Annotated in this window: 50 protein-coding genes and 1 rRNA gene (1 of these 51 running past the window's edge); 21 read left to right on the top strand and 30 right to left on the bottom strand. The window is 42.9% G+C overall.

All coding sequences use genetic code 11. The features are described 5' to 3' along the window. Together FTT91_RS09375 and FTT91_RS09370 are read right to left on the bottom strand one after the other, a co-directional pair. Window positions 1–1,775: the 5' portion of a ferrous iron transporter B gene (locus tag FTT91_RS09375; RefSeq protein ID WP_180169309.1), read on the bottom strand. It extends 82 nt beyond the left edge of the window; 1,775 of the gene's 1,857 nt are visible here — the first part of the coding sequence; it begins with the start codon at window positions 1,773–1,775; its stop codon lies beyond the left edge, outside the window. Further along, window positions 1,772–2,032: a FeoA family protein gene (locus FTT91_RS09370; RefSeq protein ID WP_019838134.1), complete on the bottom strand. Its 261-nt coding sequence runs from the start codon at window positions 2,030–2,032 to the stop codon at window positions 1,772–1,774. The genes FTT91_RS09375 and FTT91_RS09370 overlap by 4 nt, the downstream gene beginning before the upstream one ends. Window positions 2,033–2,217: 185 nt before the next feature. Between FTT91_RS09370 and xerD the strand changes: the two genes are divergently transcribed. The 4 genes from xerD to thrC all read left to right on the top strand — a co-directional run bounded on the left by xerD (window position 2,218) and on the right by thrC (window position 6,802). Then, window positions 2,218–3,135, top strand: coding sequence for a site-specific tyrosine recombinase XerD (gene xerD / locus FTT91_RS09365; protein ID WP_004975712.1), 918 nt, complete (start codon window positions 2,218–2,220; stop codon window positions 3,133–3,135). 150 nt (window positions 3,136–3,285) lie between these two features. After that, window positions 3,286–4,101: a DsbC family protein gene (locus tag FTT91_RS09360; protein WP_004975709.1), complete on the top strand. Its 816-nt coding sequence runs from the start codon at window positions 3,286–3,288 to the stop codon at window positions 4,099–4,101. A gap of 199 nt (window positions 4,102–4,300) precedes the next feature. Next, the gene (locus FTT91_RS09355) at window positions 4,301–5,605 is read left to right on the top strand and encodes a homoserine dehydrogenase (protein ID WP_004975708.1); all 1,305 of its coding nucleotides are present in this window, start codon (window positions 4,301–4,303) and stop codon (window positions 5,603–5,605) included. A gap of 57 nt (window positions 5,606–5,662) precedes the next feature. Then, window positions 5,663–6,802: a threonine synthase gene (gene thrC, locus FTT91_RS09350; RefSeq protein WP_004975706.1), complete on the top strand. Its 1,140-nt coding sequence runs from the start codon at window positions 5,663–5,665 to the stop codon at window positions 6,800–6,802. A 120-nt stretch (window positions 6,803–6,922) separates the two neighbouring features. On the opposite strand, the gene FTT91_RS09345 is transcribed toward thrC, so the two are convergent. After that, on the bottom strand, window positions 6,923–8,014 hold the full coding sequence (locus FTT91_RS09345) for a serine hydrolase (RefSeq protein WP_131260992.1): 1,092 nt from the start codon (window positions 8,012–8,014) through the stop codon (window positions 6,923–6,925). A 215-nt stretch (window positions 8,015–8,229) separates the two neighbouring features. Between FTT91_RS09345 and FTT91_RS09340 the strand changes: the two genes are divergently transcribed. The 3 genes from FTT91_RS09340 (at window position 8,230) to FTT91_RS09330 (ending at window position 11,965) form a co-directional block, all read left to right on the top strand. Continuing rightward, window positions 8,230–8,865, top strand: coding sequence for a response regulator (locus tag FTT91_RS09340; RefSeq protein WP_004975702.1), 636 nt, complete (start codon window positions 8,230–8,232; stop codon window positions 8,863–8,865). 40 nt (window positions 8,866–8,905) lie between these two features. Further along, window positions 8,906–10,468: a PAS domain-containing sensor histidine kinase gene (locus FTT91_RS09335; RefSeq protein ID WP_180169308.1), complete on the top strand. Its 1,563-nt coding sequence runs from the start codon at window positions 8,906–8,908 to the stop codon at window positions 10,466–10,468. 69 nt (window positions 10,469–10,537) lie between these two features. After that, entirely contained in the window at window positions 10,538–11,965 is a 1,428-nt protein-coding gene (locus tag FTT91_RS09330) for a sigma-54 dependent transcriptional regulator (RefSeq protein ID WP_180169307.1), read from the top strand. A 56-nt stretch (window positions 11,966–12,021) separates the two neighbouring features. Here FTT91_RS09330 and FTT91_RS09325 read toward each other — a convergent pair whose 3' ends face one another. The 4 genes from FTT91_RS09325 to lptF all read right to left on the bottom strand — a co-directional run bounded on the left by FTT91_RS09325 (window position 12,022) and on the right by lptF (window position 17,076). Beyond that, window positions 12,022–13,191: a S41 family peptidase gene (locus FTT91_RS09325; protein WP_180169306.1), complete on the bottom strand. Its 1,170-nt coding sequence runs from the start codon at window positions 13,189–13,191 to the stop codon at window positions 12,022–12,024. An 18-nt stretch (window positions 13,192–13,209) separates the two neighbouring features. Then, entirely contained in the window at window positions 13,210–14,757 is a 1,548-nt protein-coding gene (gpmI, locus tag FTT91_RS09320) for a 2,3-bisphosphoglycerate-independent phosphoglycerate mutase (protein WP_180169305.1), read from the bottom strand. Between the two features lie 146 nt (window positions 14,758–14,903). Continuing rightward, window positions 14,904–15,974: an LPS export ABC transporter permease LptG gene (gene lptG / locus FTT91_RS09315; RefSeq protein WP_004975683.1), complete on the bottom strand. Its 1,071-nt coding sequence runs from the start codon at window positions 15,972–15,974 to the stop codon at window positions 14,904–14,906. Window position 15,975: 1 nt separating this feature from the next. Further along, window positions 15,976–17,076, bottom strand: a complete 1,101-nt coding sequence (lptF, locus tag FTT91_RS09310; RefSeq protein ID WP_168418364.1) for an LPS export ABC transporter permease LptF — start codon at window positions 17,074–17,076, stop codon at window positions 15,976–15,978. 158 nt (window positions 17,077–17,234) lie between these two features. Here lptF and FTT91_RS09305 point away from each other — a divergent pair, with 158 nt between their 5' ends. From FTT91_RS09305 to FTT91_RS09290, 4 genes are all read left to right on the top strand, one after another. After that, window positions 17,235–18,683, top strand: a complete 1,449-nt coding sequence (locus tag FTT91_RS09305) for a leucyl aminopeptidase (RefSeq protein WP_180037725.1) — start codon at window positions 17,235–17,237, stop codon at window positions 18,681–18,683. Continuing rightward, window positions 18,676–19,083, top strand: coding sequence for a DNA polymerase III subunit chi (locus FTT91_RS09300; protein ID WP_131260997.1), 408 nt, complete (start codon window positions 18,676–18,678; stop codon window positions 19,081–19,083). The genes FTT91_RS09305 and FTT91_RS09300 overlap by 8 nt, the downstream gene beginning before the upstream one ends. A 48-nt stretch (window positions 19,084–19,131) precedes the next feature. After that, window positions 19,132–19,752: a hypothetical protein gene (locus tag FTT91_RS09295; protein ID WP_004975677.1), complete on the top strand. Its 621-nt coding sequence runs from the start codon at window positions 19,132–19,134 to the stop codon at window positions 19,750–19,752. A gap of 145 nt (window positions 19,753–19,897) precedes the next feature. Beyond that, window positions 19,898–20,116, top strand: coding sequence for a hypothetical protein (locus FTT91_RS09290; protein WP_096901968.1), 219 nt, complete (start codon window positions 19,898–19,900; stop codon window positions 20,114–20,116). 108 nt (window positions 20,117–20,224) lie between these two features. Here FTT91_RS09290 and FTT91_RS09285 read toward each other — a convergent pair whose 3' ends face one another. From FTT91_RS09285 to glnK, 7 genes are all read right to left on the bottom strand, one after another. Further along, window positions 20,225–20,770, bottom strand: coding sequence for a VTT domain-containing protein (locus FTT91_RS09285; RefSeq protein ID WP_004975673.1), 546 nt, complete (start codon window positions 20,768–20,770; stop codon window positions 20,225–20,227). 123 nt (window positions 20,771–20,893) lie between these two features. After that, window positions 20,894–21,553: a riboflavin synthase gene (locus FTT91_RS09280; protein WP_104852910.1), complete on the bottom strand. Its 660-nt coding sequence runs from the start codon at window positions 21,551–21,553 to the stop codon at window positions 20,894–20,896. Between the two features lie 34 nt (window positions 21,554–21,587). After that, the gene (locus FTT91_RS09275; RefSeq protein WP_004975669.1) at window positions 21,588–22,880 is read right to left on the bottom strand and encodes a DNA adenine methylase; all 1,293 of its coding nucleotides are present in this window, start codon (window positions 22,878–22,880) and stop codon (window positions 21,588–21,590) included. Further along, the gene (gene ribD, locus FTT91_RS09270; RefSeq protein WP_180169316.1) at window positions 22,877–23,980 is read right to left on the bottom strand and encodes a bifunctional diaminohydroxyphosphoribosylaminopyrimidine deaminase/5-amino-6-(5-phosphoribosylamino)uracil reductase RibD; all 1,104 of its coding nucleotides are present in this window, start codon (window positions 23,978–23,980) and stop codon (window positions 22,877–22,879) included. Before ribD ends, FTT91_RS09275 begins: the two co-directional genes overlap by 4 nt. A gap of 36 nt (window positions 23,981–24,016) precedes the next feature. After that, window positions 24,017–24,475 (bottom strand): transcriptional regulator NrdR, encoded by a 459-nt coding sequence (gene nrdR / locus FTT91_RS09265; protein ID WP_096902237.1) that lies wholly within the window; start codon window positions 24,473–24,475, stop codon window positions 24,017–24,019. A gap of 139 nt (window positions 24,476–24,614) precedes the next feature. Further along, window positions 24,615–26,024: an ammonium transporter gene (locus FTT91_RS09260; RefSeq protein ID WP_179989643.1), complete on the bottom strand. Its 1,410-nt coding sequence runs from the start codon at window positions 26,022–26,024 to the stop codon at window positions 24,615–24,617. Window positions 26,025–26,087: 63 nt separating this feature from the next. Continuing rightward, entirely contained in the window at window positions 26,088–26,426 is a 339-nt protein-coding gene (glnK, locus tag FTT91_RS09255; protein ID WP_004650081.1) for a P-II family nitrogen regulator, read from the bottom strand. A gap of 276 nt (window positions 26,427–26,702) precedes the next feature. On the opposite strand from glnK, the gene FTT91_RS09250 reads away from it, so the two are divergent. Beyond that, on the top strand, window positions 26,703–26,930 hold the full coding sequence (locus tag FTT91_RS09250; RefSeq protein WP_004975661.1) for an accessory factor UbiK family protein: 228 nt from the start codon (window positions 26,703–26,705) through the stop codon (window positions 26,928–26,930). 72 nt (window positions 26,931–27,002) lie between these two features. Further along, window positions 27,003–28,490 carry a YifB family Mg chelatase-like AAA ATPase gene (locus tag FTT91_RS09245; RefSeq protein WP_180169304.1) on the top strand — a complete coding sequence of 496 codons (1,488 nt, stop codon included), beginning with the start codon at window positions 27,003–27,005 and terminating at the stop codon, window positions 28,488–28,490. A 122-nt stretch (window positions 28,491–28,612) separates the two neighbouring features. Here the strand turns inward: FTT91_RS09245 and FTT91_RS09240 are convergent, their stop codons facing one another. Beyond that, complete coding sequence (locus FTT91_RS09240) at window positions 28,613–29,365, bottom strand: TorF family putative porin (protein ID WP_026438393.1); 753 nt, start codon at window positions 29,363–29,365, stop codon at window positions 28,613–28,615. 1,127 nt (window positions 29,366–30,492) lie between these two features. On the opposite strand from FTT91_RS09240, the gene FTT91_RS09235 reads away from it, so the two are divergent. Beyond that, the gene (locus tag FTT91_RS09235) at window positions 30,493–31,803 is read left to right on the top strand and encodes an OprD family outer membrane porin (RefSeq protein ID WP_096902242.1); all 1,311 of its coding nucleotides are present in this window, start codon (window positions 30,493–30,495) and stop codon (window positions 31,801–31,803) included. A gap of 99 nt (window positions 31,804–31,902) precedes the next feature. On the opposite strand, the gene ppa is transcribed toward FTT91_RS09235, so the two are convergent. Together ppa and FTT91_RS09225 are read right to left on the bottom strand one after the other, a co-directional pair. After that, window positions 31,903–32,439 carry an inorganic diphosphatase gene (gene ppa, locus FTT91_RS09230; protein ID WP_004975651.1) on the bottom strand — a complete coding sequence of 179 codons (537 nt, stop codon included), beginning with the start codon at window positions 32,437–32,439 and terminating at the stop codon, window positions 31,903–31,905. A 124-nt stretch (window positions 32,440–32,563) separates the two neighbouring features. Beyond that, entirely contained in the window at window positions 32,564–32,962 is a 399-nt protein-coding gene (locus tag FTT91_RS09225; protein WP_180169303.1) for an MAPEG family protein, read from the bottom strand. 104 nt (window positions 32,963–33,066) lie between these two features. Between FTT91_RS09225 and FTT91_RS09220 the strand changes: the two genes are divergently transcribed. After that, window positions 33,067–33,447, top strand: a complete 381-nt coding sequence (locus FTT91_RS09220) for a hypothetical protein (protein WP_004975646.1) — start codon at window positions 33,067–33,069, stop codon at window positions 33,445–33,447. A gap of 99 nt (window positions 33,448–33,546) precedes the next feature. On the opposite strand, the gene FTT91_RS09215 is transcribed toward FTT91_RS09220, so the two are convergent. The 7 genes from FTT91_RS09215 to FTT91_RS09185 all read right to left on the bottom strand — a co-directional run bounded on the left by FTT91_RS09215 (window position 33,547) and on the right by FTT91_RS09185 (window position 42,356). Next, window positions 33,547–35,223, bottom strand: coding sequence for a long-chain-fatty-acid--CoA ligase (locus tag FTT91_RS09215; protein ID WP_004975645.1), 1,677 nt, complete (start codon window positions 35,221–35,223; stop codon window positions 33,547–33,549). A gap of 148 nt (window positions 35,224–35,371) precedes the next feature. Beyond that, window positions 35,372–37,591, bottom strand: coding sequence for a DNA topoisomerase IV subunit A (gene parC, locus FTT91_RS09210; protein WP_154321156.1), 2,220 nt, complete (start codon window positions 37,589–37,591; stop codon window positions 35,372–35,374). 174 nt (window positions 37,592–37,765) lie between these two features. Then, complete coding sequence (locus tag FTT91_RS09205) at window positions 37,766–39,085, bottom strand: MFS transporter (protein ID WP_180062047.1); 1,320 nt, start codon at window positions 39,083–39,085, stop codon at window positions 37,766–37,768. 156 nt (window positions 39,086–39,241) lie between these two features. Continuing rightward, window positions 39,242–39,886, bottom strand: coding sequence for a trimeric intracellular cation channel family protein (locus FTT91_RS09200; protein ID WP_004975638.1), 645 nt, complete (start codon window positions 39,884–39,886; stop codon window positions 39,242–39,244). A 65-nt stretch (window positions 39,887–39,951) separates the two neighbouring features. After that, window positions 39,952–40,419, bottom strand: coding sequence for a YchJ family protein (locus FTT91_RS09195; RefSeq protein ID WP_180169302.1), 468 nt, complete (start codon window positions 40,417–40,419; stop codon window positions 39,952–39,954). A 141-nt stretch (window positions 40,420–40,560) separates the two neighbouring features. Next, window positions 40,561–42,144 (bottom strand): TerC family protein, encoded by a 1,584-nt coding sequence (locus tag FTT91_RS09190; RefSeq protein ID WP_180169301.1) that lies wholly within the window; start codon window positions 42,142–42,144, stop codon window positions 40,561–40,563. Beyond that, window positions 42,141–42,356, bottom strand: coding sequence for a hypothetical protein (locus FTT91_RS09185; protein ID WP_143228680.1), 216 nt, complete (start codon window positions 42,354–42,356; stop codon window positions 42,141–42,143). Before FTT91_RS09185 ends, FTT91_RS09190 begins: the two co-directional genes overlap by 4 nt. A gap of 121 nt (window positions 42,357–42,477) precedes the next feature. Here FTT91_RS09185 and FTT91_RS09180 point away from each other — a divergent pair, with 121 nt between their 5' ends. Continuing rightward, window positions 42,478–43,098, top strand: a complete 621-nt coding sequence (locus tag FTT91_RS09180) for a TIGR00730 family Rossman fold protein (RefSeq protein ID WP_096902251.1) — start codon at window positions 42,478–42,480, stop codon at window positions 43,096–43,098. Between the two features lie 151 nt (window positions 43,099–43,249). Here FTT91_RS09180 and FTT91_RS09175 read toward each other — a convergent pair whose 3' ends face one another. Then, complete coding sequence (locus tag FTT91_RS09175; RefSeq protein ID WP_180169300.1) at window positions 43,250–45,136, bottom strand: choice-of-anchor I family protein; 1,887 nt, start codon at window positions 45,134–45,136, stop codon at window positions 43,250–43,252. A gap of 183 nt (window positions 45,137–45,319) precedes the next feature. On the opposite strand from FTT91_RS09175, the gene mdtD reads away from it, so the two are divergent. The 5 genes from mdtD (at window position 45,320) to FTT91_RS09150 (ending at window position 50,564) form a co-directional block, all read left to right on the top strand. Then, complete coding sequence (gene mdtD, locus FTT91_RS09170) at window positions 45,320–46,711, top strand: multidrug transporter subunit MdtD (protein WP_180169299.1); 1,392 nt, start codon at window positions 45,320–45,322, stop codon at window positions 46,709–46,711. 79 nt (window positions 46,712–46,790) lie between these two features. Further along, entirely contained in the window at window positions 46,791–47,591 is an 801-nt protein-coding gene (locus FTT91_RS09165; protein WP_180169298.1) for a GH25 family lysozyme, read from the top strand. A gap of 26 nt (window positions 47,592–47,617) precedes the next feature. Beyond that, the gene (locus FTT91_RS09160) at window positions 47,618–48,628 is read left to right on the top strand and encodes an MBL fold metallo-hydrolase (protein WP_180169297.1); all 1,011 of its coding nucleotides are present in this window, start codon (window positions 47,618–47,620) and stop codon (window positions 48,626–48,628) included. Between the two features lie 45 nt (window positions 48,629–48,673). Next, window positions 48,674–49,729 (top strand): DNA polymerase IV, encoded by a 1,056-nt coding sequence (dinB, locus tag FTT91_RS09155; protein ID WP_154321163.1) that lies wholly within the window; start codon window positions 48,674–48,676, stop codon window positions 49,727–49,729. Window positions 49,730–50,192: 463 nt separating this feature from the next. Continuing rightward, window positions 50,193–50,564, top strand: coding sequence for a RidA family protein (locus tag FTT91_RS09150; RefSeq protein ID WP_180169296.1), 372 nt, complete (start codon window positions 50,193–50,195; stop codon window positions 50,562–50,564). Window positions 50,565–50,661: 97 nt separating this feature from the next. Here the strand turns inward: FTT91_RS09150 and FTT91_RS09145 are convergent, their stop codons facing one another. The 5 genes from FTT91_RS09145 to rrf all read right to left on the bottom strand — a co-directional run bounded on the left by FTT91_RS09145 (window position 50,662) and on the right by rrf (window position 57,497). After that, on the bottom strand, window positions 50,662–51,204 hold the full coding sequence (locus FTT91_RS09145) for a DUF2726 domain-containing protein (protein WP_179991331.1): 543 nt from the start codon (window positions 51,202–51,204) through the stop codon (window positions 50,662–50,664). A 345-nt stretch (window positions 51,205–51,549) separates the two neighbouring features. Continuing rightward, window positions 51,550–53,922 (bottom strand): YgiQ family radical SAM protein, encoded by a 2,373-nt coding sequence (locus FTT91_RS09140; RefSeq protein ID WP_180169295.1) that lies wholly within the window; start codon window positions 53,920–53,922, stop codon window positions 51,550–51,552. Window positions 53,923–54,116: 194 nt separating this feature from the next. Then, on the bottom strand, window positions 54,117–55,325 hold the full coding sequence (locus FTT91_RS09135; protein WP_179997338.1) for an MFS transporter: 1,209 nt from the start codon (window positions 55,323–55,325) through the stop codon (window positions 54,117–54,119). 423 nt (window positions 55,326–55,748) lie between these two features. Continuing rightward, window positions 55,749–57,098, bottom strand: coding sequence for an MFS transporter (locus tag FTT91_RS09130; RefSeq protein WP_180169294.1), 1,350 nt, complete (start codon window positions 57,096–57,098; stop codon window positions 55,749–55,751). A 284-nt stretch (window positions 57,099–57,382) separates the two neighbouring features. Next, window positions 57,383–57,497: ribosomal RNA gene (gene rrf / locus FTT91_RS09125) — 5S ribosomal RNA — on the bottom strand. Between the last annotated feature and the right edge of the window lie 174 nt (window positions 57,498–57,671).

Below are 57,671 nucleotides of genomic sequence, written 5' to 3'. Positions count from 1 at the left end.
CTGACCGTACGCCATGATCCTGTTTCGCGTTTTACCGTTGCTAAAGTTGCCAAACAATGCGGTGCATAAATAAACCACACCAATAACGATAAACCCGTTGCCAATGACCAGCCCAGTTCACCACCACCACTAATTAAAGCAGCCAAACCTTGGGACATGGCATCTTCATCCACTGCAGATAAGGCATAGACTGTGCCTAATGCAGCCACCACCACTTCACGCGCTGCCATCGCAGGAATCAAGGCAATCACGATCTGCCAGTTAAAGCCCACAGGAGCAAAAATTGGCTGTAATACATGCCCCAGCATCCCTGCAAAACTATAGTCAATTGCAGGCATGGTCGCGCCTTCAGGCGGCTGCGGGAACGTACACAAGAACCACAATAAAATCGACAGTGCAAAAATAATGCCACCGACACGCTTTAAGAAAATTTTGGCGCGATCTAGCAAACCAATCCAAACACTTTTTAGGTCTGGAAAACGGTAGCTCGGTAGTTCCATCAACAAGACATGCTCAGATTTATCTTTTTGCAAAAATTTAAGCACAAAAGATACGCCCAAGGCACTTAAAATACCCGCCATATACAGACCAAATAACACCAAGCCTTGTAAATTAAACATGCCCCAGACGGTTTGATTTGGAATGAACGCCGCAATCAATAAGGCATATACTGGCAAACGTGCGGAACAAGTCATCAATGGCGCAACCATGATCGTGGTTAAACGATCACGTGGGTCAGCAATACTACGTGTTGCCATAATGCCTGGCACTGCACAGGCAAAACTAGACAGCAATGGAATAAAGGCACGACCACTCAAACCTGCGCTAAACATCAGCTTATCGAGCAAGAATGCGGCACGTGGCAAATAACCCGATTCCTCTAAAATTAAAATAAACAGGAACAGAATTAAAATTTGCGGCAAGAACACCACCACACCGCCTGCGCCCGCAATAATGCCATCCACAATCAAGCTGTTCAGCAAGGGATGGCTAATGTTTTCGCCAATCACTTCACCTAGCCAGCCAAATAAACTTTCGATGCCATCCATAAACGGTGCAGCCCAAGCAAATACCGCTTGGAAGACAACAAACATCATCACCGCAAGGCTGACTAAACCGAATACAGGATGTAAAAAAATTTTATCGAGGAAGTCGGAGCGTTTGTCTTCTTCATCTACAAAGTGCACCACATCATGCAAAATGGTTTGAATCCGTTGATGCTGACTGCCTGTTAAGCCTGTCAATTCTGTCTGCGGAACAGCAAATTTGCCCTGATCTAAGGCATGCATTAAGTTTTGAATACCTGAATCACGCACTGCCACGGTTTCCACCACAGGTACACCCAAACGCTCAGACAATTTTTGCGTGTTGATTTGCATGCCACGACGACGCGCCTCATCCATCATGTTGAGTACCAACAAAATCGGACGACCCAGTGCAATCATTTCCAAAACCAAGCCCAAATGCAATTTCAGGTTGGTGGCATCCACGACACAAAGAAAGGCATCTTGCTGACCTTCTTCGGCTATTTTGCCTTGTACCACATCTCGAGTAATGGCTTCGTCGGGACTGGTGGCTTCTAAGCTGTAAGTGCCTGGTAAATCTAAAACCCGCACCGCTTGCCCTGAAGGCAAGCTGAACTGCCCAAGCTTGCGCTCTACGGTAACACCCGCATAGTTTGCAACTTTCTGACGCGTCCCTGTCAAATGGTTAAATAAAGAAGTTTTACCGCAGTTTGGATTCCCTACAAGTGCGATACGTAAGGCATCGCTCATGCAGATGCTCCTTGCTCAATTTCTATGCGTTGAGCTTCTACTTTGCGCAAGGCAAATCGGGTAAATCCCACTTGAATTAAGATCGGATCTCCACCAAAAATACCTTTAGTGATCACCTGCACAGGCGTCCCAGGCACAAAGCCTAACGTTTCTAAGCGATTCGCAACCAAATCATTTAGGGATGTTGCACCATCGGCAGTACGTAATACCTGACGGATGATGGCTGTTTGTTTTGCTTTAAGTTCTGACAAACGCACCGTGAAATTCCTATACCATTTTGCACATTATAACATGCAAATGAGAACAATTAACAAATAAGGTCGACTTACATTTAAATGCTTTATATCACATCGACAGCCCTGCTGAATTGGATTAGAGTAGAAAATAACGCTGCTTATTATCGAATTTCTCAATTAATTTTGTGATTTCGCCTGTGATTCCTATGCTGAACAAAAAACCTCGTATTCCTGCTGCAATACAGATTCCAGAAGCTTTGAGCTTTTTGGAAGGCTATCGCAACGATTTAATCGCACAAAGTGTCAGCCCGCATACCCGCAATGCCTATCTGTCCGATTTAATTCAATGCAGCGACTATGTCAGCAAACCCATGCCTGAATGGAATCATGACGATATTTCAGATGTACTCATCGAACTCACCAAACAACAAAAAAGCCCCCGCTCTATTGCACGCTGCCTATCTGCGCTACGTTCTTTTTATAAATTTTTAAGAGAACACAAACTTCGTTCTGACAACCCTGTTGCTGCGCATAAAACTCCAAAATTAGGTCGTGCCTTACCCAAAGATTTATCTGAAGCCGATGTTGAAGCCTTAATTCACGCTCCTGACATCAACACTGCACTCGGATTACGAGATCGTGCCATGCTTGAAGTCTTATATGCTTGCGGTTTACGAGTGACGGAATTGCTGAATTTACGCTTAGAGTTGATCAACCTGAAACAAGGCTATTTACGAATTGTAGGTAAAGGCAATAAAGAGCGTTTGGTGCCTATGGGACAAGTCGCTTGTGAATGGATAGAAAAATATTTAACCGAGTCGCGTCCGCAACTGTATAAAAGTGCTACCGATTATCTATTTTTAACGGTGCATGGCGGCATTATGAGCCGACAAAATTTTTGGTATGCCATTAAACGCTATGCCCTGCAAGCAGGCATTCAAGCCGAGTTATCACCACACACGTTAAGACATGCCTTTGCCACACACTTACTCAATCATGGGGCAGATTTACGCGTGGTACAAATGCTGCTCGGGCACAGTGATTTATCCACCACACAAATCTACACCCACGTCGCACAAATCCGTATGCAGCAATTGCATGCCCAGCATCATCCACGGGCTTAAAAAAACAAAAACGACGTAGAAGCATAGGGTCTGTTGACACTTCATCTATGAACGTAAGCCATTTATGAAATGGCAACAGACCCTAACGATCACGAATATTTTTTGTTATGCTAACGCTCTATTTTTTATGCCAACAAGAAAGGGTTGTTTATGACATTTACCCGCTCGACACTTTTGATTGCCTGTTCACTGGCAAGTGCTTTTGCAATCACCGCATGTTCAAATGCAAACAATGAAGATAAAAAGCAAACCACACTCACCGCCAGTGCGCCTGCAACGGGTGAAGCATCAACCCTAATTGAACGCAATGCACAACAGCGTTTAAGTACAACCTTGCAGCAACATTTTAAAACTGCAGGTATCAACGCCAAAATTACCGACATTAAAGCCACTGAAGTTCCAAATTTATTTTGGGTGAGTCTTGAAGGCATGTCATCGGTCTATGCCACCAGTGATGGCAAATACATTATTCAGGGCGATGTGATCCGTTTAGGTGACAAAGAACTACATAACGTCAGTGAAAACCTGCAAGCAGGCGTGAACAAGAAAATTTTTGCTGAATTAAAACAGGAAGATTTATTGGTATTCCCTGCCAAAGGCAAAACCAAACACGTCATTTATGTATTTACCGATGTCAGCTGTCCATATTGCCATCGTCTACATGAACAAATGGATGAAATGAATGGTAAAGGCATTGAAGTCCGTTACATTGCTTGGCCGCGTGGTGAACAGCACATGCCTGCTATGGAAGCAATTTGGTGTAGCGAAGATCGTCACGCTGCCTTTAATCAGGTCATGAATGGCGCACAAATTGCACCTGCCAACTGTAAAAACCCTGTTCGTGCTCAGTATCAATTGGGCTTAAATATGGGCGTCAATGGCACACCTGCGATTTATAATGCCGAAGGCGTATATTTAGGCGGCTACCTGTCTACCGCTGAATTGATCAAGCGCTTAGACAAATAAAAATAGCGGATCTGTGGATGCTGCATCATCCCAATACACCAAGACGTAGCATCTATGAGGCCAATATAAATAACGATTTTTTATGCGTTATTTTACTTTTTTTTATACTGTGAAGATAAGTGAGATCTGCCCTAGAGTCAGCGCGTTTTTTTAGCTATGATCTAGGCTTGCTTAAAGTTATTAAAATATGGAGTGTGACGTGAAACCAGTTCGTCTGGCAATCCTCGGTCTTGGTACTGTGGGTGGTGGTGCCCTTAAACTATTAAAAGAAAATGCTGCTGAGATTAGACGTCGCACCGGTCGTGAAATTGAAATCACTTATGTGGGAACACGTCGTCCGCGTCCTGACCTAAACTTGCCTGAATCGGTCAAGCAAAGCTCCGACTTGATGGACATTGTCCGTCAACCCGATGTAGACGTGGTGGTTGAAGTGATGGGCGGTATTCACCCTGCTTATGACGTGATCATGGAAGCCATGAAGCACGGCAAACAAGTAGTGACAGCCAACAAAGCCCTACTTGCAGAACACGGCAATGAGCTATTTAAAGCAGCTGAAGACAATGCCGTACAAATTGCCTATGAAGCTGCGGTTGCAGGTGGTATTCCAATTATTAAAGTCATCCGTGAAGGTTTGGCTGCCAACAAAATTGAATGGTTGGCAGGCATCATCAACGGTACAGGCAACTTCATTTTAAGTGAAATGCGTGAAAAAGGTCGTGCATTTGAAGACGTACTGAAAGAAGCACAAGAATTAGGCTATGCCGAAGCCGATCCGACTTTTGACGTCGAAGGTATTGATGCTGCTCACAAACTGACTATTTTGGCTTCATGTGCATTTGGTATTCCGCTACAGTTTGACAAAGTCTTTACCGAAGGTATTGGCAAAGTGACCGCGCAAGATGTGAAATATGCCGAAGAACTCGGTTTCCGCATCAAACACTTGGGTATTGCCCGTCGTACCGACAAAGGCATTGAACTGCGTGTTCACCCAACTTTAATTCCTGAAGAAGAATTGATTGCCAATGTTAATGGCGTGAAAAACGCGGTCTTGGTACAAGCCAATGCGGTTGGTCCAACGCTCTATTATGGCGCAGGTGCAGGTGCAGGCCCAACAGCCTCTGCGGTAGTTGCCGATGTCGTTGATATTGTCCGTGACATTTCTTATACCGAAGATGGCGCAGGTACAATTCCGCAATTGGCATTTGAAGCCTTAACCGACTTGCCAATTTTAAGCCGTGAAGAAATGACCACGGGTTACTACATTCGCATTAATGCCGAAGACCAAACTGGCGTACTTGCTGATGTGACCACTATTTTAAGCCGCGCGGGAATCAGTATTGATGCCATCATGCAGCAATCACGCTTAAAAGACCTTATTCCTATCGTGATTCTGACTGACCCAGTCCTAGAATCAAAAATGGATGAAGCGTTACAACAAATTCAAGCATTGCCAACCATTCATGGCGAAATTGTACGAATTCGTTTAGAATCGCTTGATAATTAATCGGGTGAAGGGGAGTATTTCCCCTTGCCAAGCTCTACACACAATTGGAACATCATCATGTCGAATGCCAATCGTTATACTGGTTTAGTTGACCGTTATCGTGACCGTTTACCAGTGTCTGCAACCACACGTGCAATCTCTCTAGGCGAAGGAAACACGCCACTGATTAAGCTTGAGAATATTCCACGCATTATTGGTAAAGATGTTGAAATTTATGTGAAGTATGAAGGCTTAAACCCGACAGGTTCATTTAAAGACCGTGGTATGACCATGGCAGTTACTAAAGCAGTTGAAGAAGGTTCAAAAGCCATTATCTGTGCATCTACAGGTAATACTTCTGCTGCTGCTGCTGCCTATGCTGCACGTGCAGGCATCAAAGCATTCGTTTTAATTCCTGAAGGCAAAATTGCCATGGGTAAAATGGCACAAGCGATGATGTACGGTGCCATCACCATGCAAATCCGCGGTAACTTTGACGATGGTATGCGTCTAGTTAAAGAAGTTGCTGACCAAGCACCTGTGACCATTGTGAACTCGATCAACCCTTACCGCCTACAAGGTCAAAAGACCATTGCGTATGAAATTGTAGATGAGTTAGGTCGTGCACCAGATTACCACTGCTTACCTGTAGGTAACGCAGGCAACATTACTGCACACTGGATGGGTTATACCGAAGCGGTTGCCAACCAATCTGCCGATCAATTCGAGCAAGTGGTCTATGACGCAGCAACGGACAAATTCACAGGTCCAAACCCTGAAGGCCGCCCAATCATGGTGGGTTATCAAGCGTCTGGCGCTGCACCATTCTTACGTGGTGCGCCTGTAGAAAACCCTGAAACTGTTGCAACTGCAATTCGTATTGGTAACCCACAAAGCTGGAACCATGCCAAAGCCGTTGTACGCGATTCAGAAGGTTGGTTTGATGAGCTAACTGATGCTGAAATCTTAGAAGCACAACGCATGCTTTCAATGTATGAAGGCGTATTTGTTGAGCCTGCATCTGCTGCGTCTATTGGTGGTGCAATGCGCGACATCAAAGCAGGTAAAATCAAAGAAGGTTCTGTGATTGTATGTACCGTAACAGGTAACGGTCTGAAAGATCCTGACACTGCAATGAAACAATGTGCAGATGCGGTGATGCTCTCTATTGATGCTACAATGCAACAAGTAAAAGACTCTATCCTTTCAAACATGTAAGTTTTGAATCGTGATCAAAAAAACCTGCATTAGCAGGTTTTTTTGTATTTGGAATCATGCAACTTTAACGGAAGTTGAGTCATACGATTGATAACTCAACGCTCCAAGCTGAATGTGCTCTTAAATACGTTTAGGTAACTGACTTGCCCAACTCATTAAGCGAGTTGCATCATTGGTACGTGCTTGTGAAGTATCTGCACCCAAAAGCACCACCACTGCAGGACGGTTATTCAAAGTGGTATGCATCACCACACAACGCCCTGCTTCATTGATATAGCCTGTTTTAGACAGATTAATATTCCAACCACCATTACGTACCAGTGCATTGGTATTGTTAGATTTTAAAACACGATAACCCAAGTTAAAGTCATAGGTTGGCGTGGTTGAAAATTGGCGAATCAAACCATATTGCGAAGCGGTGCTGACCAAAATACCCAAATCACGCGCAGAAGATACATTACGTGGGTCTAAGCCTGTTGCTTCGGTAAAACGGGTAGAATGCATGCCCAATTCACGCGCTTTAGCATTCATTGCGGCTACAAAGGCATTTTTCCCACCTGGATAAGTACGTGCCAACGCTGCTGCTGCAGGATTTTCAGATTTCATTAATGCAAACAGTAACGCTTCGGCACGGTTTAACTTGTCGCCCACACGCAAAGTTGAGCTTGAGTTTTTACCTGCTGCACCTGCAAAATCAATCGATTGCAAAGTGATTTGTTCAGACATATTCAAACGTGCATCAGAAGTCACCACGGCAGTCATCACCTTGGTCACAGATGCAATAGGTAATGCCACATTGGTATTTTTGCTATACAGCACTTCACCTGTTTGCGCATCCATCACCAAAGCCGCACGTGCATTAACTGATGGTTGGTTGCTATAAGCAGAGGTATCTAAAATACGGACTGTTTTAGGCGCAGTGGAAGCAGGTGCAACACCATTGCTACTACGCACTGTAGTGGTAATTTTCGTTGAACCTGGCGGAGTAGGTTCAGCAACATAGCTCTCTGGCGCAGCCTGAGCGCTCGCACTGGTACTTTCCAGATCACCATTTAAGAATTGATCGGCTTGCTCCGAAGACCAACTTAAGGTCGCCTGACCGTCGCTCCCAGAGGAAGGATTGATGACAAGTTCAGCAAAACTGACAGAACTTAGGCTGAACATCATAGATGCGACCAGCACATGCATGAACGACTTCTTAGAATTTTTCACGACTGCTTACTCAACTCAGGGAGGTAAGATACATTTGCGTATTACCTCAAATATGCCTTACATTTAAAAATACAACAATGAATCGTTTTTGACACCATATTGTGCAGAACTTTTCATTCTAGATTAAGAATAGCATTGCTAATTTTGTCGTTTCATTGCAAGCTAATTTTGCTTTATGTAACAAAAAAGATGATTTTTTCAAAGGGAGAGTGTAGGTGATCACAGTTTTAGTAGTCGACGATCATGAATTGGTACGTACTGGGATTTGCCGTATGCTCGAAGACCATGCCGATGTGCAGGTGATTGGACAAGCTGAATCGGGTGAAGAAGCGATTACCTTAGTGCGTCAGCATCATCCCAATGTGGTGTTGTTAGATGTGAACATGCCTGGGATTGGAGGCGTAGAAACCACACGTCGTCTATTGCAAACTGCACCAGACACTAAGGTCTTGGCGGTGAGTGGTTTGGCAGAAGAACCCTACCCTTCTTTATTGCTGAAAGCAGGTGCAAAAGGCTATATCACCAAAGGCGCACCTGTCAGTGAAATGGTACGTGCCATTAAAAAAGTCATGCAGGGCGGTAAATACTTCAGTGCCGACATTGCCGAACAACTGGCAAGTTCATACTTATCTGACACACAACAATCGCCTTTTGATAGTCTTTCAGAACGTGAAATGCAAGTGGCGATGATGGTGGTGAATTGTATTAGCGCACAGGAAATTGCCGATAAGTTGTTTGTCAGTGTAAAAACCGTAAATACCTATCGTTACCGTATTTTTGAAAAATTAAATATTGATAGTGATGTCAAACTGACTCACCTTGCCATTCGTTATGGACTGATTAAACCCTAAATTTTCAACGCTGTTGATGCACAAATAAGACCTTTACGATATGCCAGATTTAAAACAACATTCTGAGTTAAATCAGTATCATCTTGGCATGTGGTATGGTACTTACCGACTGCTGATTGCCTTTTGTTTGCTGCTGATTACCCTGCTCACCTTTCAGCAGCTTGGCACACAATATCAGCACCCGGGTTTATATCTGTATACCTTGGTCTGCTATTTTATTTTTAGCTGCCTGCAACTGATCAGCTATAAATATATTCCTTTTAAAAGCACGCAACAACTGACCCTGTTTTTTGCAGTCGATATTATCGCGCTGAGTAGCCTGACTTTTGCCAGTGATGGCCCTAATTTATATTTAAGTCTGCTGTTTGTGATCACGATTTTTGCAGCCTCTCTCTTGCTGCAAAAGCGTAAAGCCTTAGCCATTACCCTCATCGCGATGATTATGGTGATTTACCAACACTTTGTTGGGAGTTTGCTGGACTTTTCATCGCTAAATAATATTGGTCAAAGTGCGCTATTGGCATTTTTATTTTGGGTGGTTTATGGCAGTGGACGTATTGCAGTACGGCGTTTCCAAATTTTAGAAAATCTAAATTTTTCGCAATCTTTGGAATTAAACCGCCTACAAAATATCAACCGTTATATTTTAGAACAAACCGAAATGGGCTATTTGGTTTTAGATGAAAATTGCCATGTCGTCCTCAGCAACCCTGCAGCCTGTCATCTGTTGGGGATTCATCCTAAATATGCGCACGCGACCTATCCATTGTATAAAATTCAGCCCGATTTATTTGATCTGTTCAAATTTGATCAATTGCAAGATGGAGAAAAATTTCAATTCGAGTCGCAACTAAGTCATTTTCATGTGCATATTCAGGTACAAAAACTCAAAGTGCCACATCAAACGCTGACTTTATTGGCGCTGCAGGATGGACGTAAAATCAATCAGCAAGTCCAGCAACTCAAATTAGCCGCCTTAGGACAACTCTCTGCCAGTATTGCGCACGAAATTCGCAACCCGTTGGCAGCCATTGTACAAGCCAACAATTTATTTACAGGCAGTGATGCTGCACAGCAACAATTGCTGTCGGACATGATCAGCAAACAAGCGACACGGATTGATAAGATTATTCACGACACGCTGAGTATGGTCAAAAATAAACAAACCACGCCTGTCGCGATTCAGCTCAATCAATTTTTGCCACAATTCATTCAGGAAGATTTACCTGATGCAGCGAGTCAAATTCAGCTTACACTGACCGAACCACTGAGCATCCAGTTTGATGAATCACAGTTTCGCCAAGTGCTGATTAACCTGATTCGTAACGCCATTCGACACAATGCTGCACAGCAGCCCATTGAGATTACGGTCTACCCGCAAACAACTTATATTTATATTGATGTGCGGGATTTTGGTGCAGGTGTCGCCAGTCAAGATCTCCTCTATCTGTTCCAGCCATTTTTCAGTACCGAAATCAATGGAACTGGTTTAGGATTGTATCTATCGCATAGTTTTTGCGAGGCGAATCAAGCCAAGCTGAGCTATATAGAACAAGAACAAGGCGCATGTTTCAGGATGAAATGTCTACGTGCCATTGAATAAACGCGATTGATATTGGATCAATCTTGTTGCTGTGGTTTTGATTTAATTTTGTGTGGTTTTGGGGAAAATATGCACGCTGTTCAACCTTTGGTTTTATTGGTCGATGACGAAGAAGACCTTTGTACCCTCATGCAGATGACTTTGGCACGTATGGGGATTCAAACCCATGTCGCGTATCGTTTAGTGCAAGCCAAGCAGTTATTGGCAGAACATCAGTACGATGCTTGCTTAACCGACTTAAACCTGCCCGATGGCAATGGCTTGCAACTGGTTGAATGGATTTCCGAACAATATCCGAATGTGCCTGTTGCCGTATTGACCGCTTACGGCAATATGGATATTGCGATTGCTGCTTTAAAAGCAGGTGCATTTGACTTTGTCAGCAAGCCTGTCAATCAAATACATTTACAGCAACTCCTTGAAAAAGCACTGAATAAACCTTTCGACACCACCGATCATCACAGCCAAGATCAGCTTGAATATAAAATGTTGATTGGGCAATCTTTGCCTATTCAGCAATTGCGCAGCACCATCAAAAAAATTGCGCGCTCGCAAGCGCCTGTATTTATTACAGGCGAATCAGGTACGGGGAAAGAAGTTGTCGCCAATTTGGTTCACCGTTTAAGTAATCGCAACGAAGGACCATTTATTGCAATTAACTGTGGTGCAATCCCCACCGAACTCATGGAAAGCGAGCTGTTTGGGCATAAAAAAGGCAGCTTTACAGGCGCAACCCAAGACAAACAGGGTTTGATTCAATCTGCACATGGTGGCAGCTTGTTCTTAGATGAAATAGCCGAGTTGCCACTGAGTATGCAAGTCAAACTGCTGCGTGCGGTTCAGGAAAAACGGATTCGTCCTGTCGGTTCAGACACCGAAATTGATGTCGATTTTCGTGTGATCAGTGCCAGTCATCAAGACTTAGAAAGTTTGGTTCAGCAAGGACGTTTCCGTCAGGATTTATTTTTCCGTATTCATGTGATGGATTTGGTTTTGCCTGCCCTGCGTGAACGTGAACAAGATATTTTATTACTGGCAGATCACTTCATTCAAAAAGTCGCACAAGAATGGGATATTCCTGCTAAACAGCTCACCCCACGGGCCCAGCAATTTTTACTGGAACAATACTATCCTGGCAACGTGCGTGAATTACGCAATATTATTGAACGCGCCATGACCCTGAGTGATGATGCTGTCATTGACTTACAACACCTACAAACTGCGCCTTTACGACAGTTTAGTATGGAAACTAGCGCGGAGACTCCACTATCCTCAGACACAAATAACGCACTCATGTCAGATGCGATGCCAACAGGACGTAAACTGCCAGAAGAAGGTTTAGAAGCTTATTTAGAAAAAGTGGAAAAAGATATTTTACTGAATGCCCTGAATCTAACCCACTGGAACCGCACCTTAGCCGCAAAAAAACTGGGGATGTCTTTCCGTTCTTTACGTTATCGTTTGAAAAAATTTGGGCTTGATACTGAAGATGAATAAGCACTATTCATCTTCAAACTGTATGCGTTGTAATTTGTGAATGACCAATGATCGTATTAACGGCGACTGAGCAACAAGTTTGCCACATGCTCTAAATAGGCATCCTCTTTCATCTCTGCAGTTTGGATATATTGCTGATTCGGCTGAATCCCTACGCCTTCAATCATTTGATCGCGTGGGGTGTAGTAATGCGAAACCGTCATTTGCAAGGCTGAACCATCGCTGAGAGGAAACAGCTTCTGTACCACACCTTTGCCATAGCTTTTTTCACCCATGACCCAAGCTCGTGCGTGATCTTTCAAAGCAGCAGTAAAGACCTCTGCGGCCGAAGCCGAACGCTGATTAATCAGCACCCCTACTTTTAAATTTTGAAATTCAAAACTTGGTAATGCCTGAAATTGCTGATCGCCTTCAGAACGGCTTTTGGTTGATACAATCACACCCTGATTTAGAAATAAATCGGCAGATTCCACTGCAGCAGACAACAAGCCCCCCGGGTTATTACGCAAGTCAATCAATACAGCTCTTAAACGTGGTGTACTATGTTCTTCAATTAAGCGTTTGATTTCGTTGGCGGTATCTTGCTGAAATACGCGAACTTTAAGCAACAAGACCTGATTCGGAAGCATTTGTGCCTGAATATCAGTTTCCACTTTTTTATTGCGCACCAATAACATAGAGGGCTGATTGGCCGCACGCTGCACACTTAAGGTTGAACCTACTGAACCTGTGAGTAAATTATTGACCTGCTCTGCAGTGAGTTTTCTTAATTCCTGATCATCAATTTTGAACAGACTATCGCCATTACGCAGTCCTTGTTTGGCAGAGTCTGCATCGGTATTTAAGTTCTGAATCACCCATTGCTGCTGGGCCATTTCATAACGTAAATTAAAATCGACCGAAGCCAAATCGCCTTCGGTATATTGTAGAAGCTGTTTATATTCTTCTGCGGTTAAATAGCGTGAATAGCGGTCTAAACCGCTCACCAAGCCACGAATGGCTTGCTGAAACAAGGCATCGTCACTTTTTTCAGTCACGTAGTTGTCTTTGACAATGCCATAAATTTGTACAAACTCCTGAATCGACTCGACAGGCACATCTACATAATCCTGTGCCTGTGTTGGCCCATCCAGTTCTAATTCATCAGGTGCAGCCCAAGTCTGGGAATGACCAGTCCACAACAGCAATGTCGTCAATGCCAATGCATAAATTTTGTGAGCCGTCATTCCATCACCAGTCTGGGGTTATGCCTGTAGGCAAATTAAGTTACGACCTTGCATGTCTGCAGGGACAGGCAATTGCATCAAATTCAGTAAAGTTGGCGCAACGTCTGCCAACACACCACCTTCTGCAATACTCGCCTGTGTTGGGCCTACATAAATGAATGGCACCAATTCAGTGGTATGTTGCGTGTGTACCTGACCACTGTCATAGTCTTGCATTTGTTCGACGTTACCATGGTCAGCAGTAATAATCATGTGACCCTGTTTCGCCATCACCGCTTCATAGACACGACCCAAGCAGGTATCGACTGCTTCAACCGCTTTCACTGCAGCATCAAAGACGCCTGTGTGACCGACCATATCGCCATTGGCATAGTTCACCACCAACAAGTCATACTCACCTGAATTGATTGCAGCAACCAGTTCATCGGTCACTTCATAAGCACTCATTTCTGGTTTTAAGTCATAAGTTGCCACATTTGGCGATGGAATCAGGATGCGTTTTTCACCCGGATATTCATCTTCACGGCCACCACTAAAGAAGAAGGTCACGTGTGCATATTTTTCAGTTTCGGCAATACGCAACTGGGTTTTACCCAAGTCTGACAAGTACTCACCAATTGAATTTTTCAAATCTTCTGGCATATACGCCACAGGCGCAGCAATGCTGGCTTGATAACGGGTCAACATCACAAATTTAGACAGTTGCGGCACAACTTTACGCTCAAAACCAGCAAAGTCCTGTTCCACAAAGGCTTTGGTCAATTCACGTGCACGGTCAGCACGGAAGTTCATAAACACCACGCTGTCGCCATCTTGAATTTTGGCAATTTCACCAATACGGGTGGCTTTAACAAACTCGTCGCTTTCATCTGCCGCATAAGCCGCTGCCAAGCCTTCAACCGCAGTTGCCGCAGTGCGTACTGCCTCACCTTCGGTAAGTAGACGATAGGCTTGTTCTACACGATCCCAACGGTTGTCACGATCCATCGCATAGTAGCGACCAATCAGGCTGGCAATACGACCTTGATTTGGATATTGTGCAAATAATGCGTCCAGTTTTTCCAAAGAAGGCTGCGCGCTTTTTGGTGGCGTATCACGGCCATCTAAAAAGGCATGTAGATAAACTTTTGCACCACGTTTTAATGCCAATTCTGCCATCGCCACGATATGATCTTCATGCGAATGCACACCGCCTTCAGACAATAAACCAAGCAGATGCACTGCACCGTTGGCTGCTTTGGCTTTTTCTACCGCATCGACCAACACTTCATGTTCAAAGAAAGCGCCTGTACGAATGTCTTTGGTAATACGGGTAAAGTCTTGGTACAACACACGTCCTGCACCCAAGTTCATGTGACCAACTTCAGAGTTACCCATTTGACCATCTGGCAAGCCCACATCTTCACCTGAACCAGAGATCAAACCATGCGGATGCTTTTCCTGCATAGCAGTCAAATTTGGTCGTTTCGCTGCTAAAAACGCGTTGTCTTCGACCGCTTCGCGATGACCCACACCATCCATAATCACCAATACGTGAGGGATTTTGCCAGCAGTTGCATCCGCCATAATCAATACTCTTTTTTCGTCTACAAATTAATCATGCTATCTTAACGAATTTTGCGTCAAGACTCTATGTTCAGAAGATGGTTTCCGCCACTGATTCAGATAGGTTTACCCAATCATACGGAAAAAGCAGCAGCATCGGCCCGCACTTAACGCGCACGATGCAGTAAGTAACCGCCGATGACAAACATCAGAATAATAGGAATAAATACGAACCACGCAGGCGATGGTGCATAGACCAAGCTGGCATAGCCCAAGAAATCCTGTAAATAAAAGAAGGTTAAGCCGACAAATAAAGCAATCACCAAACGGAAACCCATAGATTGCTGACGTAACGGCCCAAAAATAAAGGAGCAAGCAATCACCACCAAAGCAATCAGCGCAAAGGGTGCACCAAGTTTTTGCCAGAACGCCAGTTGGTAGGTTTTGGGTACTTGGCTGTATTCATGCATATAACTCATGAAACTGACCAATTGACTTGGGGATAAATCTTCAGGGTCGATGGTGACCATGTGCACATATTTCGGTTGCAATGCTAAAGCCAAAGCCTGTTCGCTGTTTTTAGCTAAAGTCGCGTTGCCCGCCTGCAAAATATCCATCTGTTCAGTTTGATTGAGCAACCAACTACCGTCTTTAACAAACTGTCCCTGATCTGCAGACAATGTACCACGCAAGCGATAATTATCATCAAAATCGACCACTTGTACATTTTTGAGCTGCCCTTGGGCATTGGCGTAGTCAATATAAATAAAACGATTGCCTTCGCGCGACCAATAGCCACGAACTTCACCCAGCTCAGCGACGCTACGGTGACTTTTAACACTTTTGGCTTGTTCATTGGTGTATGGAATCACCCATTCACTGAGCACAAAAGACAGCAGTACCAATACCATGGCGGAACGAATCACCCATCCCACAATACGCCACAGGCTAATCCCTGCAGAACGCATCACAATCAATTCGCTGTTGGATGCCAACGTACCCAAGCCTAACACTGCGCCAATCAAGGCAGAAATCGGCAAAATTTCATAGAGATAATTTGGCGCACCCCACAATACATACAGCAATGCCTGCCATGCACTATAGTTTTCATTAAGTGAACCCAATTCGCCCAAATAGGTAAACAACACCTGCAAACCAGACAAAATTGCCGTTGCACCAAACATAGCCAGTGCTGTGGTCTTGGTAACGTGTTTTGCAACTATACGACGTGCCAACATCTTAAGACCTCACTCGCTGAATTTGCTGCTTAATTTTAGGTGCCAATTTTTGTTTACGCGAGAACAAGGCTGCCGCAATCGCATAAGCCAACAACACCAACGGATAAGCAATCATGCCCATCTCTTCCTTGCTAACACGAGTTTTAACTGCCATCAGTGCCACAATCAAACTGGCGAAAATTAACAAAGCTGGAAATAGTTTTAAATAACGTCCCTGCCGTGGACTCACTTCTGATAATGCCACTGCTAAAAACAGCGCCACCACAATTGCAAACGGCACAAAAATACGCCAACCTAGCTCACTGGCCACCACAGGGTCTTCACGGTTTTCCCAGAGTTGTGACGTGGTTAAAGCTTCGACTTCAGCACTTTCAAATTTGGCTTCTTTGTCATTTTCTAAACGTAAACGATAACTTTGGAATTCTGCCTGGGAATATTTGGCTGTGCCTGGGAATATTTCATAACGGCGACCTTCAACCAAATCCACCACATTGGCAGGATCATTTTCCAGTTCTACCCGTGTGGCCTCTTTGGCTAAAATCATCACATCTGGGCGGCCTGCTTTTTCAGCCCGTTGATAGAAGAAAATATCTTTCAGGTTTTTACGGTCTTCAGATAAATCGCCTGCATAAATGGTGTATGGCCCCGAAGAAATAAATTCTTTGGGTCGCACCAAATCAAAACCTGTACGCACCGCCTGACTAGTGGTCAGTGCTTCAAACTGACGAATCCCCCAAGGCGATGCCCACAGCATCAAAAAGCCTTGCACAATCAGAAACACCAACGTCATAGGTACCAATAAACGTGCCAACTGATGTCGACTCACACCACTACTGTTGAGCACTGCCATTTCATGATCGACATATAAACGACCAAAGACCAGCATCAGACCAATAAAGAAACCTAAAGGTAAAATCAGCGTCAAAAATTCAGGCAAGCGATAGCCAATGATGCTGAATAAAATACTCGCATCCAAACGCCCTTGCGCGGCTACGCCAAAATACTTGATCAGTCGACCACCCATCATGATCAAGGTCAGTAAGGCAATCACAACCAAGGATGTCGACACAACTTGCTTGACCAAATAACGCCGAATAATCAAATTATTTCTTCCAAAATGTGAGGGAATCCAATTCGCGTTAGTTTACCTGAATGTTGAAAATATAAAACCTATCGCCTTGTTATACATTGAAACTCGACGCATAAAAATGTTTCAATGGTTGCATAGTTTGCACATTTAGATAGGCATAAAATCCAGTGATTAAATTTAGCTTAAGTCCCGCATTCCAAGAACACAGCGCGAGTGAATCTTTGTCAATTTTAGTGGCTGCAGAACAGGTGCCACAGGCAACTGCTGCTTATCAAATCAAGGATTTAGACAGCATTATTCAAGCGACACAATTTAAAGCAGGCTTTAATGAAAGTTTAAGTTTGGTGGCTAGCGTTGCTGAATGCGCCAATAGCAACCTGATCGGTTTGGGTAAAACCGAAGAATTACCAGCCGCAAAGCTGGCAAAAATTGCACAAAGCATTATCAAATCTTCACAAAAAAAATTTAAACAGATCAGCATTGACTTGTCTGCCCTGCCTAGCGAGCTGCATTATGTATTTGCACTCAGCCTGACCCAAGCAGCCTATGCTTTTGATGAATACAAAAGCAAAAAGAATGAATTTCAGCTTGAACAAATCCATTTCATTGCCAATAACAGCCCACTCAGCGCAGATCAACTTCAATTGATTGAAGCCATGCAATCGGGGCAAAACATGGCACGCGACTTGGGCAACCGTCCGGGCAACATTTGTTTCCCTGAATATTTGGCAGAACAAGCCCAAGCACTTGCGGCAGAATATCCAGACCTACTCAAAGTCACCATTTTAGATGAAGCAGAAATAGCGGAATTGGGCATGGGTGCTTTCCTTGCAGTCAGTCAGGGTTCAGACCGTCCAGGACGCATCATTAGCCTCGAATACCAAGCACAGCGTGATGAAGCACCTGTGGTATTGGTTGGTAAAGGCATCACCTTTGATACAGGCGGCATTTCACTCAAACCCGGCTTAGGGATGGATGAAATGAAATTTGATATGTGTGGTTCTGCTTCAGTTTTAGGCACCATGCGCGCGCTGTGTGAAGCACGTTTACCTATCCATGTGGTCGGCACGATTGCCGCTGCAGAAAATATGCCGTCAGGCAAAGCCACTCGCCCGGGTGATATTGTGACCAGTATGAGCGGCCAAACCATCGAAATTTTAAATACCGATGCCGAAGGTCGTTTGGTGCTGTGCGATACCCTAACCTATGTGAAACGCTTCAACCCTGCTTTGGTGATTGATATTGCGACTTTAACAGGCGCTTGCGTGGTTGCACTCGGTTCGGTACTGACAGGCATGTTTACCCCAGATGATGAACTTGCGGCGGAATTGGATGCTGCGGGACACACTGCATTTGACCGTGTATGGCGTATGCCCGTGATTGACGATTACCAAGAACAACTGGATTCACCATTTGCCGATATTGGCAATATTGGTGGGCCTAAAGCAGGTTCAGTTACTGCAGCATGCTTCTTGCAACGCTTTACCCGTGACTATCGCTGGGCGCATCTAGACATTGCAGGCACTGCATGGAATTCAGGCAGCAATAAAGGCGCAACAGGTCGTCCTGTACCGTTATTGATGCAGTTCCTCGCACAACGTGCAAGCAATAATGGCTAAAGTTAGCTTTTATTTGTTTGAAAAAAGTCCTGAACGGCAAGTGGAAAGCACTTGCCGTTTATGCCGCAAAATTTTGCGGCAGCAGGCACGCATTTGGCTGCATTGCCCTGATCCAGAGTTACAGCAAATATTGGATGAGCGTCTGTGGAGTTTTGATGCCAGCAGCTTTATTCCACATGGCATTAACCAAACACAGGCCAGCGTATGTATTTCTGCCGAATTACCGCAGCAATCGGACTGGATTGTGTTTAATTTTAACAGTCAGGCACTTGAAGCCTATGCAAAATTTAGTCACATTATTGAGATTATTGAAAATCACGAAGCAGCTAAAGTGCTTGGACGTGAAAAATTTAAACAATATCGACGTTTGGGCATAGAACCACAGACGTTTAAGCTTTAATTTTAAAACGTTTTTTTAAAAATACTGCTCAAAATAAGGAGAGATGCGGTGACTTTAAATGTCGGCTCAGATTTTAAACAGCGCTGGTTAACCGCGCCTCAGGCTGTGCGCCAGACATTTATGGATGATCTGCATCGAATTTGTGAGGTCTTGCAACCTGAAACGCAATTACACAACTGGATTGCAGAAGATCAGCGCGCTCAGCAACAATCACAGGAAAAAATTGAACAAGCCTATGCTGACCTGAAAGCACGTTTGATTGAAGAAGCACGGCAACGTCGCCAATTGGCACTCGAACTCAAATTAGAACAGCAACGTGCAGAACAAGCCGCTTATGCTGCACAGCTACAGCAAGATGAAGCGCAACGCTTTGCAGAACAAACTCAAGCACTTGAGTTGATGCGTCAAAGTCTGGATCAGGAAATTTCAAACTATACTGCACGTTATGAGCAAAATCCTGAATTACCTGCAGTGACTTTTAATCAAGCCGCAACTGCGGTAAGTGATGATCAAATTGTTTCTGAACTTGAAAGTGTACGTTTGCGTTTAGAGCTAGAAGCCGAAACTCAAATTGAGCAGGCGGTAACGATCTTTCGTGCGCGACTACATGCTGCAGCCCAAGAAGAAATTGACTATATCTTAAAAAATTCAAATTTTTCTAAAGAATAATTTTACTTTTTATCCCCAATTAGCCCAAAGTCTTAAACCCAATGTCATCAAAATGAAATAATTTTGTCACATGATAATCATCCAGAAAAAGTTGAATTCTCAACTTTTATCTCCTTTAAATGACTTTTGTAATCATGGGTTTCAAATGGATATCTTGACGAAAATTTCAGGCAAAATCGACCATCTTAATGCGGGCGAACAGTGGAGTATTCGTGCTCAGGATTTATGGATCAGTCGTGCAGATTTCCAATCATTAAGCATGTACTTGTCTAAAGAAGCGGAAAAGGGTGAGTTTTCAATTCAAAGTAACGATACTTTTAGCCCGCGCTTGGGTGGCACAGAATTAATTGTCACCAAACACTAAAACTGAACAATATCAAAAGTCCACACGGTGGGCTTTTTTTGTGGCCATCAATCCACTTTTTTAGTTATCGCGGTGGATTTAGAAGAAGAAAATAGAAAAATGAGGAATTTAAATCCAATCACCCAACCAAGACAAAATATTACCCAAGCCATAACCTATTGCCATTAAAGAAAAAATCCATACGGCAGCACCCACCACATTATAAAAACTAAAGGTCGCCAAAGGCATGTGCCCTGACCCTGCAGCAAATGGTGCAAATGAACGAACAAACGGTATAAAACGCGCCATTAAAATAGTTTTGCCACCATGTTTCATAAAATAATGGTTGGTTTTGACAATATATTCAGGTTTGAAATAACGTGAATGTTGATGAAAATACTTCACCCCTAGAATTCGTCCAGTGTAATAGTTGACGCTATATCCCAAGACCGCAGCGACAAAAAGTAAAATCCCCATATAGTGCAAATGCACCACATCGGTGGTGGAACACAAGGCACCAATTGCGATCAGCAAACTATCGCCTGGTAAAAAGAACATGAACACAGAACCTGTTTCTGCAAAAATAATCAGAAACAAAATGGCATAGATCCACAGACCATAATTATCGAGTAATAATGGCAGCCAGTGTTCCAAATTCATTAAAAAATCAATCATCTACATTAAACCAAAGGGGTGTTTATGATGAAAAAAACATCTTTATCTTTTTAATTATCCCTAAAAACAAAAAAACAGTCTAATTTTTCAATCAGACTGTTTAAATTTCATTCGGCTCTGTGCTTATTTTAAAAAGCCATTTTCAGCCAAGAATTCCATGCTAATTTTAGATTGCTGCGTAGTTTCTGCAGCTTTATCACCCAAGAGCAAACGCTCAATATAACGCGCCAAGACATCCACTTCTAAATTGACCTTGCTGCCAACTTTCCATGTGCCAATATTGGTACGCTCTGCCGTGTGTGGAATTAAATTCAGACTGATAACACTGCCGCGTAAATGGTTAATGGTCAGGCTGATGCCATCGACGGTCACCGAACCTTTTTCTGCCAAATATTTGGCAATTTCTGCAGGTGCAGTCACTTCATAGTAAATTGAACGTGCATCTTCACGTACCAGCGTAATTTCACCGACTGCATCAACATGGCCACTTACGATATGTCCACCAAAACGTGTGGTCGGCAACATGGCTTTTTCGACATTGACAGGCTGACCCACTTTCCATGTGCCTAAAGTGGTACGGTTCAAACTTTCACGGGACACATCTGCGGCATACCAATTGTCGCCCCACTCGATCACAGTCAGGCAAATACCATTGGTGGCAATTGAATCCCCCAAATGCACATCTGACATATCTAAATCTGTCTGAATACGCAAACGTACATCACCGCCCACACTTTGCAGGCTTTCTACTTTACCTAAACTTTCAATAATGCCTGTAAACATAATCTTTTCTCTCATTCACTGAGGATTTGTGGATTTACCACAACGCCAATTGGGTACTCACACCTGAGGTATCTACACCACCCAATTCTGCAAAATGGTAAAGTTGCCCTAACAACTGGCGAATAGGTGGGCCTGACTTGGCATGCGTATCGGTAATCACAATAAATTCCAGCACGCGCGCACGCTCGGACTGACGCTGTTTACTCACGCGATAACGCGGAACATCTTGCGTCAATAACGTCACTCGACCGCGTTTTAAATTGGCTTGCAACAAGTCTGTGGCACTAATATTACCATCGGTAGAATAACTGGTCAGAATAAAACGTGCATTAATGGTGTCCAATAAGGTTTCATACGCCTCTTTGGCGTACTTAGATGAGTTGTATGGACTTGGACGTTCTTTGCGCCATGCACGGTCAATACCACTTTTAAAGCCTTTGGTGTCTGGGGTTGGTAAATCGACCTGATCCCACAAGGTTAAGGCATTTAAGACATGATAGTTACTGCTATAAGCATGTTGATTATACGGTGGGTCTAAATAAGCCACATCCACCTCAAAACCACTCATTTGATTGGCAAGATGCTGTGCATCGACACACCACATTTCTGCAGCAGGTTTATTTGGTTCACCAATGTCACAAAAACGACTTGGCGTGAGCCACAATAATGATTCTATTCGTTCGAGTGCAGTTTGAGTTTTGCCACCCCAGCCGTGGTGGAAGCTTTTAAACACCCCACTGGTATTACTGACAAAACTGGCAGAGTACAACAACGGCGCCAACAATGCCGACATCTCAACATCATCAATGGCACCCTGCGCTTGCCACGTAGCAATTTGCTGACGAATCGCATCTATGCGCATACCGTTACGACGTTTAAAGAATAAACGGTCACGACTTGGGTCATAAATTTCGTCATTGCGCGGACACAAATTATGCGTCACCCAGCCTTTGACTTCAGGCAAACGGTTCAAATAATCAATGGCTTTTTGATAGCCGCCTAATTCTTTAAACGCAGGTGCTTCAGTGCAGGCCAAAATCGCATGGTTTAAGGCATGGCTGTACGGTTCCCAGTCATTGGCAATCACCCGATAACCATTTTGACGCGCCAAACGTGATACCACTCCTGAACCTGCAAAAAAATCGGCAAAAATTGGTGCACGACCATTTTTAGGATGTAGCGTTCCTGTCTGTTCAAGTGCTTCTAAAATCAGATGCAGTAAACGGCGTTTATTGCCCAAATAAGGCACTAACTGATGGAATAAGTATTCATCAGTGGTGCGTGCCGCATGACGACGTTTGTGATAAACCGTTGACTCTGAACTCATAGTGTCTCTTGAGAAGGAATTAACCTAAGGCGCACGTCATCACCCAATTGAGTGACATCGCAAAGTTTAAATCGAAGTTGCTCTGCCATCTGTTCAAATTCTGCATTAAACATGGCACGAGCCGAGCGCCCTAACAATGTAGGTGCCACATAGCTGATCACTTCATCGACCCAACCTTCCTGTAAGAAAGCAGTCGATAAGGTTGCTCCCGCTTCAACCAATACATCATAAATTTGATATTGCTGTACCAATTGGGCAAGTAAGGTGGCTAAAGGTTGCGATTCCAATTGTAACACGCCCAAAGCGGCCAACTCTGCACGATACGGTCCCATCACCATCACCGTTTCAGGCTGCTGCAAAATTTGTGCGCTCAAAGGCAAACGACCTTGGCGATCTAAAATAATCCGTTTGGGTTGTACTACGCTGTGAATATCATCTACACCCTCTAAGTGGCGTACATTAAGCAGACAGTCATCGGCCAGTACCGTGTCGATCCCCGTTAAGACTGCAGCAGAAATTGCCCGCCAATGTTGCACATCGGCACGTGCAGACGTGCCTGTGATCCATTTGGATTCACCCGAAGCCATTGCCGTGCGACCATCCAAACTTGAAGCTACTTTTAAACGCACATAGGGCATGCCCGTAGCCATGGCTTTTAAAAAGCCTAAATTTAACTGACGCGCTTCGGCTTCTGCCACACCGACATCCACCTGAATGCCTGCATCCTTTAAAATCTGAACGCCCTTACCTGCCACCAATGGATTTGGATCTGGACAAGCGACTACCACTTTGACCACGCCTGCATCGACCAAGGCTTTGGCACATGGTGGTGTGCGCCCATAGTGTGCACAAGGTTCCAAGGTCACATAGGCGGTTGCACCCTGCGCTTGTTCAGCGGCCTGACGCAAAGCAAAGACTTCGGCATGTGGCTGTCCTGCACGCGGATGGAAACCTTCGCCCAATAATTGGGCATCTTTAACAATAACGCAGCCCACGTTCGGATTTGGCTTAGTGCTGTATTGCCCCAAACGTGCCAGTTCAATGGCACGACGCATCCAAAAAAGATCATCAGGTTGCGCGTCAGTATTGAGTTCAGTCATGGATGGATGCTGTGGAATAGATGCTGGCATTGTGCTTTATTGCTCACGCGACTGCATTTGTTCAATTTGGCGACGGAAGGCTTCAACATCCTGAAAGTCTTGATACACCGAGGCAAAACGTACATAAGCGACATGATCCAATGCAAATAAAGCCTGCATAACAACCTCACCAATGGTACGCGATTTCACATCACGCTCTCCCAAACGGCGAATTTGCAGTTGGATGTCACTAAGTACCGTTTCAATTTGCTCTTGGGTCACAGGACGTTTTTGCAAAGCATGCATTAACGAACGACGCAACTTGGCTTCATCGAAAGGCTCACTTTTACCATCGGATTTAATTACCCGAGGCATGACCACTTCATAACTTTCAAAGGTGGTAAAGCGTTCACCACAGCCAATACACTCACGACGTCGGCGAATTTGGCAGCCTTCTGCCGCCAAACGTGAGTCAATCACTTTACTGTCTGCAGTGTTGCAAAATGGACAATGCATAGCGGTTTAATTGCACAAATTTAAATGAAAATGCAGTGTAGCAAAATTTCCAAACTTTGTAGAGTTTTACGCAACATATAGAAAAAAAACAGCCCCGAAGGGCTGTTTTACACAATATATTGATTATGTACTGTCTAGATTATTCTACACGTTCACCATGTTGGCTTAAGTCGAGTCCCATACGCTCATCTTCTGCAGCCACACGAATACCAATGGTTAGATCAATTACTTTTAAGATGATGAAAGTCAGTACAGCAGAGTAAGCAATGGTCGCTAACACACCTTCAACTTGCACCCAAAGTTGGCTCATCAAGTTGCTTGGTGCAGCATCGCCCATAATAAACTCGCTGGCAAAGAAGGCTGTTAAAATTGCACCAACAATACCACCTACACCATGTAGTCCAAAGGCATCTAGAGAGTCATCAGCTTTCAGGGCGCGTTTTAAGGCAGTAATACCCCAGAAACATACCACACCACCAATTAAACCCATCGCTAATGCACCACCAACAGTCACAAAACCTGCTGCTGGAGTAATCACCACCAAACCTGCTACAGCACCCGATGCAGCACCTAATACAGAACCTTTACCACGTACCAGTTTTTCTGCTACAAGCCATGCAATTGCTGCGGCTGCGGCTGCCACTTGAGTCACAACTAAGGCATAACCCGCTGCACCATTGGCACCTAAAGCAGAACCACCGTTGAAACCAAACCAGCCCACCCAGAGTAAACTTGCACCCAGTACAGTCAAAGTCAGGTTGTGCGGAGCCATAGATTCACGGCCCAAGCCCATACGTTTGCCCAACATGTATGCAGCAACCAAACCTGCAACACCCGAGTTAATATGAACAACAGTACCGCCAGCAAAATCAAGTGCACCATCATTGCCTAACCAACCACCACCCCATACCCAGTGGGTAATTGGTGCATAGACCACGACCACCCAGATCGCGATAAAAGCAACAAAGGCACCAAACTTCATTCGTTCTGCAATTGAACCACTGATAATTGCCACAGTAATGATGGCAAAGGTCATTTGGAATATCACAAATAGAATTTCAGGAATACTGCCACTGAGCGCATCGGTACCAATGCCCGCCAGCATGACTTTGTCTAGACCACCAATAAAGGCATTACCTTCACCAAAAGCCAAACTATAGCCCACTGCCACCCAGGCAATACTGACCACGGCTGCTGCTACAAAGCTATAGGCCATAGTATTGAGTACGTTTTTCTTGCGTACCATACCGCCATAAAACAGTGCCAAACCAGGAATGGTCATGAGTAAAACTAAAGCAGTCGAAACTAAAATCCAAGCGGTATCGCCTGTATCTAATACAGCTTCTGGTTCAGCAGCTTCGGGCGTGCTGACTTCTGCTACAGCTGCAACTTCTGTTGCATTTGGTGTTTCGATAGGAGATGTTTCGGCAGTTTCAAGCACTGCAACATCTGAAGTTGGTGCGGTGGCTGTTACGGCTTCTTCAGCCCAAGCAACAGAACCACCAAGAAGTGCGCCTGATAGACTCAGCGCGAGTAGCATTTTTTTCATTTGTGTCCCCCGACCTTTGTTTTTGTGAGTTATTAGGTACTCAGCAAACTTCGTGCCATTTTCTTAAACAGCGTCTGCACCCGTTTCACCTGTACGAATACGGATGACTTGTTCGAGGTTAGTAACAAAGATTTTGCCATCACCAATCTTGCCTGTACTAGCAACACGAGTGATTGACTCAATCACCGAATCCACCATTTCATCGCTAATTGCGATTTCAATTTTAACTTTAGGCAAGAAGTCAACGACGTATTCAGCGCCACGATAAAGTTCGGTGTGACCTTTTTGGCGACCGAAGCCTTTGACTTCTGTTACGGTGATCCCTTGAACACCAATTTCAGATAATGCTTCACGCACATCATCTAATTTAAAGGGTTTTACAATTGCAGTTACGAGCTTCATGTGTGTTTTCCTTCGGCTTAATTCACCAGTAAGGTTTTATGTTCAAATTCCATGCCAAAGTTCTAAGGTCGGGGGAAATTAGAAACCGTGACATGAGTTTTCTTTATACCTTATTTTATACATTTATATGGTTGTGATCTTCAAAAAATAGACATATTTACTAGAAGATTTACGATTTTACTCATCGAATAAATCCATATTTCGTCTGAAATGCTATAGTCTATTCAAGACCAGTGCTACACTGCCTCCATTTTCTCCATCTTTGTGGAAACAACAATGATTGAAACTTTATTACAAGCCATTTTGGAACAAGTTGAACAACCTAAAAAAGATTTAGAACATAATTTACGTGCTTTGCTCAATGAGGCGGTCACCAAAATGGATTTGGTCTCGCAAGATGAGCTAGACCGCCAACGTACTGCGCTCAATAATGCCAACTTACGTTTAAATGAATTGTTAAAACAGGTTGAAGCACTGGAACAGAAAATTCAACTCCAAAAATAAGCACCAATTGAGTGCATAAATACAAAAACCAAACATTATAAAAATAACGCACCAAAACGGATCATCATAAAAATGTCTTTTGCCAAAGTGTATACGCGGGGGCTGCTCGGCTTGCACGCCCCTGCAATTGAAGTCGAAGTCCATCTGAGTCAAGGCTTACCTTCTTTAACCATTGTCGGTCTAGCCGAAGCTGCCGTGCGTGAGAGTAAAGATCGGGTACGCTCTGCCATTATTAACAGTGGTTTTCAATTTCCAACCAAACGTCTGACCATTAATTTAGCACCTGCCGACTTACCCAAAGATGGTTCACGTTTGGACTTAGCCATTGCTTTGGGCATTTTAATTGCTTCGAGACAATTGCCCGAACAAAGCACTGAAGGTTTAGAGTTTATTGGAGAATTGGCTTTAGATGGTCAATTGCGCCCTACCACAGGTACACTCAGTATTGCGATTGCCTGCCAACAGGCACAGCATTGTTTGGTTTTACCTGAACAAAATGCACAAGAAGCTGCTCAATTGCCTGACTTTGAAGTCTTTGCCGCCACACATTTAAAACAAGTTTGCGAACATTTGGCACAAAGCCAGCCTTTAGATAAAGTCACCGCAATTGCCCAGCCACAGTTATCTCATTCCGCATTTGATTTAGTCGATGTTAAAGGACAATTACGCCCAAGACGTGCTTTGGAAATTGCAGCAGCAGGTGGACACTCCTTGTTGTTTAAAGGCCCGCCAGGCACAGGTAAAACCTTGTTGGCTTCTCGCCTTGCCAGTATTTTACCGCCCTTAGATTTACAAGAAAATTTACAAGTTGCGAGTATCTACTCAGTCGCCAACACACCGCATACTTTTGGGCAACGCCCATTTCGTGCCCCACACCATACTGCCTCTGCCGTAGCATTGGTCGGGGGTGGCTCATATCCAAAACCTGGCGAAATCACGCTGGCGCACTTAGGCGTGTTGTTTTTAGATGAATTACCTGAGTTTGATAAGAAAGTATTAGAAGTATTGCGGCAACCGTTGGAGTCTAAAGAAATTGTGATTTCTCGGGCATCGCGACAAATTACCTTTCCAGCGAACTTTCAATTGGTGGCTGCAATGAACCCCTGCCCCTGTGGTTATGCTTTTAATCAGGACGTGCGCTGTCAATGCTCTACAGAAAGTATTAAACGCTATCAAAATCGTATTTCAGGGCCACTGTTAGACCGCATTGATTTACATATTGATGTTCCACCACTACAAGCCCATGAATTACAAGACAGTAGACCTGTTGAAGATTCCGAAACGGTGCGAAAACGCGTAATTCAAGCTTATGAATTGCAAATGCAACGACAAAAGGGCTTAAATATGTCGCTCAGCCCAAAACAATTAGAACAGTTTGCCCTATTAGATGGCACTGCACAGGATATTTTAACCATTGCACAACAACGGTTAAATTTGTCTGCACGCGCTTATCATCGGGTGTTACGCGTTGCACGTACTATTGCAGACTTGGCGCAAAGTGAACAGATTCAAAGCGGCCATTTGAGTGAAGCATTGTCTTATCGTGGCAATCCAGCCTAGGCGAAAATATTGAGATATAAAAACAGCCCATTGCCATGTCTAAGCAATGGGCGAGTTATCTTGTTATTCTTTTGGATGTTACTCCCAATTGGAGCTTCTTATTTATCCTAAATACAGAGGACTTAGAATGCTTTGGTCAAAGTAAACACAGCACCTGTTTCAACACCACGCTTTGCCGCATGCGAAAAACCATCGGTATCAATATCAGTTCCTACAGCAGCCAATTCAGCAGATAAACCTTCAACTGAAGCAAAGTTATAGCTTACACCGACTTTCCAATCTACATAGCTGTCTTTTCCACCGCCAAAATCAAAGTCATCTGCTTGGGTGTAACCTAATCCAGCAACCCCAGAAAAGCCGGTACTTCCAATGGGTGCGGTATAAGTGGCATTGAAATACCAAGCATCGGTGTCACCACCTAAGAAATCATTACTGTAGTTAATGGCTGTTAATAAGCTGGCATCTTTAAACAAAACATCACTAAAACCTAATTTTGCATAAGCTTCGAGCCAGTTTAAATCGCTCTCACTTGGGTAGGCGTAATACCAAAAACCCACATCCAAAATGGGTTTGCTGGCAAAATAATCTAGGCTTGTGGTATAGCCCATATAAGGGTCAAGCTCTAAATGTGCCGTACCACCAAAATCGACATTGGAACCCCACACGCCTGCATACACGCCAGAATCATGGCTGAGAGCAAAACCTGCTTGCACTGCGGGATCATTAAAGGTTTGAGTTAAACCACGATAGCGATAATCACTGGTTAAGGCTGCTGTCCCGCTAAACGACATGCCTGTCGCATTTTCTGCAGCAAAGCTGAGACTTGATGTGGCTGCGAACATCGCCAAAGAAAGTGTTTGAAGTACGAATTTCATTTTAGATTCCCCCTGCATCGGATGAGATGCCTTTGTCTATTTTTTTGACTCAATGAAGGAATTGCAAACTCTATGCCAACGATGAAATTCAGAACAGCAATTTTACGTTTAAAAGCAATAGATATAAATTTAAACTATTGTTATACATCAATTATTTTTAGTGTGTTTTTTATTTTGATTGGAATGAATTTTGATTTGCATCAATACTCGTCTTATAACCACTGCACTTTAAACATGAATTTACACAGTGCTATGATTATTTTTTGCATCCTTGCATAGCAATAAAGCTAAATCACATACCTAAAAAAGTGCAGTCAAGAATCACAAGCCTATCCTGATCAAAAAATAGAAAGTCATGCCTATCCTCTGTTCATCCTTACGCCGTCAACTATCAAAACTCAGTGAACAGACAGAAATCCTGTCCTAAACTGCACTAGATTTCTGCACCAAAATTTGACATCAATATACGACGCGACACTTCAATCTTCACATCAAAAATAATTCAATGACCAAAACGATAGATCAATTTTAATTTTCGCAAGCCAACGACCATATAAAAGTTATGTATAAAATATCTGCTTAAACAGTTCTGTTTTCATCGTAATGCCAAAACTAAACACCGATGTTTCACATGAAATCCGTAATAGCCAAAAGCTATTACTCAAAGCTTAAATAAAATGTAATTTTTATACTCTTAATTCAAATAAAGATTCATAAATTTATTTCCCCACTTATCTCTTGCCCAAAATTCGACTTCATAGATAACCATTTCACAGGAAAAACTTCACCCTATTTTAAAATTTATGCTGTGCCTTATGCGCTTTGATCACACACCAAGCTGTTGAAAAATTGAACAAACTGTATTTTTAATGTACAAGTTGCAGATGCGCTGTATTTGGCTATGTTTCAGTGACTCAGTAAGTTTTAAATATGTTTATGTTTTTACTAAAAAATAAAATATTTATTCAACTTTTGAAAAGTCGATATTTTTAATGACCCCACAGTTTATCGAAAAAATGCTTAACTTTAGTGTCATAAGTGCTTTAAAAGTGATATTTTCGCGCATAAATAGCGATACAATTCGCCTACGTTTCAACTACACATTTACTGCATGAGGCCATCTCCCAATGCTGCAATCTAAAAAATTAACACTTGCGTTGCTGATCAACGCAGCGCTTGTTTCAACTGCATTTGCTAGCGAACAAAGTGAATCTAAAGGCTTTGTAGAAGACGCAAACGGTTCGGTTTTATTCCGTACAGGTTATTTGAATCGTGATAAAAAAGATGGACTAACAAACGACACAAGCTCTGCAGCTCAAACAGCAATTATCAATCTAGATTCTGGCTTTACTAAAGGTATTGTTGGTTTTGGTGCAGGTATCATTGGTGATGCTTCATTCAAACTAGGTGAAAACAAAAATACTGGCAACCAAATGATTCCAGTCCACAACGATGGTTCTGCTTATGACCACTGGGCACGTGGTGGTGCTTATGTAAAAGCACGCGTATCAAATACAACAGCTAAATATGGTACGCAAGTATCTGAAATACCAGTAATTGCAAGCAATACAGCACGCTTAACACCTGAATACTACACTGGTCTTTATATTGAAAGTAACGAAATTAAAGACTTGACGTTAATTGGTGGTAAATTTACTAAAAACCAATGGTCAAATGACATCAGCTCAGACCAACAAGGTTTGGATAGTGCTATTTTCTGGGGTGCAAAATACAAATTTAACGACCAAGTTAATGCCTCTTATTATGGGGTAGATGTTAAAGATAAATTAGAACGCCACTATGCCAATGCAAATTACAACTTTGCTGTACCTAACGATGCAAATGTAACCTTAGATGCTGTGGCTTATAACACACAGTGGGAAGCTGGTGCAGCCACAGGTTCACATACTACAGATAACCTTGCAGACCGTGAAAACACTATTTGGGGAGTTTCGGCAACCTATAATAAAGATGCTCACAATGTAATGCTGGCTTATCAAGATAATGCTGGCAATACAGGTTACGACTATGCATACAATGCAGATGGTCTACAAAGTATTTATGTACCAAATTCATACTTATCTGATTTCAACGGCAATGATGAAAAATCAGTTGGCTTGCAATATAACTACAACTTTAAAAACCACGGTTTACCTGGCTTGAACTGGACAAGTGCATTTGTTTACGGTTGGGATATTGATGTTGCGGATCGCAACAATCGAACTGAAATTATTGATCAAGCTGAAGAACATGAATTTTTCAACCAAGTGAAATACACCGTTCAATCTGGTGCATTTAAAGATGCGAGCTTACGCTTACGCTACTCTTACTTGCGTTCAAGTAGTAGCTACAATAACCAAAAAGTGAATAACAGCGAAGGTATTGGCTCAACTAATGAATGGCGTATCTGGTTAGATATTCCTGTGAAATTATTCTAATTTCTCGGAATAGCCAACCCAATAAAAAACCTGCACATATTCTGTGCAGGTTTTTTATATTTTAGCTTTCATGTGAAAGCTAAATAGACTGCGCGCAAATTATGGATTTGCAGCTTTGTAGCCTTCAATTGAGTTCAATACTTCTTGTTTCGCAACATCAGCACCTTCCCAACCACTTAACTTCACCCATTTGCCTGGCTCTAAGTCTTTATAGTGCTGGAAGAAGTGTTCAATTTGGCTGATCAATAATGGTGGAAGATCCGTATATTCTTGAACATCTTTATAAATTGGGGTTAATTTTTCGTGCGGAACGGCAACCAATTTCGCATCAATACCACCATCATCTTCCATGTTCAATTTACCCACTGGGCGGCAACGAATCACAGAACCTGGCTCTACTGGGTGTGGAGTCACAACCAATACGTCTAGCGGATCACCATCCAATGAAAGTGTATTTGGCACATAACCGTAGTTCGCTGGGTAGAACATTGCTGTACCCATGAAACGGTCTACAAATAATGCATCAGAATCTTTGTCAATTTCGTATTTGATTGGCGCTGCATTGGCAGGAATTTCAATGATCACATAGATGTCATTTGGTGCATCTTTACCCGCAGGGATATTGCTGTAGCTCATAGCATCACTCTTAAACAAGTTAAATCTTTTTAAAACCGCGTCAATTATAACGGTTTTCTGTCCTGAATTACTGCGCGATTATACATCTGCAAGGCAAAAATACATATTTTCAGACATGACTTGATCAGGTCAGTTTAATCACCATCAGCAAAATACAAATTGGGCAAAGTAAAGACAGCATCCAAACAATTGAACGCAACGTCGCCCAATTGGCTAAATAACAAATTCCATAAATAATGCGTAGCACAATATAAGCAATACCAAACATCATCACCACCACTTGTGGGATGACCATATATTCCGCCATGAGCACTGCAGCAATGAACAAAGGCAAACTTTCAAAACTATTTTGTTGTACGGCATTGGCACGTGCAGCCAAACCTGTAGTTTTGGCTAAAAATTCACGTGGATTTTGGTTATCTTCACGTTTAAAGCCGCCTGTCATTTTTGCGACAACAGCAAAGACATACGGCAATAAGCAAGCAATAATAATTAGATAAACAATTCCACTTATGCTTTGCATCAATTTTTTCTCATAAACTGTATTGAGAACTTATCATAACATGGCATTTCTTGAATAAATTTTGTTAAATAGCATGTTTTAAGCAATTGTATAAAGGATCCATTATGGTCAGCCCAGATCAAAAGGAAATGTTAGATGTACTTGAAAAGCAGCGCCAACATCAACTGCGAGTGGATCGTGTTTTAAAAATTGTGTTGCCTATTGTGGCATTTTTATTGATGGTGATTTGCGCCAACATGAACGTATGGTCGACCATTTTTACCTTCGTTGTGCTTTGGGTGGCGTTTTATGCGGTGGGGATTAAGCGCTTACCGCTCTGGCACTGGATTATTGTGATTGTGGTGTATTGCTTAATTGATAATATTTTAAGTTATGGCAGTTTTAATCAATCAGGTTTTAGCCGCCAATTTGGTGCGATGTTTATTTTCTTGGGTATTGTGGGTGTTGGGCGTCGTTACTTTGACCGTTGGCTGATGAAAGAGTAATACTTTTGCCTTTATCGAACAAGAAACAATCTATTTTCTATAGCATATAAAAAATGCCCCTGAGTTTTCAGGGGCATTTTTATTTCAGAGCAGAATGAATTACGCAGTTTTACGCAAATCTTTACGCAAAATTTTACCTACGTTTGATTTTGGCAATTCATCCATAAACTCCACATAACGTGGGCGTTTATAGCCAGTTAAGTTCTCTTTAGCGAATGCTAATACTTCTTCTGTGGTTAATGATGGATCTTTTTTCACCACAAACAGTTTTGGCACTTCACCTGATTTTTCATCTGGTACACCAATGGCTGCCACTTCCAATACTTTCGGATGCTTCGCAATCACTTCTTCAATTTCAGATGGATACACGTTAAAGCCTGATACCAAAATCATGTCTTTTTTACGGTCTACAATTTTCACATAGCCACGTGAATCCATGACACCAATGTCACCTGTACGGAAGAAACCATTAATCATCACTTTATCGGTTTCATCTGGACGGTTCCAATAGCCTTTCATGACTTGTGGACCACGGATTGAAATTTCACCTTGCTCACCCAGTGCAACTTCATTGCCGTCATCATCCAAAATAGCCACTTCAGTTAATGGTAATGGAATACCAATTGTGCCAGTGAATTCTTCAGATGCAGGCGGGTTTGCCGTTGCAACTGGCGAAGTTTCAGACAAGCCATAACCTTCAATGATGTTAGTGCCTGTCACTTTTTTCCATGCTTCAGCAGTTGATGGTAATACTGCCATACCCCCGCCCATCGCCATTTTCAATTTGCTGTGATCAAGCTGTTTAAACTCTTCATTGTTCACAAGCGCATTGAATAAAGTATTCACCGCAGGGAAGAAAGTTGGTTGATATTTGCGTAATTCTTTCATCACCGCAGGTAAGTCACGCGGGTTTGGAATTAAGACGTTTGCCTGACCTTTGTACATGCCGTAAAGCGCACACACCATGAATGCAAAGATGTGATACAGCGGCAATGCACAGAAAATACGGTCATCTGGCTGACCATCTTGTGCACCGAATTTACTCTGGAAAATACCATCACATTGCAGCATGTTTGCCACAAGGTTGCGGTGTGTTAATTCTGCACCCTTAGATACACCTGTTGTACCACCCGTGTATTGCAACACAGCCGTATCACTTAAAGTTAAGCTTGGGCGTTTGTAGTTGCTTGGGCTTACTTTAGACATTGCTGCGTTAAATTTAACGTGACCCGGAATGTTCCATGCAGGAATTTGCTTACGCACTGAACGTAAAACAAAATTCACCAACGTGCCTTTTAATGCACCTAGCATATCGCCCACAGAAGCAACAACAACATGCTTCACAGGGGTTTTACCAATAATCGCCTGATAAACGGATGCAAAGTTTTCAATAATCACTAAAACTTCAGAACCAGAGTCATTTAATTGATGCTCTAACTCACGCGAAGTATAAAGTGGATTCACGTTCACCAAAACTAAACCTGCGCGGAACACCCCCAGTGCAACCACAGGATATTGAAGTACGTTCGGCATCATCACCGCAACACGCGAGCCAGGTGCCAAACCTAAACTTTGTAAATAAGTTGCAAATTTACGGCTAGCTTCTTCTAGTTCACTAAAGCTTAAAACCTTATCCATAAAGATAAAGGCATCACGTGAACCAAATTTTTGGAAATTACGTTCAAAAATGTCTACGAGTGACGTATTTTCTGCAGGCAGTTCTACAGTTTCTGGAATCCCTGTCTTTTGGTATTCAGCAAACCAAATCTTTTCCATAATGCCAATTTCTCCAATCAATAATCCTTAGTTTTAAACTGTTTTTCTCAATACAGGACGTCGTTCTTTGCTTGTTTATGTCCCGTATTGCATCCATTTTCACGAATATAAACCATATATAACGTATTTTGCTTAAAAAACGCTAGTATTATCTTTGAATTAACAGTTTATTTGCTTTTTGGTAACCGCGTGGTAAGAGCTGACCTTTCGTGCCGCGCTTCGCCACATACTTCAGTAAATCGTCGCCTTTGAGTTTGAGTTGTTGCTGTCCTGCAAATACTTGAATTGCTTCATCTAAACTTAAAGGTAACATAGACACCAACTGATCTTTTTCTTCAAGTTGTATCAATTTATTACCTTTACCTTTGTTCAAAATTGGCAATTCTGACAGTTCAATCACCAGTAAACGCCCTGCTGAACTGAGCAGTGCAACATGACTCGCGTGTTCAATCATTTGCAAGTTCATCACTGTCGATTGTTCAGGCAAAGACAGGAATGCTTTACCTGCTTTGGCATTGGTATCTAGCTGTTTGGCCTGTGTTTTAAAACCATAACCTTTACTGCTGGCTGCTAAAATTTCAGCTTCATCATCGGCAATCAGCAATTGTTTAAAGCCAACGCCACTGGCAGGAGCGAGTTTTGAACTTAATGGTTCTCCCAAGCCACGTGCCGAAGGCAAGCTATTAATTGGCAACGCATAACTGCGTCCCGTATCATCTAAAATATAAACGCGCTGATTAGACTTGCCTTGCGCATGACTGAGATATTGATCACCCGCACGGAAGTTTAGATTTTCCGCATCGACCTCATGCCCTTTGGCACAACGAATCCAGCCTGCTTCAGACAACACCACCGTTACAGGGTCGGCAGGTAGCATATCTTGTTCATTAATCGCAGTCGCTTCGGCACGCAATACAATTGGTGAACGACGATCATCACCAAACTTTTTCGCGTCTTCTTTCAACTCACTGATAATTAAATTTTTCAATGATTCAGGATTCGCCAATTGTTCACGAATAATGGCAGCACGTGCTTCTAATTCTTCTTGTTCACGGCGAATTTCCATTTCTTCAAGCTTAGCCAAATGACGCAGCTTTAATTCCAAAATGGCTTCAGCCTGAATTTCATCAATACCAAAATGCGCCATCAACTCGGCTTTAGGATGATCTTCTTCACGAATAATCCGAATCACGGTATCAATATCTAAATAGGCAATCAGCAAACCTGCCAAAATGTGCAATCGCTTTTCGATTTTATTGAGATGATATTGCAAACGGCGTGTGACGGTATTTTTTCGAATCTCAATCCATTCCAGCAAAATACGACGAATCGATTTCACCTGCGGACGACCATCTGCGCCAATCATGTTCATATTGACACGATAGCTCGATTCTAAATCGGTCGTGGCAAACAAGTGACTCATCACCGCTTCGGCATCAATACGGTTGGAACGCAGTACAATCACCAAACGGGTTGGGTTTTGATGGTCGGATTCATCACGCACATCGCTCACCAACGGCAGTTTTTTCGCCTGCATTTGATCGGCAATTTGGGTAATGATTTTTGAACCCGAAACCTGATACGGCAATTCGGTAATTACGATTTCATTTTTTTCGATGCTGTACACCGCACGCATACGGTAACTACCACGACCTGTACTTTGCATTTTCAGCAATTCTTCAGGCGGGGTAATAATTTCAGCTTTGGTAGGTAAATCTGGTGCAGGAATATATTCTGCGACTTTTTCATCGGTTAAATTTGGGTTGCGAATCAGGGCAATTGTGCCTTTCACCACTTCACGCAAGTTATGCGGTGGAATATCGGTCGCCATCCCCACGGCAATACCTGTGGTGCCGTTAAGCAAAATATTCGGTACACGCGCAGGCAAATTGACAGGTTCTTTTAATGAGCCATCAAAGTTATCTTGCCAATCACAAGTACCTTGCCCCAATTCCGCCAAAAGTACTTCACTATATTGCGATAGTTTGGCTTCGGTATAACGCATGGCGGCAAAGGATTTAGGATCATCGGGTGACCCCCAGTTGCCCTGCCCTTCAATAAATGGGTAACGATAACTGAACGGCTGCGCCATCAACACCATGGCTTCATAACAAGCATAATCACCATGTGGATGGTATTTACCCAATACATCCCCCACGGTACGGGCCGATTTTTTCGGTTTGCCACTGTGCTTGAGCCCAAGCTCACTCATGGCGTACACAATACGGCGCTGTACAGGTTTCAAACCATCGCTGATATGGGGTAATGCACGATCCATAATCACGTACATGGCATAGTTAAGGTATGCACGTTCAGTAAATTCTGCTACGGAACGGTTTTCTGTTGCATGATGCGCAAGGCTTGTCATAAAACCTGTCGTCCTAAATCATTTGTTTTTGTATCAATCGGCTTATGCTATGCCGCAGCAGCATCCTGCACAAGGGCTAGTAAGGATGCTCTGCGACAATTTGTGTCTTATGCCGTAAAAATATTCATTTTATAAAAAACAGCAATGCAAAATATACGATGGCTGGTGGTTATTTTACAAACCTATCGACTCTAAAGTTCTGCCTTTGGTTTCTTCACCCAACACCACAATCACCAAGGCAACGGCCAATAAAACCGCTGTAAACATCATAAAGACATAACTAAAGCCATTTTGCATAACCATCATGTGCGTGACCACCATTGGAGCGACAATACCACCCATGCGTCCAATGGCCGAGGCCCAACCTGAACCAAAAGCACGAATATTGGTTGGATATTGTTCAGGAGTATAAGTGTATAGCACACCCCATGCGCCCAAGTTGAAGAACGACATCAAACAACCCCAGAACATGATCATCGCTACACTGTCGGCCTGACCAAAGAAATAAGCCGATACGGCACACATGCCAATAAAACCAGCTAGTGTTGCTTTGCGCCCTAATTTTTCGACCAGCCAAGCAGCTGCAATATAACCGGGCAATTGCGCCAAAATCATGCCCAACACATATTCAAATGACTGTACGATGCTGTAGCCTTGCTGCACCAACAGACTAGGCAACCAAGTGAAAATGCCATAATAGGAATAGACAATGCCAAACCAAATCAGCCACAGCATTAAACTACGACGTGCAAATGGTCCCGACCACAATTGAGTAAAAGAAATATGCTGTTTGGCGGCAACAGGCTGAACTTCAATCTGTTCAATGACCTCAACTCCACATTGACGCTCAAACTTTTGTACCAGTGCGTGTGCTTCGGCAATGCGACCACGATTGATCAGATATGGGATAGATTCAGGGACTTTTTTCCAGATAACCAAGGCATATAAGGCAGGCAAACCACCGATTAAAAATGCTGTATGCCAATCAAATTTTGGAATCACAAAATAAGAAACCAATGCCGCACATAACCACCCCAAGCCCCAAAAACTTTCCAGCAATACAATAAAGCGCCCACGCACATGCGCAGGAATGTATTCACTGACCAACGTCACCGCTACGGGAAGCTGCCCACCCAAACCTAAACCGACAATAAAGCGAAAGACCAGTAACCAAGTTAAATTCGGTGCAAAGGCACAAGCGGCAGTAGCTAGACTGTAAATCACCAAGGTGGTGGCAAATACAGTTTTACGTCCAATTTTATCGGCCAGACCACCTGAAAAGACTGCCCCAATGGCCATTCCGACAAAACCAATCGACACCACCATGCCTTTTTCGGCAGGGGTCATGCTCCAGTCTTCTGCCATTTTTGCCAAAATAAAGGAGATCAGTCCTGTATCCATGGCATCAAACATCCAGCCCAGACCAATCACCACCAGTAGGCTATAGTGGAATTTTCCAATGGGTAGACGTTGCACACGCGAAACTAAATCCATAACACACTCTTTAAGTTGGCTAAAAGGATATGGGCTAAAACACAACTGCTGTTGTATTTTTATACTATGAATTGACAGGATGTGGATAGCATTAAAAAACCGATCTGGTGATCGGTTCGCTTCTATTTAGATATTCAATACAATTCTTATAACCAATTAGGTTTCATCTTTAGAGGATGCTGAATGTTCATCATCGTCCTGATAAATAAATTTAGGCATTTCTAAGCCAAAATAAATCGCAATCAAACGCAAAGTAAAACCAAAAACAAGTGTTGAGATCACGGTCAATTCAAGCGACAAACCGATTTCGATACACAACCAATAGCAAATCACGGACACAAAAGAAATACTGGCATATAGCTCACGGCGGAACACTAAAGGCACATCGTTACACAGAATATCACGCAGAATCCCACCTGACACACCTGTTAAGACGCCTGCAACGGCAGACACCACAAAGCCATGCCCCATTTCCAAAGCAATTTGACAACCAATAATAGTGAAGCCAATTAAGCCTAAAGCATCGAGCACCAAGAAAATGGAACGTAAATGACGCATCCATTTGGCAATTAAAATGGTGATAAAAGCTGCAATACAGGTCAGCACCAAATATTCAGGATGTTTGACCCAAGTCAGCGGATAATGCCCCAACAATACATCTCGCACCGAACCACCGCCCAATGCGGTGACACAGGCAATTAAGGTGACACCAAACCAGTCCATGCTGCGACGCCCTGCAGACAATGCGCCTGTCATCGCTTCTGCGGTAATCGCGATTAAGTAAATGACCAACAACAACATGGACTTGCCCTTCTTTCACTAGGCCAATAGATGCGCGTTATAATAAGCGAAAAACCAAGATAAAGTTATAAAAATTGCGCACAACATTGCTTAAATTTTTTACCCGAACCACAAATACACGGCTGTTTCATGGTCGGCTGTTGCCCTGTGGTCGGATCTAGAAAATACCAGCGTGCCTGATGTTGCACAAAATGGGAAATTTCATGGTGAATTTGCGCCTGCTTAGCATCATGGTAATGGGCTTTAAATTCAACTTGGGCATGGCTTTTATCTAACTTTTCATTGCTATTCAGCACTTCGAGCTTTAACCATTGATTCGACTTGCTCCAATCTGTAATTGCGTCAACATTCAGACTTGCCTGTTGTCCTAGCGCAGTAGTTTGCACAATATAATCAATTTGTTGCAAAGCAAAAGCACTATAGCGTGAACGCATGAGTTGGCTCGCAGTTTCTGCATGTGCCTGCCCCACGTGTAAAGGTTGGCAGCAGTGTTGATAATCGCCCTGCCCGCACGGACATGCCAAGTGATGCATAGAAAATTCCAGAAATTTAAATCAATAATAGGGTCTGTTGACACTTCGTCTATATTTGCAATGGCAACAGCCCCAAAACAGCCTGACAATGCAGGCTATTTTAGCGGAAGCACAAGACTGAAATGCAGTTTGGCGTTCAGTTTATGATGCGCTTGAAGATTCCTGCTGAATCAAATGCACTTTTTCAATTTTATGTCCATCCATGGTCACAATTTCAAAAACATAACCATCGGAAAGCAGCTTTTCACCGTTTTCAGGCAAACGTCCCAAATGGAATAAAATATAACCAGATAAAGTTGAATATTGCTCGCTTTCATCCACCAAATCACGACCTAATAACAAAGATACGTGGCGAATGTCGATAGAGCCATCTAGCAATAATGTGCCATCTTCCAAACTTTCAGCACTGGCTTCGAGTGCATCTTCATCAGGGAATTCGCCCGCAATTGCTTCCAAAATATCAATAGGTGTGGCAACGCCTTCAATCGAGCCGTATTCGTTCAACACAATTGCCATTTGCAGCGGTGCTTGACGCAATTGCTCCATCACCATCAAGACTTGGGCATTTTCATGCACAATCACAGGTTCACGCAAATGTGTTTCAAAATCCAGCACCCCTGTTTCAATGTATTGATTCATAACTTTGTGGGTTAAGACAATACCCGAAATATTGTCTAATTCACCACGTGCCACAATCACCCGTGAATGGGTCATGCTTAATAACTGGCTGCGAATTGAGGCTTCATCTTCGTCTAAATCAATCCATTCGAGTTCAGGGCGTGGCGTCATGACCGACTTTACAGGACGTTCAGATAGACCCAATACCCCTTGCACCATCACACTATGATAGACCCCATTTTCTTCGTCAAAGACTTCATCAGCAAAGGCACGGGTAGCCAAAACATCTTCGTTGATATGACTGCTTTCTGTCGTATTTTGACTTTTGCCACCTAACATCCGCATCACAGCCGAAGCAGTACGGTAGCGTAAATCGGTGGTGGTCACGGTTTTTTCCTGATTTCTGCGGATGGTTTGGTTCAGGAATTCAATCATCACCGAGAAGCCGATGGCGGCATATAAATAGCCTTTTGGAATGTGATAGCCAAAGCCTTCCACCACCAATGAGAAACCAATCATCATCAGGAAGCACAGGCATAGAATCACCACGGTAGGATGCTTATTGACAAAGTCCATGAGCGCTTTAGAGGCCCACAACATAATGCCAATGGCGATAATCACTGCAATCATCATGACCGATAAATGCTGCACCATGCCCACAGCGGTAATCACGCTGTCGAGTGAGAACACCGCATCTAGCACCACAATCTGCACAATCACCATCCAGAAAGTCGCGTGCACAGGGTTTTCTTCTTTTAGTGCTGGTTTGCCTTCAATGCGTTCGCGCAGTTCCATGGTGCCTTTAAACAACAGGAACACACCACCAAACAGTAAAATCAGGTCACGTCCAGAGAAAGGATGTTCAAAAATATGAAACAGTGGTTGGGTCAGAGTGACGACCCACGCGATAGAGGCGAGTAAAATCAGGCGCATCCCCAAGGCGAGAAGCAAGCCCACCACCCGTGCCGTATTGCGTTGCTCTGGCGGTAACTTTTCTGCCAAAATGGCAATAAACACCAAGTTATCAATGCCTAATACAATTTCGAGTACGATCAGGGTCAATAACCCAACCCACGCAGCGGGGTCAGACATCCATTCAAAGATCATGCACTCTTCTCCTGAATATCATGGGTCAAACGTGCCACACGGCGATGACACTGAAAAGATAAGTTTGCTTGCTCTGGTTGGCACAGCATGTAATTTAAAAATATTCGTTCGGTGCGACTACTGCCACTGTCCATGACGATTCTATAGTTGTCAGACAAGCTTTGAGTATAGGAAAGTTTGCGCTCAGATTCATCCCCTTTTTGCGACATCATCCACGTCAATGCAGCACTTTCACAAATCTTTGCAAATTGAACACTGCATACTGACGGGTTTGTCATATTTGAGCACTAAGCTAGAGCCAACAAAAAGAACATGCTATGGTGAAGAAAATAAATGAATAGCGAATTAAGAATGACCCAATATATCAATAATCCATCTCCTCAAACCTCTCAACCTTTGGTGGCACTGTACTGTGGTTCGCGCTCTGGCAATAACCCGATTTATCAGGAAAAAGCAGTACAACTGGCAAGAAAACTGGCCGAGCAAGGCTTTGGTATGGTCTACGGCGGCGCGAGTATTGGATTAATGGGTTTGGTTGCTGACACCGTTGTGCAACATGGTGGGCAAGCGGTGGGAGTAATTCCTGAATTTATGCTGGATTATGAAATTGCCCACAGTAATTTAACCGAATTACACGTAGTAAAAAGCATGCATGAGCGTAAGGCGATGATGGCAGATCGTGCCAGTGCCTTTGTGGCGTTACCAGGTGGCTTGGGTACTTTTGAAGAGATTTTGGAAATTGCCACTTGGGGGCAATTGAATCAGCACCAAAAACCGATGATTTTATATAATGTAAATGGCTTTTATGATGCGCTGATTCAGCAGTTAGATCATGCGGTGCACGAAGGTTTTTTACCACCACAGCACCGCGCTAAACTGATCGTGTGTAACCACTCCCATAAAATTATTAATGCCTTGAAGAATTTGGATTCTCCACGTCATTTTGTGGGTTGAACTTTTTTAGCTACATGAAATAGCAATAAAAATGAAAGTGAAAGCGAGTCGGTGACTCTCTTTTTTTAATTCACTGTTCATTGGTTTTTACAGCACAAAAAAGAGAACACCAAAGTGCCCTCTTTAATAGATTTCTAATTTTGCAATGCTGTTAGTTAAACTTGATTTGGTACACAGCAGTAGTTCCACTGACTTCATTACCCACAACTAACAGTGGCTTGCCGTTAGGCGAGTCTTTGGCTGCAATAAAGATCAAACCTTCGGGACCGAGATTTGAATTTTCAACGGTAACCTCATTACCTTCTGCATCGAAAGATGTACGGGTTTCACCAAACTTACGATCATTAAAATACTCAACAAAAGATGCTTGTGTCGGTTGGGTAATGTCGTACACCATAATGCCACCCATACGCTCCAACCCAATAAAGGCAAAAGTTTTTTGACCAATTTTACCTAAAGCAATGCCTTCAGGCTCAGGGCCTTTATTGTCACTACGATCATCTATACTTAATTTTTCATGATTGGTATTAAAGTATTCTGGAAATAATTCAGCAGCTTTACGTTCAAAGTCATTTTTTGAGTCCCAAACAATTTTTTTGGTTTTAGGATCTACAATACTGAACGAGCGGCCACCATAAGCATATAGTTTGTCATAGGTCATGAAACCATCGCTGTCTAGCACAGGCTCACCATTTGTATCTTTCTTGTAACCTTGCGTCCAAGTAATCGTCAAACGACCCAATTGTGAATCTTTAATTAAATTATCTGCACAAACTTCATTGGCATCTGTAGTGGTACATGCTTTAAATACGTTTGAATCAAGCTTTGCGCCTTTAACCCCTGACTTTAATAGACGTAAATGCGCTGCATAATCGCCATTGGTACTGAAGCCTTTATTATTGAATAAGTGTTTAACACGAATTTCTTCTGCATAACCCTGAGTTATTTCATCCGTACCAAAATATAAGTCTTCATCAACCAACCATTCACGCGCATCACCTTCATTGGCAGTGACCAAGTAGCTTTGTCCATTGGCTTGATATTGCGCAATTGCATCTGGCATATACATGCCATATAAGCCTGGCCAAGCTTGAATATTAATCATCCCCTCATTTTTAGCACAGGCTGTAATCGTTTTACCGTTATAGTCTTGTTTACCCACAACACAATCACGATCACCAGCATCTAAAGCATTTTCAGCTAAACCAAAGTCTTTATAACCCAATGGGAAAATATCGACCACTTGGTCTTGAATCAAATCAATCACAGCAATCGCATTATTTTCTTGTAAGCTTGCCCAAGCAGTTTTACCATCATCACTCACAGCGATATATTCAGGTTCTAAATCTTGCGCAACAGTCGCATTTGGACCAAAGATACGCACGCCCGCATCTAATAATTCCTGCTTACGTGTATTCCATGCCTGAAAATCTGCAGTTCTTACCGTAGGCTTAGCAATATCCGTCAAATTAATAATACTGATTGAACCTTCTGGATCAATCTTATAACCTTCATTTGGCTCACCTTCATTGGCAACCAAGACTTTTTTGCCATCTGGAGTAAAAGTCAACATATCAGGCAATGCACCGACTTCAACTTTGCTGATAAAGCTCAGGTCTTTGGCTTTAAAAAATGCCACGATGCCTTTATCAGTTTTAGGTGTTGCCTGAACAGCTAAAGCGACAATACCTTGATGTACCGCAACACTATTGACTTCAGAATTCGCCAAATGAGTCTTGGCATCCAAGCTGTTCAGCTTAACAGGTGCACTTGGGTTGCTTAAATCCAGTACATCGACCACGCCATTTTTCGCATTGACTACAAATAAACGTTTACTTTCAGCATCATAAGCAGAAATTTCCGCAGCACTCGCACCAAAAACTTGTGCATCGTATTCCCCTAAACGCCGCAAACTAATTGTTGTAGGTGTTGCTTCAACAACTTCTTCTTTTACAGGAATAGGATCATTATTATCATTACATCCCACCATCCCCACAGACAATAAAGCCAACATTAATGCAGAAATTTGCGTTTTCATAAATTACTCATCATTTTTCTAAATGCACCCAACTTACAAACTCAAAGTGAATAATCGGTGACAAATAGATGACAATTTCATTGCATTTCCTTGAATTTTTAAACACTTTTCATGTTTTTATAGATGCAGTCCGCTAGATTGCAAAATGGTTTAAACTAGACCAAATGTCCATTTTGCCGAGTTATGAACCAAACACCGACCCATCAAGCCCTGCATCCTGAATACCGTCTTTTGGTATTTCTGGTTTCAATTGGCTTTTTTATGCAGGCGCTCGACACTACCATTGTGAATACAGCAATCCCTGCAATGGCGCATAGCCTGCAGGAAGACCCGCTGCGGATGCACAGTGTTGTGGTGGCGTATGTGCTCTCGGTGGCAGCGTGTATTCCATTAAGTGGATGGTTGGCAGATCGTTTTGGGGTACGCAATACCTATTTTGCAGCGATTATCATTTTTACCCTTGCCTCTTTGGGTTGTGCTGCAGCAGCGAGTCTGAATGAATTACTGTTTTATCGGGTGATTCAAGGTATTGGTGGCGCATTGCTCTTGCCTGTCGGGCGCTTGGCGATGCTCAAAATTATTCCACGCACTCAGTTTTTATCTGCCATGAGCCTGATGAGTCTGGCAGGGTTGATTGGCCCCTTAATTGGCCCAACGCTGGGCGGTTGGTTGGTCGAAGTCGCCACGTGGCACTGGATTTTCCTGATCAATATTCCGATGGGCATCTTGGGCTGTTGGATTTGTATCAAAGCCATGCCAAATGTGACTGAAACTGAAGTTAAAAACTTTGATTTTCTCGGGTTTATCCTATTAGTTGTGGCGATGGCGGGCTTATCTTTAGGCATCGAAAATTTTGCCAACCCACAACATAATCTGCTTTGGAATTTAGCGTTAATCTTGGCTGGCGGTATTGCCGCAGCATGCTATGCCCGCCATGCCCATACTCATCAAAATGCCTTATTCCGCAGCGATTTATTTAAAAATCGCTTATATGCGATTGGTATTTTAGGTAACTTTTTTGCCCGCTTCGGGGGCAATGCCATGCCTTTTATCATGCCAATCATGCTACAGGTGGCTTTTGGTTTTGAACCGTTTCTCACGGGTTTGATGATGATTCCGACTGTGCTCGGTTCTTTGGTATCTAAACCAATTATTCGACCTTTAATTCAACGTTTTGGCTATCGGCAGTTTTTACTGACCAATACGTTATTGGTCGGGGCGTGTATTGCTAGTTTTGCGCTGACCACTGCTGAAACTGCGACTTGGTTACGTGCCTTGCATTTTTTTATATTTGGGGTGCTTAATTCATTGCAATTTGTAGCTATGAATACCTTTACGCTCAAAGATTTACCTCAACAAGATGCCAGCAGCGGCAATAGTTTTTTATCCATGATTATGATGCTGTCGATGAGTATTGGCGTGGCATTGGCAGGTACTTTGGTGAATATGTTTAGTGCCTATTACGGCGCAGGACAGTTAGTCAGTGCCTTTCATGCCACTTTAATTTGTTTGGGTGTATTAAATATTTTGGCATTTTTAGTGTTTTGGAATATCCCCAAACACACGGCTGTTTAAAACGCCATTACCGAAAGCGCATGGTGCTACACCGCACTGCACGTTATGATATGACTTTGCTCCGCGAAGCTTTTTCAACATGCGCAAACCGTCCAATCAAGCTAAAAACTCAGCTTTTACACCGCACTATCGTATGACCATTGCGATACTTGGCAGTGCTGTTTTGGCGGTTTTATTGTATTTGGGTGTGTTGCGCCAACAACCTGCGGCAACCGAAGAATATCCGATTCAAGGATTTGACGTGTCACATCATCAAGGCGATGTTCAGTGGCATAAAATTTCCCCACAAAAATATGCCTTTGTCTATTTAAAAGCCACCGAAGGGGGCGATTTTAAAGACCGTAAATTTCAGGATAACTGGCTCAAAGCCCGTGAACATGGCTTTTTGGTCGGCGCCTATCATTTTTATCGCTTATGCCGTGATGGAGCAATTCAGGCAGAAAACTTTATTGCGACTGTTCCAAAAAAATCCGACAGTTTGCCACCTGTAATTGACTTGGAGTATGACAGCAACTGCATCAATACCTATAGCAAAGAACAGTTACTGCGCGAAATTCAAATCATGCATGATATGCTATATCAACATTATGAAAAACAACCGATTTTTTATGTATCCAAAGCCTTTTACAATATGGTGTTGACTGAAAGTTTCAAGCAAACACCCCTTTGGGTCAGAGAATATCAGGGTAAACCACAACTGGCAGGTCAGCCAAAATGGTTGTTTTGGCAACATACCAATCAGGGTCAAATAAAAGGTATTCACACCCCAGTCGACCTAAATGTTTTTTATGGCAATACCAAACAATGGCAGCATTTTTTAACAGACAACGCGATTCAACCCGCAAGACTTGAACTGAGCCAGAAAAAAATAACAAGATAGCCGCATCACAATAAAAAAGTACCGTCATGAAAATTATTAAAGGACTGCTTTGGGCTGCGCTTACGCTCAGCATTTGTGCAGGATTCGCACTGTTTTACCTATTACACCCCGCAGGCAAACTAGAACAATTTTCCGCATGGCAATATCCAGTAAAAACCACAAATGCCAACTTAAAAGTACATTATTTTGGCGTATCTACCCTGTTGTTTGATGATGGTGAAAACCAAATTCTGATTGATGGATTTTTTAGTCGCCCCTCTCTTGCACAAGTCATGTGGAACAAGTTAGACAGCCAACTAGCCTTATTGCACAAGTTGATTCAACAGCATCAATTACAACGCACACGTGCGATTTTGATCACCCATTCACATTATGATCACACGCTAGATTTGCCATTTTTGGCGCAGCAACTCAGACACAGTCAAATCATCGGTTCAGAAAGTAGTTTGAACATTGCCCGTGGTGCCGCAATTCCTGAATCTCGATTAAGCCTTGTCAATCCTGCCCAACCAATACAGATTGGAAAGTTTAAGATTACGGCTATTCCATCACAGCATACCCCTGCCACCGCTGTGAATAATGATTTAGGTGAACAAATTCAACAACCATTGTCCTTACCTGCCCGTTTTTATGAATTTAAAGAAGGCGGCAGTTTTGATTATTACATTCAGCATCCTGAACAGAACATTTTAGTCAAAGCCAGTACAGGCGCGATTTCTAAACAATTACAACACTTGCAGGTAGATACTTTATTTTTAGGGATTGCACAGCTCTCTAAACAATCGGTTGCTTTTCAACAGCATTATTTAGATGAAACTGTGGGAACGTTGCGCCCTCGTGTCGTGATTCCAATTCATTGGGATAATTTTTTCCAGCCTTTAGCGCGCCCTTTAGAGTTTTTGCCCCGCATTGCCGACCATAGCCCACGGAGTTTACAGCGTTTGATCGACTATGCAGAACAGCAATCGACACAGGTGATTTTGCTGAATAGCAACACACCTTATCCGCTTGCTCCGATGCTACAACCGACTTCCTAAACATGCGATACTGTTGAAATCTAAACGCTTCATCTAGTTTGTGCCATGCGGAAAATCATTCATATTGATATGGATGCCTTTTATGCCTCTGTTGAGCTGCGCAGTCGTCCTGAATTGCAGCATTTACCTGTGGTGATTGCTTCGCATCATCCTCGTGCTGTGATTGCCGCGGCATCCTATCCTGCGCGTGAGTTTGGTTTACGTTCTGCCATGTCGATGGCACAAGCCCGCAAACGCTGCCCGCAGGTGGTGGTACTCGAACCCAATTTTGCACTCTATCGTGAGGTTTCCACACAAATTCATCAGATTTTTCAGCGTTATACACCACTTATTGAACCCTTGTCTTTAGATGAAGCTTATTTAGATGTCACCGAAAATTTACAAGGTATTCCAAGCGCAACTGAAGTCGCAATGCGGATTCGGGCAGATATTTTTCAAAGTACAGGTTTAACGGCCTCGGCAGGTGTCGCACCGAATAAATTTTTAGCCAAAATTGCTTCGGACTGGCATAAACCCAATGGCATTTGCGTGATTAAACCCAGTCAAGTGCAGCAGTTTATTCAGGACTTACCCTTAAAGAAAATTCCAGGCGTAGGTAAAGTCACGCAGGAAAAATTAAAAAGCTTGAATTTAAATACCTTAGGCGATTTGCAACACATTGAAGAAAACCTGTTGATTCATCATTTTGGCAAATATGGAAAACGCCTGTTTTTATTTGCCCAAGGGATTGATGAACGTCCTGTGCAGGCAGAACGTGAGCGCCAGCAAATTTCCAAAGAAATCACCTTTGATGATGACTTAAACTTAGCCGAATGTGCAGCTTACTGGTCTAGCTTGATTGATCAGGTTTGGCATAGTTTAGTGAAAAAACAATATGTTGCACGTGGCGTATCGGCCAAATTGAAACTCAAAAATTTTCAGGTCTTACAACATAGCAAAAGTTTTAAACAGCCACTTGAGAGCAAAAACGATCTTGAAAAAGTCCTGCAACTTTTGCTTCACGAAATGCATATTCCCGCACAGGATCAATTCCGTTTAATTGGGGTCGGTCTGTATCAACTCAGCTCTGCCGATGAACAAGCACAACTGTCTTTACTGTAAATATCACGACTCGTAAATATCACGGATATTAAAGCTATAAACTCGCAGCACGGCATGACAGCCTGCCAAAGCAATGCTTACCGATGAATACTAAAGCTATTTTTGTATAAATTTCAGCCAAAAGAATAAAAATAAGACAATTTACCCTTCACAGTTGTGCTTTTTAGAGTAATCTATGCGCGCGATGTATTTATCCGTACATACGCTGAGATGTCAAAAATCACCATTACTTTTGGCATACTTGTCCTGTGATTGGCGTGACGATCAAATCCGAAGATTACAGGACAACTCTGCGCTTGGCACTTCGCCGCTTTGATACACCGTCTCTCTTTTCCTCGTATTTTCCATTCAACTACTTTTTATTTTAAGTAGACTGCTGCCTGCATATTTTCCACGTGCTTGCCTGCCTCTATAATACCTCACGCTTTTTATACCCAATCGCTTGGCGCGAGGATCACACCCAATGGCTGTTCAACGTCTACATATCCAAAAACGTTATTCTGAAATTGCAATTTCGGGAAATTTAGTCCATTTGGCAGGGCAACTGGCAGAAGACACACAACAAGATATTGAGGGGCAAACCCAACAAACACTTGCCCTGATTGATCGTTTATTGGCAGATGCGGGTACAGATAAAAGCCACATCATGTCGGTAATGATTTTTCTAAAAGACATTGAGCGCGATTATGCCGCAATGAATCAAGTTTGGGATGCTTGGGTGGCAGATATACAAGCTTTACCGCGTACCTGCGTAGAAGCCAAGTTATATCATCCTGACGTTTTAGTTGAGATGACTGTGGTTGCAGTCAAACCTGAAGAGCAACCCAACGTATAACAGATGTGATTGGATCAGGAACATACCCAAAAAAATCAGCATGTCATGGCGACATGCTGATTCATATTGTCTATCTAGTGACTTTAGCGGCAAGCGTTTAGCCCAATACCTTCACTTTATGGCGTACAGAATGCGCTAAAAAATCATACTTTTTTAAGGCTGTATCCAAATCTTCTAAGTCTGCATACGATGACGGTGACTGCCCAAAAGCTTCACGCAATTCGTGATATTCAGGCACATCTTCATAACGCAGCACTTTATAACCCGCCAAACGCAGCAATTCATCTTGGTATTGCGCATTGCGGCTACGTTTCAGCATCAACAAATCATCTAAGGCTACAATTGCAACGACCTGATGATTAGCATCCAACACCACAAAATCGGCCATCATATTGCGGTATTTATGTCGAGTACGTGAAAATTTCGTGGTCAGCAAGGCATCAAAAGACACATGCGCCAAGATGATATGTTGAGGTAAAATTTCCTGCAAACGTGTATACGTCAGCTGTTCATTTAAGTTAAAAATTGCACGTTGCTTTAGTGCACTGTCCTGAGGTTTTTCTCTATTTTCCAAGCCCTTAACCGCCATCAAGAGAAAGAAAATCAGTATCAAAACCCCAATCAAAATATAAATGGTCATCATTCAATCCTTAAAATCATTTTTTATAGTTGTTTCGGCTTCATGCCGATTTTTTCATCAAATCAGTATATAACACGCTTTTATATTTAAACGTTCCATTTAAGAAACTACATGAAACATTGACAAAACCATCATAGAAACAGAAATTTTGTTTCACAAGCCAGCCTTTTGTCTAAGTGCTGTAGCATCTAAGCGTGTTTTTATCATTAGATACGAATACTGTATAGCATGCAAAAAAATAACAAAGCAATGCTTAACAGATTCGATTGTCGGACAATTCCGATGAAATGAAAAGCAAACAAAAAAGGCGCTGCAGCGCCTTTTGATGGATCTTAACTTCAAGTACTAAGCTTTCGATTTTGGCTTAGATTTTTTGTGTGAAAATGGACGTTTTTCACCTGTTTCACGTGGCGGCAAACCTGTGTGCTGAGTCAATATCTGCCCTTTCTTCGGACGATTACTGTTCTGAGCACGATTACCACTTTGCCCCGTACGTTTTTGTGAATCACCCGCGACAGTCGAGTTTTTCTTACGTGCCGTTTGATACTGTCCATCTGTGCCTTGCGGCTGATAGGTTGGAATCAGGTGCTGTTTAGAGTTCCCGATTAAATCTGCACGTCCCATTTCTTTTAAGGCTTCACGCAACAACGGCCAGTTGTTTGGATCATGGTAACGTAAGAAAGCTTTATGCAAACGACGACGTTTTTCGCCTTTGACAATATCCACATTTTCAGTATAACGCGCCACTTTGGCCAGTGGGTTTTTACCTGTGTAATACATGGTCGAAGCGGTCGCCATTGGCGATGGATAGAAAGTCTGTACCTGATCGGCACGGAAACCATTCTTTTTCAGCCACAACGCCAAATTCATCATGTCGTAATCGGTCGTTCCTGGGTGCGCAGCAATAAAGTACGGAATCAGATATTGCTCTTTGCCCGCCTCTTTACTGAAACGATCAAACATTTGTTTAAAACGGTCATACGTACCAATACCTGGTTTCATCATCTTAGATAATGGGCCTTTTTCGGTATGCTCAGGTGCAATTTTTAAATAACCGCCCACATGATGCGTCACTAATTCACGTACATATTCAGGGTTCAACACTGCCAAGTCATAACGTAAACCTGAACCAATCAGAATTTTTTTAATACCTTTCAGTTCACGCGCTTTACGATACAACTGAGTTAAAGGTGCATGATCAGTGTGTAAGTTTTGACAGACGCCCGGAAATACACAGGAAGGTTTACGACAATTCTTTTCAATTTCAGGGTCTTTACAATGCAAACGGTACATATTTGCAGTCGGGCCACCCAAGTCTGAAATAATGCCAGTAAAGCCAGGTGCAGTATCCCGAATTTTTTCCACTTCACGCAAAATGGATTCTTCAGAACGGTTTTGGATAATTCGGCCTTCGTGTTCGGTAATCGAACAGAAAGTACAGCCACCAAAACAACCACGCATGATATTGACCGAAAACTTGATCATATCAAAAGCAGGGAAACGTGCATTGCCATAAGATGGATGCGGCAAACGTGCATACGGTAAATCGAATACATAGTCCATTTCTTCCGTAGTCAACGGAATAGGCGGTGCATTCAACCACACATCACGTTCACCATGCTTTTGCACCAAAGCACGCGCATTGCCCGGGTTAGTTTCTAAATGCAAAATACGGTTAGCATGCGCATACAGCACAGGATCATTCGCCACTTCCTCAAAAGAAGGCAAACGAATCACTGCCAATTCACGTGGGGGTAATTTGTGTTTAATTGCTTTTGAAGCAGGGTGCAATTGCACAATCTGGGTATCTGCATCTAGCTGATCACCTTCACGAACAATTGGATTGCTGACTACATCTTTCTGGAAATTTTGATATTGCGCGAGGTTGTTGCCCTTATCTTTTTCAATCTCACAACCGTCTAAATCTTCGGTCATCACATAAGGGTTGATGATTGGATCGACACGGCCCACGCTATCTACATCATTAGATGCAATTTCAACAAATTTGGATTTAGACGCACGGTTATGTTTATTGATAATAAATGCTGTACCACGTACATCTGTAATTTCGTGGATTTTTTCACCTTTGGCCAAACGGTGCATCACTTCAATAATCGAACGCTCGCCATTGCCGTACATCAATAAGTCGGCTTTAGAATCCATTAAAATTGAGCGACGAACTTTATCCGACCAATAATCATAATGTGCAATACGACGCAACGAGCCTTCAATCCCGCCAAGTAAAACAGGCACATCTGGAAAGGCTTCACGACAACGCTGACAGTACACCGTAGCTGCACGGTCAGGACGTTTATTCGGCTGATTGTCTGGCGAATAAGCATCATCAGAACGGATTTTACGGTCTGCGGTATAGCGGTTGATCATCGAGTCCATATTGCCCGCGGTAACACCCCAAGCAATGGTCGGCTTCCCTAGTACCCGAAAAGATTCCACATTGGTCCAGTCTGGTTGGGCGATGATCCCGACACGAAAGCCCTGCGCCTCAAGCACACGACCAATCACGCCCGATACAAAAGAGGGATGATCAATATAAGCATCACCACAAACCAAAATAAAATCGCAGGCATCCCAACCAAGCTGATCCATTTCTTCGCGTGACATCGGCAAAAATGGCGCAGGCTCAAAACATGACGCCCAATATTTGTCGTAATCAAACAACGCTTTGGGTGCGGTCTGAGCAGTATAAGCAGTAGACATGGCTTGCAATTCTCGGCTGGGAAGTGGAAGATCAAAAGTCGATCAAAGATGAAAGCCGACTATTTTAGCATGAATTCCATTCATCTTGCTTGATTAAAAAACACACAAAATCAGCAAACTATTTTTATATCCTAAGTTGGTATCTGAATAAGAAAAGCATAAAGGGATAAGCCTAAAGCAATAATCCTGAATGCTTATCGCAGCGCTGTTGGTTTAATCTTTAAACGCCACGCACCATAAAGCGCCACACCCAAGACTGCAGTCATCACCCATGTCAGACCAGACCAGCCCCATTGTTCCCAAATCAGACCGCTACCACTACCGAGCAAACTCGAACCCATGTAGTAACTAAATAAATATAATGATGATCCCACTGCACGATACTGCAGGGCTTGAATCGACACCCAACTACTGGCGGTAGAATGTGCAGCAAAGAAGGCAAAGGTAAATAACACCAAGGCAGCCAATACAACGGCCAAATGTGCAATCGACATCAACCACAATGCAATCAACATCAAGACAATCACCATAGGCAATACTCGTTCACGCCCAATACGATTGCCCCAGCTTGCCGCACGCGGTGAACTATAAATACCCGCCAAATAGGCAATTGAAATCACCCCAATCCAAACTTGGGAAAGTTCAAATGGTTTAGCTAGTAAATAATAGCTAATGTAGTTGAAAATACTGACGAAACAGCCCATCAGCAAAAAGCCCTGTAAAAACAGGATTCTTAATTTACGATCTGCCAAATTGGCAACAAAAGCATCTCTGAACCGCGAGAAGCGAATCGGATACGCTGTAAAATTTTTCGATGCAGGAAGTAACATATAAAAGGTGATTGCAATTAGTAAATTCAAACCACCAATAATTAGGGTTGCCGCTTGCCAAGATATAAAATCGACCAAGACCCCAGCAATTAAACGTCCACCCATGCCACCAATGGCCGTACCCGAAATATACAGCCCCATGGCAAAACCAATGTCTTGCTGTCGAATTTCTTCACCAATATAGGTCATGGCGACCGCAGCAACACCGCTCACAGCAATGCCAATAAAAATTCGTGTGGTTAAAAAGAATGACCAGATTGGAAGTAAGGCACTCAGAATTAATAAAATGGCAGCTAAAAATAAAGCCAAAACCATAATAGGTTTACGCCCAAAACGATCTGAAATAAAGCCTGTGAAAAGCAAACCTATCGCCAAAGCCACAGTAGAAAATGACAGCGGGAAACTACTTTGGGTTGGTGTAACCGTAAAAAAATCGGCCAAAATAGGCATCATCGGTTGCACACAGTACAAGGTCGAAAAAGAAGCGAAACCCGCTAGAAACAACGAAAAAAGAATGGCTTTAAACGGCTTAGTACCATACTGAACATGAGATGCTGCAGCTAAATCAGACATATTTACTCCAATCACGCAATCAGTATACGCCTGTTTATGGACAAAAATAAGCTCGGTATTTTATCGTTTGCTCAAAATCAGCGTCAGTATCATTCATCACTTTGTCAGTTTTTGCTTACATGCACTGAAGCAAAATGAGGCTAGGCAGTATTTTGAGCTTACGGTATTCTTTAAAGCATAAGGAGACAGGATGTTTCCCAAACAGAAAACAACAATAATAGGTTTGAGCACCAGGATCGTGAGGTACGACAGGAGTTATACCTAAACACGAAATACAAAGAAACCCCGTCAGGATGATGGGGTTTCTTTTTATCTGTGTCTTGAGTATATAACTTTATCTATCATCACTTTCTATTTACACGCCCCATAATCAAAAAGTCCCCAAACAAGGTTGAGGACTTTTGAACTTAGCACATTACAAGTTTAAGCTTTGGCAGCAACTGCTTTGCCTGCTTTAATTTGCTCAGCTTCATCTTCACTCATAATCAAAGCAACCGCAATTGCAGTGATCAGCACTGGCAAACCTACTGCCATAAAGTTGAAGTGTGCAGGTAAATTCATACCCAATAAGCCGCCAATTAAGATTGGACCCACAATCGCACCCATACGACCAATGGCAGATGACCAGCCAATACCTGTTGAGCGTACCGCAAGTGGGTAATATTGTGCCACATAGCTATACAACAACATTTGTGAACCAATAGATGCTGCACCCGCCAAGAATACTAAGATGTAAAGTAAGAATTGATTAGATTGGAAGCCCATGAGGCTCATCACCAATGCACCCATGATTCCCAAGAACATCAATACAGGTTTTAAGTGGATACGGTCTGCTAAAATACCACCACCCACGATACCAACGACTGCACCTACGTTCATCACCATCATGAACATTAAGCTGTTGTCCATAGAATAGCCTGCCGCCATCATCAGTTTTGGCAACCAACTGCTGAGTGCATACATGGTTAATAGACAAGTAAAGAACGCTAACCAGAACAATAAAGTATTCACTGCACGACCGCGTTTGAACAAGCTCACCACGTTAGCAGCTTCAGGCACACCAACCTGATACAATTCAAAAGTGGTGTCTTCGGTAATTTTTAAATCTGGTGCTAAACGCGCTACGATTGGACGGGCTTGATCTTGCTTATTTTCTTTGACAATAAAGGTTAAAGATTCTGGCAAGAATTTCCAAATCACAGGCAATAAAAACAATGGGATACCTGCAATAAAGAACATGATTTCCCAGCCAAAACTTGGGGTAAACCATGAGCCAAGTAAGGCTGCCATTACACCACCTACAGCATAACCACTAAACATAGTAGTCACTAAGGTGCTACGCATGGTTTTAGGTGCATATTCAGAAGTTAAGGCCACAAGGTTTGGCATTACACCACCAATGCCTAAACCCGCCAAGAAACGTAAAATCGCAAACTCAGTTGGATTAGAGGCGAAGCCACCTGCAAAGGTTAAACCACTAAACAGAACGATACAGATCATGATGACTTTCTTACGACCAATTTTATCGGCCAAAGAACCAAAAATCATCGCGCCAAACATCATACCTGCCAATGCAGTACTCGCGAGCATCCCCGCCTGAACAGCACTCAAGCCCCACTCATCCATCAATAAGGGTAAAACGACCCCATTAATTGCCAAGTCATAGCCATCAAATAAAATGATCAGTAGACACCATGCCACGACATTGAAATGAAATGGTTTGAATTTTGCGTGATCGATGACATCATTCACGTTAATTGCTTGATGTGCCATTCCTCACCTCCTGTGAGTTTGTGTTTCAGTAAGCTTGAATAGCAATTTTTACAGTGAAGACTTTCATTTTTATCAGTCATCCATGTCCACTTTTGCTATTCAAGTAGATTGTGTAACTTTCACACAAAACACAAAAAATAAAAATTCAACATTAGTCTAAAACATTTTATTAATTATGGGTTTATTGTTATTTTAAACACAATAAAATGTGATTATTCTTCTTAATATTTTCTTTCCCGCATAAAAAACACCCTCAACGTGAGTTGAGGGTGTTTAGAATAATGAGCTGGCGATGACTTACTCTCACATGGGTAACCCCACACTACCATCAGCGCGAAGAGGTTTCACTTCTGAGTTCGGGAAGGGATCAGGTGGTTCACTCTTGCTATGGTCGCCAGCACAACTGTTTATGGACTTGTTCGGGTCTTAGTTACTCTGCTTTTGCATGTAATGCCTTACTTTGTTCCAAATGAGTTATTAACAGGTTGGCTATTGGGTCTGAATTTTATTGTTTAGCGTTAACTAAATCAAGATCAGTCTGAATTGACTGATTGGATTTGAATCGATTGAGCA

This window comes from Acinetobacter sp. YH12021 (assembly GCF_013420145.1).
GTDB lineage: Bacteria > Pseudomonadota > Gammaproteobacteria > Pseudomonadales > Moraxellaceae > Acinetobacter > Acinetobacter towneri.
Note: the sequence above shows the minus strand (reverse complement) of the source record. Positions and strands in the feature narration are given on the sequence as shown.

Bases quoted from the DNA above. Each gene is read 5' to 3' on its own strand.
- xerD (WP_004975712.1), top strand. From the start codon at position 2,218: ATGCTGAACAAAAAACCTCGTATTCCTGCTGCAATACAGATTCCAGAA.
- FTT91_RS09360 (WP_004975709.1), top strand. From the start codon at position 3,286: ATGACATTTACCCGCTCGACACTTTTGATTGCCTGTTCACTGGCAAGT.
- thrC (WP_004975706.1), top strand. From the start codon at position 5,663: ATGTCGAATGCCAATCGTTATACTGGTTTAGTTGACCGTTATCGTGAC.
- FTT91_RS09335 (WP_180169308.1), top strand. From the start codon at position 8,906: ATGCCAGATTTAAAACAACATTCTGAGTTAAATCAGTATCATCTTGGC.
- FTT91_RS09330 (WP_180169307.1), top strand. From the start codon at position 10,538: ATGCACGCTGTTCAACCTTTGGTTTTATTGGTCGATGACGAAGAAGAC.
- FTT91_RS09325 (WP_180169306.1), bottom strand. From the start codon at position 13,191: ATGACGGCTCACAAAATTTATGCATTGGCATTGACGACATTGCTGTTG.
- gpmI (WP_180169305.1), bottom strand. From the start codon at position 14,757: ATGGCGGATGCAACTGCTGGCAAAATCCCTCACGTATTGGTGATTATG.
- lptG (WP_004975683.1), bottom strand. From the start codon at position 15,974: ATGTTGGCACGTCGTATAGTTGCAAAACACGTTACCAAGACCACAGCA.
- FTT91_RS09300 (WP_131260997.1), top strand. From the start codon at position 18,676: ATGGCTAAAGTTAGCTTTTATTTGTTTGAAAAAAGTCCTGAACGGCAA.
- FTT91_RS09290 (WP_096901968.1), top strand. From the start codon at position 19,898: ATGGATATCTTGACGAAAATTTCAGGCAAAATCGACCATCTTAATGCG.
- FTT91_RS09285 (WP_004975673.1), bottom strand. From the start codon at position 20,770: ATGATTGATTTTTTAATGAATTTGGAACACTGGCTGCCATTATTACTC.
- FTT91_RS09280 (WP_104852910.1), bottom strand. From the start codon at position 21,553: ATGTTTACAGGCATTATTGAAAGTTTAGGTAAAGTAGAAAGCCTGCAA.
- FTT91_RS09275 (WP_004975669.1), bottom strand. From the start codon at position 22,880: ATGAGTTCAGAGTCAACGGTTTATCACAAACGTCGTCATGCGGCACGC.
- ribD (WP_180169316.1), bottom strand. From the start codon at position 23,980: ATGACTGAACTCAATACTGACGCGCAACCTGATGATCTTTTTTGGATG.
- nrdR (WP_096902237.1), bottom strand. From the start codon at position 24,475: ATGCATTGTCCATTTTGCAACACTGCAGACAGTAAAGTGATTGACTCA.
- FTT91_RS09260 (WP_179989643.1), bottom strand. From the start codon at position 26,024: ATGAAAAAAATGCTACTCGCGCTGAGTCTATCAGGCGCACTTCTTGGT.
- glnK (WP_004650081.1), bottom strand. From the start codon at position 26,426: ATGAAGCTCGTAACTGCAATTGTAAAACCCTTTAAATTAGATGATGTG.
- FTT91_RS09250 (WP_004975661.1), top strand. From the start codon at position 26,703: ATGATTGAAACTTTATTACAAGCCATTTTGGAACAAGTTGAACAACCT.
- FTT91_RS09245 (WP_180169304.1), top strand. From the start codon at position 27,003: ATGTCTTTTGCCAAAGTGTATACGCGGGGGCTGCTCGGCTTGCACGCC.
- FTT91_RS09240 (WP_026438393.1), bottom strand. From the start codon at position 29,365: ATGAAATTCGTACTTCAAACACTTTCTTTGGCGATGTTCGCAGCCACA.
- FTT91_RS09235 (WP_096902242.1), top strand. From the start codon at position 30,493: ATGCTGCAATCTAAAAAATTAACACTTGCGTTGCTGATCAACGCAGCG.
- ppa (WP_004975651.1), bottom strand. From the start codon at position 32,439: ATGAGCTACAGCAATATCCCTGCGGGTAAAGATGCACCAAATGACATC.
- FTT91_RS09225 (WP_180169303.1), bottom strand. From the start codon at position 32,962: ATGCAAAGCATAAGTGGAATTGTTTATCTAATTATTATTGCTTGCTTA.
- FTT91_RS09220 (WP_004975646.1), top strand. From the start codon at position 33,067: ATGGTCAGCCCAGATCAAAAGGAAATGTTAGATGTACTTGAAAAGCAG.
- FTT91_RS09215 (WP_004975645.1), bottom strand. From the start codon at position 35,223: ATGGAAAAGATTTGGTTTGCTGAATACCAAAAGACAGGGATTCCAGAA.
- parC (WP_154321156.1), bottom strand. From the start codon at position 37,591: ATGACAAGCCTTGCGCATCATGCAACAGAAAACCGTTCCGTAGCAGAA.
- FTT91_RS09205 (WP_180062047.1), bottom strand. From the start codon at position 39,085: ATGGATTTAGTTTCGCGTGTGCAACGTCTACCCATTGGAAAATTCCAC.
- FTT91_RS09200 (WP_004975638.1), bottom strand. From the start codon at position 39,886: ATGTTGTTGTTGGTCATTTACTTAATCGCGATTACCGCAGAAGCGATG.
- FTT91_RS09195 (WP_180169302.1), bottom strand. From the start codon at position 40,419: ATGCATCACTTGGCATGTCCGTGCGGGCAGGGCGATTATCAACACTGC.
- FTT91_RS09190 (WP_180169301.1), bottom strand. From the start codon at position 42,144: ATGATCTTTGAATGGATGTCTGACCCCGCTGCGTGGGTTGGGTTATTG.
- FTT91_RS09185 (WP_143228680.1), bottom strand. From the start codon at position 42,356: ATGATGTCGCAAAAAGGGGATGAATCTGAGCGCAAACTTTCCTATACT.
- FTT91_RS09180 (WP_096902251.1), top strand. From the start codon at position 42,478: ATGAATAGCGAATTAAGAATGACCCAATATATCAATAATCCATCTCCT.
- FTT91_RS09175 (WP_180169300.1), bottom strand. From the start codon at position 45,136: ATGAAAACGCAAATTTCTGCATTAATGTTGGCTTTATTGTCTGTGGGG.
- mdtD (WP_180169299.1), top strand. From the start codon at position 45,320: ATGAACCAAACACCGACCCATCAAGCCCTGCATCCTGAATACCGTCTT.
- FTT91_RS09165 (WP_180169298.1), top strand. From the start codon at position 46,791: ATGCGCAAACCGTCCAATCAAGCTAAAAACTCAGCTTTTACACCGCAC.
- FTT91_RS09160 (WP_180169297.1), top strand. From the start codon at position 47,618: ATGAAAATTATTAAAGGACTGCTTTGGGCTGCGCTTACGCTCAGCATT.
- dinB (WP_154321163.1), top strand. From the start codon at position 48,674: ATGCGGAAAATCATTCATATTGATATGGATGCCTTTTATGCCTCTGTT.
- FTT91_RS09150 (WP_180169296.1), top strand. From the start codon at position 50,193: ATGGCTGTTCAACGTCTACATATCCAAAAACGTTATTCTGAAATTGCA.
- FTT91_RS09145 (WP_179991331.1), bottom strand. From the start codon at position 51,204: ATGACCATTTATATTTTGATTGGGGTTTTGATACTGATTTTCTTTCTC.
- FTT91_RS09140 (WP_180169295.1), bottom strand. From the start codon at position 53,922: ATGTCTACTGCTTATACTGCTCAGACCGCACCCAAAGCGTTGTTTGAT.
- FTT91_RS09135 (WP_179997338.1), bottom strand. From the start codon at position 55,325: ATGTCTGATTTAGCTGCAGCATCTCATGTTCAGTATGGTACTAAGCCG.
- FTT91_RS09130 (WP_180169294.1), bottom strand. From the start codon at position 57,098: ATGGCACATCAAGCAATTAACGTGAATGATGTCATCGATCACGCAAAA.